Consider the following 57,671-nt stretch of genomic DNA (forward strand, 5'->3'; position numbering starts at 1 on the left):
CGCGCACTGGGACAATGTGCGCAATCGCGACACCGACGCCACCTACAACCGGATGAGCTGGGATGCCACCAAAGCGCTGGCGCCGCAGTTCGACTGGGACCCGTGGCTGGACGCGACGACCGAGCGCGACAAGGACCTGTTCGCCGAGATCGTGGTGAATCAGCCGTCGTTCGTCACCGAGGCGGGCAAGATCTGGGCCGAGACCGATATCGCGATGTGGCGCGATTATCTGAAGCTCACCCTGCTGCGGCAGTACGCGCGGTTCCTGCCCAAGGCGTTCGCCGACGCCAATTTCGATTTCAACGGACGGCTGATGGCCGGGTTGCAGCAGCGGCCCGAGCTGTGGAAATCCGCGGTCGGCACGGTGGATTCAAATCTGGGCGAACAGCTCGGAAAACTGTATGTGGACAAGCATTTCCCGCCCGAGGCCAAAGAGCGCGCCATGGAGATGGTCGACGATCTGTTCGCCGCCTACCGGGAGAACTTCACCAACTCCTCGTGGATGTCGCCGGAGACCAGGAAGGCCTCGATCGAGAAGCTGGACAAGATCAACACCAAGATCGGCTATCCGGACAAGTGGGTCGATTACTCGGGGCTGACGATCACCCGCGGCAAGCTCATCGAATCCCTGCGCGCCGTCAACGATTTCGAGGTCAAGCGTTCCTTCGACCGGCTGGGCACCAAGGTCGACGATTCCGAATGGGCGATGTCGCCGCAGACGGTGAACGCCTACTACATGGCCGCCACCAATGAGATCGCTTTCCCGGCCGCGTATTTGCAGCCGCCGTTCTTCGACAAGGATGCCGAAGCCGCGGTGAACTACGGCGCGGTCGGTGCGACCATCGGCCACGAGATCGGCCACGGCTTCGACGATCAGGGCTCGAAGTTCGACGGTGACGGCAACCGCCGCGATTGGTGGACCGAGGCCGACCGCGCCGCCTTCGACGCCAAGACCCAGCAGCTGATCGAGCAGTACAACGTGCTCGTCCCCGAGGGTCTCGATCCGGAACAGCACGTCAACGGCGAACTCACCGTCGGCGAGAACCTGGCCGACCTGCGCGGGCTGCTGATCGCGCTGGCCGCGTACCGGATCGCCGAAAAGCGCCGTGGCGTGGACGATCCCGACTATCACACGATGTTCTTGTCCTGGGCGCGCGGCTGGCGCGACAAGCAGACCCGTGAGGTCACCGAGCGGCTGCTGGCCACCGATACCCACTCCCCCAACGAGTTCCGCGCCAATCAGGTGGTGCGCAATATCGAGGAGTTCTACACGACGTTCGGGGTGAAGGAGGGCGACAAGCTGTTCCTGCCGAAGGAGCAGCGCGTCACCCTGTGAGTTCTCGGGCTCGACGTCCGCGGCTCCGCGCATGGGGCGCGGACGTCTCCTAGCAGGCGCGACACGACTGCGGCAGTGGTCGCATCAGTCGCGCCGTGTGCGGCATCGCCGCGACCACACCCGCGCCGCGATGCGCGGACCCGGCGGATTCAGCGCGTGCGCCGATCCGGCAGCAGCCCGTTGACCAGGGCATCCAGACCCTGCGCATAGGTGTCCTCGGCCGCCGCCACCAGGAATCGCGGGCCGAGCTCGGCCAAGCGCGGTAACGCCCGCGGGTCGAGATCGGTGAAGATCTGTTCCCGGTAGGTCGGGCGGTCTTCGGCAGCTCGGGCGGCCGAGCGGGTGCGGATGATGATCTCGCCTGCGGTGTAGTGCCAGATCGCGCGGTAGGCGTGCACCGCCTCATCCGCGGACAAACCGCAGTCCATGGCGCCGGCGACGATGCTTTCGGCCACCCATAGTGCGGAGACGCCGAGCAGGTCGTCGGCGGCGAGGATCTCGACGATCCACGGCCGCGCGGCGAGCACATCTCGCATGGCGGTCGCGGCCACGATGATGCGCTCGCGGGGATCGTCGGGTAGTGGCGGCCATTGCACCCGGTCGGCGTAGTCGTTGAGCAGCAGCCGCAGCAGCTCTTCCTTATCGCGCACGTGGTGGTAGAGCGCCATGGCGGTGCAGCCGAGTTCGGTGGCGAGCCTGCGCATGGTGAGCTTCTCGACGCCGTCGGTATCGATGATCGCGGTGGCGGCCGTGACGATGTCCTGCCTGGAGATTCTCGGCGGACGGCCGGTGCGAGCGGGGGGTGACGACGGCTTCGGCATGCCCCCATCCTGACCTATCCACAGGCGTAGGTGTGGACAGCATCGTCGGCTGCGGTTAGTTTTTATACGTGTACAAAAAGAGACGTGGGCGGCCCGGCGCCGCCTTGACCGCGGTCGCGGTCGCACAGTTCATGGTCGCCCTTGACATGGCGGTGATGAATGTCGCGCTGCCCTCGATCCGCACCGATCTCGGGTTCGCGCCGCTGGATCTGTCGTGGGTGGTGCATATCTACGCGCTCACCTTCGGCGGGTTCCTGCTGCTCGGCGGCAAGTCCTGCGATCTGTTCGGGCGGCGGCGGATCTTCTCCGGCGGGTTGATCGTGTTCGGTCTGGCCTCGGCGGCAGGCGGACTCGCGCAGGAGCCGTGGCAGTTGGTGGCCGCGCGGGCGGTGCAGGGCATCGCGGCAGCGGCGGTGGCGCCTGCCGCGCTCGCCACCCTCACCACCACGTTCCCGGAAGGTCGCGCCAGGCTGCGGGCACTCGGAGTGTGGAGCGCGGTCAATGCGGCGGGCGGGGCGAGCGGCGTGCTGTTCGGCGGATTGCTTACCGAGTACGCCGATTGGCGGTGGGTGATGTTGATCAATGTGCCGATCGTGGTGGTGGCGCTGGTGGCCGTGGCGGCGGGGGTCACCCCGGACGCGCGTCGGGCTGATCGCGAACCGCTGGATTACCTCGGGGCTGTTACGGCGACCGCGGGCATCGGTGTGCTGGTCGTCGGTGTGGTGCGCACCGAGCATTACGGCTGGCTGTCCCCCGTCACCGGGCTCACCCTCGTGGCGGGTGCGGTGCTGTTCGCCGGGTTCCTGCTGGTCGAGCGTCGCGCAGCCGCACCGCTGGTACGGCTGGACCTGTTCGGCAACCGCTGGGTGGCCGGTGCGAACGTCTTCGTATTCCTCGCCGCGGCAGGGCAATTCGCGACGTTCTATCTGATGTCGCTGTACATGCAGCAAGTGCTGGGCCTGAGCGCGGGCGTCACGGGGATCGCGTTCGTGCCGTTCTCGGTGACCGTCATCGTGGGCACGGTGCTGGTGACCCGATCCGGCCGGTCGCCACGGTTCTGGCTCGTTCTCGGCGGGCTGGTCACCGCGCTCGGGTTCCTCTGGTTCGCGCAGATCAGCCCCGACGGCAGCGTGGTCGCCGATGTGCTCGGGCCGTCGGTGGTCTCGGGCTTCGGGATGGGCCTGTGCCTGGCGCCGGTGGCCACCGCGGCGACGATCGGCGTCACCGGACGCGAGGCGGGCATGGCGTCGGGGGTGTTCAACAGCTCTCGGCAGCTCGGCGGCAGCGTGGGCGTCGCCGCACTGGCGACGCTCGCCGCGAGCCGCACCTCCGACGTGTCCGATCCGGCTGCTCTCAACAGTGGCTACGCATTCGCCCTCGGCGCCGCCGCGCTGCTGTTCCTCGTGGCCGCCGCGGTGGCCGCCCTCCTGCTCCCGGCCGAAAGCAGCGCCTCGGCCACCGATTCCGGCGACGAACTCGCGCCGGCTACCCGATGAAAGGAATCCCCATGACCCCCATCGACCTGTTCGCCCGTGCCCTGTATTTCCAGCCCGACGGCAAGGTCAGCGAAGGCGAACGCCGGATGGCCGGCGGCTCGGACGGCTGGCACCTCGGCGTCTTCCACGTCGAGACCGACGCCGACCTGCACGCCGACCACTGGGAGATGCACCCCGACTCCGAGGAAGCGGTCTGCTGCCTCTCCGGCTCGCTGCACCTGTACCTGCGTCCGGAACGTGACGGCGAACCCGAAACCACCGTCCACCTCACCGCGGGCACCGCCACCATCGTCCCCAGGGGCCGCTGGCACCGGCTGACGTTGGACGAACCGAGCGACATCATGTCGATCGGCATCCGCGCGGGCAGCAAGCTGGAGCGCGTTGCCGGGTAATCGGCTCAGCTCTCGGCGGCCTTGCGGTACCCGCGCACCGCGAGGCCGCCGAAGACGACGATCAGGCCGGCCGACCAGGCGATGGTCTGGAGTAGCGGGGTGGCTATCGGGCCGCCGAGGAGGAAGCCGCGCATGGCTTCGATGGCGCAGCTCATGGGCTGGCCCGCGACGATGGGCTGGAGCCAGCCGGGGTAGTTCTGCACGGCGACGAAGCCGGAGTTGAAGAACATGCCGACCAGCACGACGATGGCGAAGATCTGGGTGACCTGGCCTCCGATGCGGCTGACGCCGACCATGACGACCAGCGGGGTGAACCCGGCGATCACGATCACCGGCACCGCGAGTACGCCGAACACTCCGGTCCAGCCGTTCTGGAAGCGCAGGCCGAGCAGCAGGCCGACCGCGATCACCACGACGGTGGCGGCGAGGGCGCGCACGCATTCGGCGAGCAGGCGGCCGATGAGTCCGGCGCCGCGATGCACCGGCAGCACCCAGAAGCGGCGCAGCAGCCCGCTTTCGCGCTCCCCGAACAGCGACATGCCGGTGCCCATCGCGCCGTACATGGCGCCGGCGACGGCGATCATCGGCACGAAACCGTAGATCGGTTCCACCCCGCCCACCGCGCCGAGGGTTTTGCCGAGCACCAGTTTGTACATGAGCAGCAACAGGATCGGCAGCACCAGCGTGCTGGTCAGCACCTCCTGCTGACGGCTCCAGCGGCGCAGCAGCCGCCCGGTCTCCACGAGGCTCTGATCGATCAGCGCGTTCACCGGCGCTTCCTTTCCACCCACACCGACACGACCGCGGCGAACACCAGCATGCCCGCGATCCAGATGCTCGCCACTGTCAACTCGGAGGTGAACCGGCCGTCGGCCAGCCCGCGCAGCGCATCGGTCACCTGGGAGACCGGCTGATTGCGGACGAACGGCTGGATCCAGCCGGGAAAACCCTCCGCAGGAACGAAACCGGTGGACATCATCACCAGCAGCAGTTGCGGCGCGAACAGCACCGTCGCGCCGAGTTCGGGATTGGCGGTGAAGGTGCCGAGCGCATCGGCGGCCACCACCAGTGCCGCGCCGAACGCCAGCGCGACCGCCACGAACACCACTGCCGGTCCCACACCATGGAACCGGAATCCGAAGATCGTGCCGATCACCAGCGCACCGATCAGCGCCGACAGTGCGCGCACCAGATTCGCCGACATCCGCGCCGACGGCGGCACCCACGCCCGCACCGGCATGGCCCGCAATCGAGTCCCCATCCCGCCCGCGACCTCACGCGCGGCCCGGTCGCCGGCGAACATCGAGGTGAAGAACATGGACTGCACCACGATCAACGGCAGCAGGTACTGCGCGTAATCGATGCCGACGGCTTCCATCGACTTGCGCAGCGGCACGAAGAAGCAGACGAAGAAAACCAGCGGCGAGGCGAACCCGAGGATCAGATCGCCCTCACGGATGGCGGCGCGGATGCCGCGCTCGCTCAACGCGCTCCATTGCAGGCCCGGTGGAACTCGCAGCGCCGCAACCTCGTCGCGCACACCCGGCGCCGCGGCCCCGATCGGCGCGTGCTCGGCGATGCCCTGGCTCATGCCGCCACCTCCACACGCTGCTCGTTCGCCCCGGCTGTGCGGCCACGCAATTTCAGTTCCCGGAGGAGTGCATTCGAGCCAGCGTTCGGCACCAGGCTGATGGACTCGGCCTTCGTCGCCGGCCGGGGCCGGGCGTGATGCACACCGCTACGGGCGTGGACGACCGCTGCGACCCCCGGCGTCACTGAAGCCGCGCTGATCCCGATCACGCGGTGGCCACCACAGCCGGCGGCGCGGTCCACCTCAGGCACCCGCGATTCCGGCGCTATCTGTCCCGCGATCATGCCGAGACCTCGATGACGGCATCGGCCGGCTTGGTCAACTGGATGAACACCTCGTCCAGCGACGGGCGGCGCAGCGCGATATCGATGAGTTCGATATTCGCGGCGGTGATCCGGTTCAGCGCCTCCGACAGCGTCACGGCACCGTCCGGGGCGGGCAGCGACACCCGGTCGGCGGATTCGGCGACGGTGCAGGCGCCCAGCTCGCTGAGAGCGGCGACTACGGCGGGCACATCGCCTGCGTCGACCGGGACGACCTCGCAGTAGCTCGAGCCCGAACGCGCCTTGAGTTCGTCGGCGGTGCCTTCGGCGATCACCGTGCCCTTGTCGACGACGATGATGTTGTCGCTGAGGGCGTCGGCCTCTTCGAGGTACTGGGTGGTGAGCAGGATGGTGACGCCCTGCTGCTTCAACTCGCGCACCAGCGTCCACAGGTTCTGCCTGCTGACCGGGTCGAGGCCGGTGGTCGGCTCGTCCAGGAACACCACGCGCGGGGATCGCACCAGGCCGCAGGCGATGTCGATGCGGCGGCGCATACCGCCGGAGTACTGCCCGACCCGGCGGTCGGCCGCCTCGGTGAGGGTGAAGCGTTCCAGCAGTTCGTCGGCGCGCTGCCGGGCCGCCTTGCGGCGCAGGCCCATCAACCGGCCGAACAGCACCAGGTTCTCCCGGCCGGTGAGCATCTCGTCCAGCGCGGCGTACTGGCCGGTGAGCATGATCGACTCACGCACCCGCTCGGCCTGGGTGACCACATCGAACCCGGCCACGCTCGCCCGACCGGCGTCGGGTTTGACCAGGGTCGACAGCACGGAGACCGTCGTGGTCTTCCCGGCACCATTGGGCCCGAGCACGCCGAGCACACTGCCCGCCGGCACACCGAAGCTGATGCCGCGCAAGGCTTTCACCTCGCCGAAGGACTTCTCGACGCCGTCGACGACGATCGCCGCATCCGATCCTGACACTTGCCGCTCCATTCTGGAGTTCACTCCCCTGCGTTGCTCTCTGGTGCTCATGCCCTGCGAACCTGCAGCGCGAGCGGGTCATCCGGGCCATGTCGACGTTGCTCTTGGACTCATGGCGCCGGCCGCACCATCGCGGCAGATTCCTCGTCGTCCCACCGCGCAGCCCGATCGCCGCCGCCGAACCGCGCGCATGCACTTGTTCAGTTCGGCCATATCGGCGAACCGGCCGTGGCGAACCGGTCGTGGTGCGCTGGCCGTGGTGCGCTGGCCGTGGTGCGCCGTCCGTGGCGAACCAGCCGTAGCGCGCCGTCCGTGGCGAACCAGCCGTAGCGCGCCGTCCGTGGCAAACCAGCCGTAGCGCGCCGTCCGTGGCAAACCAGCCGTAGCGCGCCGTCCGCGGTGCACCGGCCGCCGCTACGTCGCCCGTGCGTCGCGGCTCGCCGTTGCGCGGTTTCCGGCGGCTGTGCCGGGCCGAACGGTGGTCCGGTCGCCGCCTCTGACCTCCGGTCAGCGGACTCCCATTCCCTCATCGCTTGTTACTCATTCCGCGCCGCTCAGCCGAGCAGCGATACCACCTCGTCCAAGGATGCGCCGCCGAGAATCGCGGTGACGGGTACGTCGCGCTGCAGATCCGATTCGATGCGCTTGCGCAGGTCGAGGGCCTGAAGCGAGTCGAGCCCGAGCGCGACCAATGGCGTTGAGCCGTCGATGGTTTCGGTGGCGTCCATGCCCATTACCGACCGCAGCGCGAACCGCACGCGTTCGGCGGTGTCGCCAACACTCGCCGGCGCTGCTTCGGGTGCCGGCTCGGCCACGGCGACCCGGGTTTCGACGGCCGGTTCTGCCGCAGGGCGGGCGGTTTTCCGCGCCTCGGGCAGCACCGGCGGCGCCAGCTCCCGCACCTGATCGAACAGCGGCCCGAACCCGAACACCTCGAACAGCGTCGCGACCCGGCCCCAATCCGCGGCCACCACGAGCGCGTTCGCGGCTGCTTCGGTGAATCCCGCCGCGATCGACGCGTCGACGTCCATCGGGTACAGCCCGGTGCCGCTGATCTGTGCCAGCGCATCGGCCTGATCGGCGCCGACTTCGCGCCACAGGCCCCACTGCACCGACGAGCAGGCGATGCCCTCGGCGCGCAGCTGGGCCGCGGCGGCGTCGAGCATCCGGTTGACGGCGGCGTAGAGCAGATGCCCGCGCCCGCCGATGGTGGCCGAGAGCGAGGAGCACAGCAGCACCCGGCCGTCCTCGGCCAGTGGCAGTGCGCGCACCAGGTTGTCGAGGGCGCCGAGCTTGGCGGCGGCGGCCGCGCGCACGGTCTCGGGGGTGAGTTCGGCTGCGGCGGCGCCGTAGTCGACGGTGGCGTGCACCAGCAGGTCCACCGGTGCGCCACCGTGCTCGGCGGCCAGCGCCCGCACCGAGTCGGCGTCGGTGACGTCACCGGTGCGGACCACGATGTCGGTGCCGCCGAGTGCACGCAGTTCGGCGATGCGCGCGCGGGCGTCGGCATTGCCGCCGGACCGGCTGATCAGCGTGATGCGCCCGGCACCGGCGCGGGCGAAGCGTTCGCAGATATCGAGGCCGAGTTTGCCGGTGCCGCCGGCGATCACGATCTCGCGCGGCGTGCCGGGATCGAGCGCCGTGGCCTCGTCGACGGTGAGCCGTTTGCCGTAGACGCCGCCCTCGCGGATGGCGAGTTCGGGTTCGCCCGCCGTGTGCACCGCGCCGAGCAGCGCCTTGGCCGAGGCCGCGGCGTCCGCACCGGGCGCCAGGTCGACGTGCCGGAATCGCACGCCGAGGTGTTCGGGTGCCAGGCAACGGAATCCGGCCTGCGCAGCGGCCTGGAACAGATCGGGCTGCTCGTCGCCGGTCACGGCTTCACCGCCGCGGGTGACCAGCCAGATGTCGGCCACCCCGTCGAGTTCGGGCAACCAGCTCAGGTCGGCGAAGGCGGCCAGCTCGGCGACAGCGGACTCGGTGGTGCCGTCGGACGGTGGCGGCAGCAGCACCACGGCGGTGTCGAAGGCCGCCGGCGCGTCGACGATCTTGGCGCCCTGCCGGGCCGCGCCCGCCCGTACCGCCTCGGCCAGCTCGCCGCAGCGTCCGGTCGGGTCGATCAGGGTGAGTGTGCGCGGCGGCACCAGCGTGCGCTTTTCCAGCCGCACCCACTGCTCCACCAGCCGGGTGGGGACCGCCGCGGGTTCGGTCTCCGGTTCGGGGTAGTCGAACGGCGCCCACATGGGCTTGGAGTTCATCTCGGTGTTCGGGAAATCCAGCAGCGGCAACGGCGGGCGCTCGTTCGTGCCCGCGGTACGCAGCCCGTCCCAGTCGAAGTCGAGATCACCGACCGCGATGGCGGCCAGGTTCCGGGTGAACTCGGCGAGATCCTCGGCCGAACGGCGGGAGGTGCCGATGGGCTGGAACTCGCGGTCGCCGGGCACCTGGCTCAGGTTCTCCATGATGGCGATCATCAGTGCGGGATGGTCGGCGATCTCGATGAAGGTGTCGATTCCGCGTTCGGCGGCGTCGATGATGGCCAGGTCGAACCGCACCCGATTGCGCAGGTTCCAGAACCAGTAGTCACCGACCGGTAGGTCGGGGGTGATGGGCGCGCCGAGCGTGGCGCCGATGCAGTCGATCGAGGTTTCCTGGAATGTCGGACGATCCAGCTTGTCGGCCATGCCGTCGCAGAATTCCGACCGGAACTTGCTGACGTAGGAGGTGTGCGCCGGATAGGCCACCCGGATCTCTTTGGCGAAGGTGCCCTCGTCGTTGAGCGTCTGGACCATGTTCACCACGGCCTCGCGCTCACCGGAGATTGCCAGCACATGGGCGGAGTTCACCACCGACAGCTCGGCCCACGCCGAACTGCGCGCGATCAGCGCCTCGCATTCGTCGCGGTCGACGCCGAGCACGGCCATCGAGTACTGCCCATCGGTGCCGCCCTCCGGGCACAGTTCCTCGACCAGCTGCGCGCGCAGCGTGACCACCCGGACGCCGTCGGCCAGCGAGATGACCCCCGACACCACCGCTGCGGCGATCTCGCCCTGGCTGTGCCCGACCGTCGCCGCCGGTTCCACACCGACCGCCCGCCAGATCGCGGCCAGGCCGATCATCTGCATGAACAGCGCGGGCTGGACGATGGTCACCTCGTCCACCGCGTCGCCGCCGTCGAGCAGGTAGGTCAGCGGCGAGATGCCGAACAGCTCCTGGAAGACGGCCTCGCATTCGTCCACCGCGGCGCGGAACACCGGCGAATGTTCGTAGAACATCCGTCCCATGCCGGGCCGTTGACTGCCCTGTCCGGGAAAGACATAGGCGATCTTGCGCGGTCTCGCCGGGGCGCCCGAGGTGACGACGGCCGGATGCGGTTCGCCCGCGGCGACCGCGCGCAGGGCCGCGAGCAGCTGATCGCGGTCGGTGACCATGGCCAGTGCCCGGCGCCGGCGCGGGACGCGGGTGCGCAGCAACTGGGCGGCGACCTGGTCGGGAGTGAGCGCGGGCCGGGCGTCGACGTAGTCGAGGATCGCGGCGGCTTCGCGGCGCAACGAGTCGTCGGTCTCCGAGGACAGCAGGACCGGAATGGTTCCGTCCGGAAGACGATGGCTAGACATGGTTCTCCTCTTCCGGCACCGGCATGGCGAGCACCGCGTGCGCATTGGTGCCCGCGACGCCGAACGACGACACCGCTGCGTACCGCACGCCGTCGCGCGGCTGCCAGTCCTGCAACTTGTCGGCAAGGCGCAGGGTCGAGGCGGACCAGTCCACCTCGGTGGTCGGGTTGTCGGCGAACCGTGACGGCGGGATCTGCCCGTGCAGCCCCGCGAGCAGCACCTTGATCAGGCCGAGCATGCCCGCCGCGGCCTGGGCGTGGCCGAGATTCGATTTCACCGAACCGAGCAGCGGACCCGGTGCGGCCGGATCGCCGGCGCCGTAGACGCGTTGCAGGGCAATGAGTTCCTTGGGATCGCCGACCGCGGTGCCGGTGCCGTGCCCCTCCACCAAGCCGACGGCGTCGGCGGGAATTCCGGAGCGCGACACCGCTTTGCGGATCAACTGCTCTTGCGCGTCGGTACTGGGCACGGCGATCGGCGCGCCCTTGCCGTTGTGGTTGACGGCGGTGCCGAGGACCCGGCCGTAGACGCGATGGCCGAGTTCGCGGGCTCGCGATTCGCGTTCCACCACGACCACACCGGCGCCTTCGCCCCACAGCGTGCCGGAGGCTGCGGCCGAGTACGGCTTGCACTGGCCGTCCGTCGACAGCGCGTTGGCCTTGGAGAATTCGTAGAAACCCGCAGGCGAGCCGAGCACGCAGACCCCGCCGGCGAGCGCCCATTCGCAGTCGTCGTTGCGGATGGCGGCGGCCGCCAGATGCAGCGCCGACAGCGACGACGCGCAGGCGGTGTCCACCGTCATCGACGGTCCCACCAGGCCGAGGCCGTGCGAGATCCGGCCCGCGACGGCGCCGAGCGCGGCGCCGGTGGCGCGGTAGCCGGTGTGCTCGTTGACCTGGGCGGCGTGCGGCCCGTACTCGGTGAACGAGGCACCCATGAAGACGCCGACCTCGGTACCTGCCAGGCTCGCCGGATTGATGCCCGCATTCTCCAGCGCTCGCCACGCCACGCGCATGCCGACCCGCTGCTGCGGGTCCATCGCGACGGCCTCGCGGGGCGAGATCCCGAAGAAGGCGGCATCGAATTCGGCGGCACCGGTGAGGAATCCGCCCGCATCGCGCACCGGGCTCCAGCCCTCGTTCGCCGCGGACAGGGACAGCAGTTCGGTGATCGGCCAGCCGCGATCACGCGGGAACGGGCCGATCAGGTCTTCGGCGTCGGCCAGCGCCGACCAGTAGCGCGCGAGGGTGTCCACGCCGCCGGGTGCCTCCACCGCCATCCCGGCGATGACGATGTGATCCTCGACGGCGCTCACCGCGACACCGAAACCGGTTCGGCGGACAGCACTTCGGCAATGCCGGCGACCTGGTTGTGCAGGTAGAAATGCCCGCCGTCGAACATGGTGACCTCGAGCGGCTGCCTGGTGTGCTCCTGCCAGGCGTACAGATCGCCCATGCCGACGTAGTCGTCGTCGCTGCCGCCCATCGCGTGGATCCTGGTGTCGAGCACCACGTCCTTGCCACAGGTGTAGCGGTCGAAGGCGGCGTAATCGGCCTTGAGCGCGGGCAGCGCCATCCGCATCAGCTCCCGGTTGCCCATCACCTCGGCGCCGGTGCCCTCCAGCCCGGAAACGTGATCGAGCAGCTGCTCATCCTCGGTGGGGTGCGGCGGCATATCGGCGCACATCCACGGCGCCACCGCACCCGACACCCCGAGCATGCGCACCGGGATCCCCGCGGCCTCGGCCAGCCGGGTGAATTCGAACGCGACCACCGAGCCCATGCTGTGGCCGAACACGGTGATGGGTTCACCGCGGTTGAGCGTGGAGCGGGAGAACTCGTCGAAGGCGGCGGCGGCCGTCTCCGGCAGCGTCTCCTTGGGGGTTTCGGCGGCGCGGTCCTGCCTGCCGGGGTACTGGAACAGCACCACGTCGAAGTTCGCGCTCAGCGCCTTGGAGAACGGCCGGTAGGTCGAGGCGCCGCCGCCCGCGTGCGGACAGATGAGCAGCGGTGGGGCGTCCGCGACGCGCGGCTTGTGGAATTTGCGGATCCATCCGGGGGTGTTTGCCATAACTTTCTCCTGCCTCACTGCCACATCCGCCGCATGACCAACATGCCCTGGTCCGCGTCGTCGATTGCTTCGGTCGCGCCCACCAGGCCGTCGGGGTGTTCGGCGATGGCGCGCAAGGTGTTGCTGTACGCGGTTTCGATGATCTGAGCGTCGTTGGCCTCGAAGGAGTCCTCGGCGTAGAAGACGACCACGCGCAACGCGTCACCGGGGAACAGCAGGTCCGGCGGGAAGATCATCACCAGCAGCGCGTTGTCGGTGGCGCCGCGTCCGGAGAACGACACCAGCTCCAGGTTCTCTTGTCCGAGTAGCTGTTCGAGCTCGTCGCGCCCGGACGGGTAGGACTGGTAGACGAACATGCTGTCGAAGAGCTTGCGCGCACCCGCGGTGCGGTTGGCCGAGGTGAGCCGGTACTGGTGGAACTCCATGAGTTCGCGGCGGCGGCTCTGCATCTCATCGAGGTGCTCGCGCCAGCTGCGGCCGGCGTCGAGCGCGATCGCGACCGGCACGGTGTTGACGAAACAACCGATCGCGGTATCGATCTCGTCGATCTCGGCGGGGCGGCCGGAGACCACCTCACCGAAGACGGTCGCGTCCTCGCCGGTCACATAGCGCAGCACATTGGCCCAGGCCAGCTGGCAGATCGCGCTGAAGGTGGTGCCGGTCTCGGAGGCCAGCGTGGTGAGCTTGTCACCGACTTCGGTGTCGATCATGAAGCTGTGCGCGGCGGGCACCGCGTCGCCGCCGGTTTCCCGGCCCGGCGCCACGATGCACGGCTGCACCTGGTCCAGGTACTTCGACCAGACGGCCTCGGTCTCGGCCTCCCGTGCCTGGGTGAGCCGCAGGAATTCGGCGAAGGTGCCCGGATTGCCCAGCGGTGCGGCGGCGCCCTCGGTGGCGTAGGCGGCGAAGATCTCGCGCGGCAGCAGCTGTCCGGACCAGCCGTCGGTGAGGATGTGGTGCGAGGTGAGCACCAGCATGTGCTCGTCCTCGGGCAGGTGCACGACGGTGGCGCGCATGAGCGGGCCGCGGGACAGGTCGAACTGGCCGGCCTGATCGGTGTCGAGGAATTCCTGCAGCTTCTGCTGGGCGTCGGGCCGGTCGCGGTAGTCGACTTCGCTGGTCACGAACGTCATCCGGTCGGCGACGATGGCGTAGGGCTGCCCCGCGTGCGAGACCGAGACCGCCACCCGCAGATTCGGATACCGGTTGAGCACGGTGTCCAGCGCCCGCCCCAGCCGTGGCACGTCGAGCGCGCCGGTGACCGAGATGGTGGTCTGCACGGTGTAGGCGTCGCGCCCGGCACTGCTGATCGCGGTGAAGTACAGACCGGCCTGCAGCGGTGCCAGCGGGTAGACGTCGGCGTAGTCGCCGTAGAGGTTGTGCCAGCGGTCCAGGTCCAGCTGGGTGACGTCATGGGCGAGCACATCGCTCGGGGTGAGCCTGCGCGCCGGATCATCGCGCACCGCTTTGGCCAGTTCGCGCAGCGCACCCGCCCACAGCTCGGCGAGTTCGCGCACCTGCTCCTCGGCCAGCGGGCCGGAGGGGTAGCGGAAGGAGGCGTGCAGGGCGGGCGCATCGCCTTCGACCAGGGCTACCGTGTTGATGTCGAGCAGCGCGGCGGCGGGCTGGTTTGGCCCGGCATGGCCGCCGAGATAACCGAATTCGGGTGCGGCATCCCATTCCGCCGCCTGCTCGGCGAGCGCGAAACGACCCATGTAGTTGAAGCTGAGCTGCGGTGCCGGGTGAGACTGCAACTGCGCCTTCGTATCCGGGTTCAGCCAGCGCAACAGCCCGTAGCCGATGCCGGATTCCGGCACCGCGAGTAGCTGCTCCTTCACGGCCTTGACCGCCGCGACCATCTCCGGCTCACCGGAACCGGCCACCTCGAGCGCGACCGGGTAGGCGCTGGTGAACCAGCCGACGGTATTGCCGAGATCGGCTCCGGCGAACAGGGTTTCGGCGCGGCCGTGCCGTTCCATGGTGAGCGAGACGGTCGCACCGTCGCGGTCGTGCGCGCGGCGGTAGCGGTGGGTGGCCACGGCCAGCGCCGCCACCTGGATGTCGAGGAAATCGCAGCCGAAGGCCTGGGCCGCGGTCGTCATCAGGAAGGTGGTGTCGTCGGCGTCGAGTTCGGTGGTCACTTCGCACACGGTGGCGACGGTGTCGCGGGCCGGGTCGAAGGCGCTGTCGCCGAGCAGCGGGTCAGCGGTGGCGGCCACGGTCTGCCAGTAGGGCAGCTCACCGGCGAGGGTTTCGCTGCCCGCCAGTTGCACCAGGTTGGTGTTCCAGGTGCGCACCGAGGTTCCGGTGCCGTCGAGTTCCTCGCCTGCCCAGAGCTGGCGCAGGTCGTCGTGGATGATGCGCCAGGACACGCCGTCCACCACCAGGTGATGGATGACCAGCAGCAGCCGTCCCGTCGCCCGGTCGGCGGTGCGAACCCAGACGGCGCCGAACATCGCGCCCGCGGCGGGATCCATGGCCTCGGCGGTGCCGCGCAGCTGCTCGGCGAGGGTATCGGCGGCCGCCCGGTCCCAGTCCGACGCGTCGAGTTCGACCTCGGTGAGCGCCGGATAGTCGAACGGTTCGCCCGGTGCGGGCACGTAGTAGGCGGTGTTGCCTGCCGGGTCGGCACCGATTCGGGCGCGCAGCAGCGGATGCCGGTCGACCAGGCCGCGCAGCATCGCTGCCAGCCGGTCGGCGGTCGCGTCGGCCGGCGTGACGACGGCGGTGGCCTGGCTGTAGGCGCGGTAGGTGTCCGCGGGACGCTCGGTGAGCAGAGCCGCGATCGGGCCGAGCGGAATCCAGCCGGTGTCGGCGCCCGCGTCCACCAGTTCGGGTGCGCCGGATTCGGCGATCGGCTCGGTGGCCGCGGCGATCGCGGCGATCGTGCGGGCCTCGAACAGGGTGCTGGTGGTGATGGACAGTCCGCGCTTCTTCAACGCCGACGCCATCCGGATGGCGCTGATCGAATCGCCGCCGAGGGCGAGGAAATCGTCGTCGGCGGCCAGTTCGGTGCTCTCGGGAATACCGAGCACCTGCCGGACCACCTCGGCGACAGCGATTTCCGCGTCATCGCGCAGGGCGCGGCCGCGGCCGGTGGAACCGCCGAGATCCGGCACCGGCAGTGCCTTGCGGTCGAGTTTGCCGTTGGCGGTCAGCGGCAGCGCGGGCAACCGCACGAGCGCGGCCGGGATCATGTAGTCCGGCAGCCGTTCGGCGAGGAAGGAGCGGATGGCGCCCGCGTTCTCGTCCTCGGGATCGGTCTCGAACGTCGAACCGGGTTCGGGGACGTAGTAGCCGGCCAGCGCGGCGTCGGCGCCCTTGGCGACGGCGATCACCGCGGCGGAAACGATGCCGGGCACCTGCCGCAGCACCGCCCCGACTTCGCCGAGTTCGATGCGGTGGCCGCGGATCTTGACCTGATCGTCGACCCGGCCGAGGTATTCCAGCCGGCCGCGCGCGTTCCAGCGCACGATATCGCCGGTGCGGTACATGCGGGCGCCGGGTTCGTCGGCAAACGGGCATGCCACGAAGGTGCCCGCGCTCAGGCCGGGCCTGCGGTGATAGCCGCGGGCGAGCTGTACGCCACCCAGGTACAGCTCACCGATGACGCCGGTCGGCACCTGCCGCAGCTGCTCGTCGAGCACGTACACAGTCGAATTGGATTCCGGCACACCGATGAGCGCGGGTCCCTGCTCGGGGGCACCGTCGAAGTCTTCGTGGGTGATGTCCATCGACGCCTCGGTGGGCCCGTACAGGCCGAGCACGGTGCCGCCGAACACCTTGCTCGATTCCTCCACCAGCGCCGGGGGCACGGCCTCGCCGCCGAGGTAGACGAACCGCATCGACTGCAGGCGCGCGGGATCGGGGCCCGCATCGAGGAAGGCGCGGACCACGCTGGGCACCAGCGAGATCTGGGTGATCTTGTGCCGGTCGATGATTCCCGCCAGCGCCTCCACATCGGCCTGCCACCACTCCGGATGCGGCAGCACCGTCGCCGAACCGGTGCACAGCGCGTTGACCAGCTCGAACACCGACACGTCGAAGCCGATCGGCGCCTTCTGCAAGATGCGTTCTGCGCCGAAGCCGAGATGATCGCGCATCCACTGCACATGGTTGGCGACACCGCGGTGATGGATGATCACGCCCTTGGGGCGGCCGGTGGTGCCGGAGGTGTAGAGCAGGTAGGCGGCATCGAGCGGGTGGATCGGCCGATCCAGTTCGGTGATCTCGAGCGGCGCGTCGTCCAGTTCCGCCAGCTCGGCACGGACCCCCGGATCGGCAAGATCGACCACCGGCACCGAGTTCTGCACCGGCAGCTCGCGATCGCCGGACACCGAGCGGATCATCAGCGCCGGATCGGCGTCACCGAGCATGTACTCGATGCGGTCGGCGGGATAGCTCGGATCGAACGGCACATACACCGCTCCGGCCCGCAGGATCGCGGCGAACGCGACGGGCAGGTGCTCGGACCGTTCGGCGAACACACCGACTCGGTCGCCGGCGCCCACCCCGCGCCCGCGCAGCAGCCGGGCCACACGATTGACGTACGAATCGAATTCGGCGTAGGTGAGGCTGGTGTCCTCGAACACCACCGCCACCCGCTCGGGATAGTTGCGGGCGGAGTCGCGGATCATCGCGTCGGCGGTTTCCGGGGCGATCGGCACCCGCGGCCCCGGCGTCCACGCCGCCAGCTTCGCGCGGTCGGAGTCCGACAGCACCAGCAGCCGGTTCAGCGCGACCTCGGCGTCGGCATGGGCGAGCATCTGGTCGATGTATTCGTGCAGCCGCTCGATGGTGGCCGGGTCGAACAAGTCGGTGCGGTAGGTGATCTGCACGTCCACCCGATCGGCGTGCATGAACGCTTCCACCGCCACCGGCAGCAGCGAGGCGCCGTGATCGGCCAGGTGCCAGCTGGTGCTGACGCCGGGCAGCTGCGGGCCGTCGATCTTCTGCTGCAAGAACAGCACCATGGTGTCGAACAGCTTGGAGCCGACATTGCCGGTGGCGCGGTTGACCGCGCGGACGATGGCTTCCTGCGGGAAGGTCTTGTGCCGGAACGCCTCCGTCGTCACCCCGCGCACATGATCGACCAGATCGGCGAAGGTGCGGGCGTCGGCGCCGGTGAAGCGCAGCGGCAGCATATTGCTGAGGTTGCCGATCAGCAGATCGCTGCCCGACTCCTCGCGGTTGGCGACCGTGGTGCCGACGACCACCTCGGACTGGCCGGTGACCTGGCGCAACGCGAGGTAGTAGGCGGCCAGGAACACCTGGAACGGGGTGGCGCGCAGCTGGGAGCTGAGGGCGCGCAGGTTGGCGTCGGCGCGGCCGGACAGCAGCCGGTCCATGCGGTCGCCGCGTTCGGTGACGACGGCGGGCCTGCGGTCATAGGGCAGCTGGAGTTCGGGTACCTCGCCGTCGAACTGGGCGGCCCAGAACTCGGATTCGGCGGTGTGATCGGCCTCGGCGAAGCGGTCCTGTTCCCATTCGGCGAAATCGGCGACCTGCCGCTCCAGCGGTTCGGGTCGCGGTTCGCCGGCCAAAGCCTGCTGGTAGAAACGTTCGACGTCGCGTGAGAGGGCGGGCAACGTCATCCCGTCCCAGGCGATGTGCTGGATGACGAGGATGACGACCGTGGTCTCGGCGTCGGCGCGCAGGAATGTCAACCGCAGCGACGACTCGGCCGCCAGATCGAAGGTCTCGTGCGCGGCGGCGGCGACCAGCTCATCGATGCGGCGGGTGGTCTCGGCCGGGTCGAGCTCGGTCAGATCCAGTTCGGCCACGCGCGGCGGGAGTTCGGCGTGGATGCGCTGGTACGGTTCGCCCTGCTCATCGGTGTGGTACGTGGTGCGAAGCACCTCGTGCCGCTGCGGCAAGGCCAGAAACGCACGCCGCAGAGCGTCGTAGTGCACCTCGCCATGGAAGGTGAGCGCCAGACACAGGTTGTAGGCGGTGCTGTCGGGCGAGATCTGCTGATGGGCGAACACATAGCGCTGCCCGAACGACAGCGGTGCCCGCTCGGGATCCCGGCGCGCGGGCACCGCCGGGGTGGCGGCCAGGCCCTCCTGCGCGAGCCGGGCCCGCATCGCTTCCTGAAGGTCGTCCAGCGATCGCATCTACGTCAAACCATTTCTCGTACGTTGGGTTACCGGCCGTCATGGCCGGTACAGGTCAGCGCGCCGGAGCGGGTTCCGGAACGCTCACCTGCGCCAGTTCCAGCAGGATCCGCGCCACCTGTTCCAGCCGGCCCTCGGTGGTCTCGGTGGCCTGGAGGCGTTCGGTGATGCCGCGCACCGTGCGGCCCTCCAGCACGCCGGTGACGCCGAAACTCTCGACGCCGAGCAGGCCGCGGATCTTGGCGGTGAGGGTGGTGGCCAGGATCGAATTGCCGCCGACGTCGAAGAAGTCGGTCTCCACACCGATGCGTTCGATGCCGAGCACCTGCGCGGTGATGTACTCGACCGCCGCCTCCAGTTCGGTGGCCGGCGGCACGTAGGTGTCGCGGGCACCCGGGTCGTCGCTGCTGAGCAGGCGCCGGATCGCGGCCCGGTCGAGCTTGCCGTTCGCGGTCAGCGGGATGTCCTCGAGCACCCGGATGACCTCGGGAATCATGTGCGCGGGCAACAGGTCCCGCAGCTGCTGCTCGATCGACTCGGCCGTCACCGCCTCGGCGTGCACGGCCGCGACCAACCGGCCAGAGTCCGTCGCCAGCGCCACCGCTTCGCGGACGCCCGGCAGCGCGGCCAGCGCGGATTCCACCTCGCCGAGCTCGACGCGATAGCCGCGGATCTTCACCTGATGGTCGGCGCGGCCGAGGAAATCGACGGTGCCGTCGGGCAGGTAGCGGGCCAGATCGCCGGTGCGGTACCAGCGCACGCCGTCGTGTTCGACGAAACGCTGCGCGGTCCGATCCCGGTCGCCGCGGTAGCCGTCGGCCACGCTGACGCCGCCGATCCACAGCTCGCCCACCACCCAGTCCGGGCAGTCCTCGCCGCGCTGATTGACCACGCGCAGCTGCACATTCGCCAGCGGGGTGCCGTACGGGACGTTGGCCCAGTCGGCCGGGAAGGCGTCGGTGACCTCGCAGACGGTGGAGTGGATGGCGGTTTCGGTGGTGCCGCCGAGGCCGGCGAAGCGCAGGCCGGGGACCTGCGCGCGCAGCCGGTGGCCGAGTTCGGCCTTCACCCGATCGCCGCCGGTGATCACCACGCGCAGTGAACGCAGCTGTTCGGCGGTCGCGGTGTCGAGCAGCATGGTGATCAGGCCCGGCGCGCAGTTCAGCACGGTGACGCCGCGGTCGGCGATCAGCTCGGCCCAGGCCTGGGCATCGCGTTCGGTCTCGGTGTCCACGCATACCAGCGCGCCGCCCAGCGACAGCGGGCTGAAGATGTCGAACACCGACAAGTCGAACTCCAGCGACGACAGGCCGATCGTGGCATCGTCGCTGCCCAGGTCGAAGTGGGCGGCGATGGCGTCGATGGTGTTGGTGGCCGCGCGATGGCCGACCTCCACGCCCTTCGGTTCGCCGGTCGAGCCGGAGGTGAACAGCACGTAGGCCACCGAGTCCGGGGCGCAGCTGTGCGGGGCGGGCAGCGGGTCGGCGGTGAGCGCGGTACTCAGGTCCACGCCGGTGACCTCGGCGGGCAGCTCGATGACGTCGTCGATGAGCGCGACCCGCACGCCACCGCGTTCCAGGATCCGCTCCCGCCGCGCCTTCGGCTGGCCGGTGCCGATCGGCAGGTACGTGGCGCCCGCGGCGAGCACGCCGAGCACGGCCGGAATCTGGCGGTGCCCCTTCGGCACGATGACGGCCACCGTATCGCCGGGCCGCACGCCCGCATCGGTGAGCGCCCTTGCCACCGACAGGGCCTGGCCCGCCAGCTCGCCATAGGTGGCCGAGCCGTCGCGCCAGCGCAGCGCCTCCCGGCGCGGGGCGCGCTCGGCATGGGCGAAGAAGGCGTCGTGCAGGTTGCGTTCGCCCAGGTCGGCCGCGGTGTTGTTGACCGATTCCCGTACTGCCTGCTGGTTTTCCGGAAGCTCGATGGCCAGCTCCGCGTGCCAATCGGCGTCCGGCTCGACCAGCGCGTCCAGCGTGTTGCGGAACCGCTCGAACATCGCCTCGGCGACACCTTCGGGCAGCGCGTCGCGGCGGATGTCCCAGTTCACCAGCAGACCGCCGTCGAGTTCGGCCACCTGCGCGTCCAGGTCCACCTGCGGGCCCTGCGACAGGATCCACACCGGGCGGCCGAACACGCGGGTGACCCGGTCGGCGAACAGCTCACCCAGGTCCAGGCCGGAGGTGAACACCACCGAGGGCGTCACCGGACCGCCACGCATCCGGCCCAGATCACGCAGCACATCGAGACCCTCGTAGTCGGCGTGCGCGGCGCAGGTGTGCAGTTCCTTCTGGAGCCGCTTGGCGCGCGCCAGCATGGATTCCGGTTCGCGGGCGTCGACGTCGACCAGCACGGAGTTGGTGAAATCGCCGACCACATTGTCGATGTCGTCGTGCAGCGGCTGGCGCGCGAACAGCGGCACGTTCAGCAGGAACCGCTGCTGCGCCGACCAGCGCGCGATGGCTTCGGCGAACACGGTGGCCAGGGCGACCGCCGGGGTGACGCCGTTGCCGTGCGCGTTGCGGTGCAGGCGGGCCTTGGCCTCGGCGTCGAACCAGTGGTGCAGGCGGATGCTGCGCGAGGGATCGGGGCGCTCGCTTTCCGGGACCACCGGCAGCGAGGGAATATCGGGGAAGTCGAGAATGCGGTTCTCCCACCACTTCTCCTCTTCGGAGTTGTCCGGCGCGGTGCGCTCTTTCTCGGCTAGATATTCGCGGAAGGTGAAGCCGATGGGCGCGAGATCATCGGCATCGGATTCATAGAGGGCGGCCAGATCGTCGAGGATGCGGCGGTAGCTCTGCGCATCGGCGGCCAGCATGTCGACATCCAGATGCAGGCGGTGTTTGCCGCCCGGGAGCAGGGTGACGGTGATGTCGATGACCTGGCCGCGTTCGACGTCCATCCGCTGATGGCTCTTGTCCTGACGCAGGCGTTCGAGTTCGGCTTCGGGCTCGGCGTGCCCGCTCAGATCGACGACGCGGAAGATCTGCGGCGGCTCCGGCAGCACCCGCTGGGTACCGCTGTCGAGGAACTGCGCGCGCAATTGTTCGTGGCGGCGCACCAGCCGGACGACGGCGCGTTCGAGGCGATCGGCCTGCACACCCGCACCGTCGAATTCGACGTAGAGGTGCGCGGCCACACCGCCGAGCCGCTGATCCTGGCGGCGGCCCATCCAGTAGGCGTGCTGCATGGTGGCCAGGCCGAATTCCGCCGAGGCGTCGGCGGGGGCGGCCGGGGCGGCGGGCTGCGGGGCCGGTTCGGGTGCCTGCGCGGCGCCGCCGCCGAGCATGCGGGTCCACGCCTCGATCGTCGGCTCCAGCGCGAGTTCGGAGCTGCGAACCTCATAGCCGCGCTTGCGCCACTTGGCCGAGAGCTGCATGAGCATCATCGAATGCATGCCGAGGCTGACGAGATCGTCGTCGTAACCCACCGATTCCGGCGGGACGCCGATCGCCGCCGCCACAATCTCGCGAACTTCCGCCTTGTCGAGCATCGGACTCCTCACCAGCAAGATCAGCCTCACCAAGCCGTAGGCAAGCCTTGCCTAACCTACCGAGGCATCGTAACGCATGGGTTCGGCCGTCCCCTAGCCGTGTGGTTTGGCTAACCTAATCATGCCGTGGCGGGGCTGATCAGCGATGCCCGACTTCCCCGTAGCGGGACGCGATCGCACCTCCCCGCTCGCGTCGCGCCGATCCCTCGAACCGTCGGCACTCGCCTGACCAGCGCCGAGCGCGACCGCCCCGAAACCCTGGTCCACGCCGATATCGGATTCACGGGGATTTCGGTCGAAATGATCCGCCGGACACGGTGCCGCGGGGCGGGGTTGGGCAGTAGTCTGGGCGCGTCCGACGGCGACTCCCGCCGCCGATGAAGGGATACCGTTGCTTCGCAAGGCGTTCATTGCCGCTGCCGCCGCGCTCGCCGCGGCGATCGCGCTCGGCGGCACCGCAGGTCCGGCGGCTACCGCCCCCCTCCCGGCGCGCACCCAGGTGGTTCCCGCGCCGCCCGCGTTCGAAGGTCTGGATCCGTGCTCACTGGTCCCGCAGGGCGTGGCCGATCGGGTGAGTGGCGTCCCCGGTATCCAGCCCATCCGCCAGCCCGGCCTCGCCCCCGGCCAGCACCTGGACAACTCCGACGGTTGCAGTTGGATGGCGGGCGAGGTGGAGCGCATCGGCGTGATGTTCTGGGTCCGTCAGCGCGTCGAGGAATTCCCGCAACCCGACGATCCCACCGCCCGCCGCCTCATGCAGCAATTCGGCCGCCCCTTCCAGGTCTTCCTCCCCCACCCGGGCGAGAACGCCGAATATTGCAGCATCACCGCCCCTTACAGCGGCGACCGCGAGGTGACCGTCATCCTCCGCTCCCCCGCCCCCGGACCCGCCCCGGTCACCCCGGCCGATAATCCGTGCTCGCGCAACGTCGATGCGCTCGGGTCCATTTTCGGGGCCGTGCCCTGGGCGTGAGCGCGGTTCCCTCACCGATTCGGTGATGCCGGGCACCGGATGCTGCGGTCGGCGTACGAATTCGCCCCACCGGAGCGCGCTCAAGCTGCGATGCAGTGCATCCGGCGGGCGCTTGGTCCGGCACCGAAGTCCCATAGCCGTGTGAGGATGGTTCGATGACCGATCCCAGGCCCGACCACGTGAAGGTCCATTTTCGGATGGACATCGACGAACAGGGCTGGCCGCCGGCAAGCATCGAGAGCCTGTGGGCGATCGATCTCGGTGACGGCACGGTCCGATTGGACAACACACCCTGGTTTGTTCGCGGAATCGCCCGCGGAGACATCATCGCGGTGCAGCCGGACGACGACGGCCTGCTGTGGGCCGGGGATGTGGTCCAACCGTCGGACAACTGCACCTTCCGCTTGATCGTGCTGAAGGACGACGGCTCGGCTGCCGCTCGACAGAGCGTTCTGGATATATTCCACCGGCTCGGCACCACCGGCGAAGGAATAGAGCGTTTCCGGATGGTCGCCTTGGAGGTACCGGCACACGCAGACCTGCCAAAGGTCCGCGAGCTGCTGGAACATGGTGCAGAACAGAGCTGGTGGCACTGGGAGGAAGGTTGTGTCACCGCAGCCTGGAGAGCCACGGCCGGCAATGGCTGATGCGGGATCACCCCACGTCACCGTCTCTCTCACCACGAAGCCTGCGGTGAACCGCCTCTAGCATTTCGTCGAGAGTGCGCCGCTCGCTGGGCATCCCGTACTCGTCGAGCATCGACCAGGTGCCGTCATCCCAGTGCACCCACCCACACGGTTCGCCTTCCGGATCGTTCACCGCAAATACCGCTCTGCCCGCTGATCCGGGGTAATCGCCCCTATCGCAACAAGAGTCCGATACGCATCCCGCTTATGCGGGCAGGATTCGATACTGCATCGGCGATGCACCTGCATCAGACCATGCGCCGTACGCGCCGACATGCGCGGCGCCCGCGCGGTGATCGGCGGTTCATCTTCGCCGAAGGTGTAGGGAAGTAAGTAAATGAGGACGAGCAGTAGTACGGCGATCGAACCGGCCACGGTGAGCGCGGCGATGTAGTCCGACATCTGATCCCCTGCGGTTGTTGGGTTGGTAGGAACCGCCCGGCGCCGGGGATGAGGGGCACGCACCCGGCGTCGGGGGCTGGGATCAAAGTTAAGGTTCGATGAATGTTCGATTGTTCGAAGATTGTTCGATACATCGCTGGTAGCTTGAGGTGATGATCGAAGGCGAATCGGTCGGCGCTCGAATCGCGCGAATCCGCAAGCTACGCGGCATGACTCAACACCAGCTCGCCGCCGCGGCCAACGTCTCGCGCTCGATGCTCGCCCAGGTGGAGAAGGGGCACAGTTCCGCGTCCACGGTGTGGGTGGGCGCGGTGGCGAACGCTCTGCGGGTGGACGCCTCCCGGTTGTACGGCGACGATGAGCCCGAACAGCTTTTGGATGTGCTGCCGATCCTGCGCCGCACGCTCGCCGCCACCGATTTGATGGACCCTGATCTGGAGCCCGAACCGATCGAGCAGCTGCGCGCACTGTCGGCCAAGGTCAGCCAGTGGCGGCGGGACACCCAATACCGCAAGATCGTCCAGGTGCTGCCCGACCTGGTCGACCGGCTGCTCATCTCGGGCAACGAAGCCGGCGAACCGGCGTACGCGCTACTCACCGACGCCTACCGAGCGGCGAACACTGTGGCGCACAAGCTCGGATACTCCGACCTGTCGTTGACCGCGACGGAACGAATGGAGTGGGCGGCGACGCGTTCCGGCGATCCGTTGCTGCTGGCGACCACCCATTACGTTAAAGCGGCAACGCTGGCCCGTGTCGGCGCATCACAGCACGCGCTGCGCTTGCTGACCCGCTCGATGGCCGATATCGAACCGATCGTGGACGATGACGCCGCAGCAGCTGCCGTGTACTCGATCCTGCACATGCGCGCAGGCACCATCGCCGCGGCCGCCGGAGACGCCGACGCCTCGCGGTCCCATCTCGCCGAGGCCGAGCGGCTGGCCCGCGGCTTCGGCGATCGCATCATCTACGACACCCCGGTCGGCCCGACGAACGTCAAGCTCTATCAGGTGTGCGCCGAAGTCGACCTCGGCGAGCCCGGCCGCGCGATCGACGTCGCCCGCGGCACCCGGCTCCAGAAGAGCACACCGATCGAACGCCAGGCCTACTTCTGGCTCGACACCGCCCGCGCGCACCTACTCAACGGCGACCCCGACGCGGCCATCACCGCCCTCTACGAATCCCGGCTGGCCTCGCCCGAACATTTCCGGTCGTCACCGACGGTGAAGAACATCGTGAAAACCGCCGCCACTCAGCAACGCCGAGCATCCGACAGCCTGCGAAGCCTCGCCAACTACGCGGGGCTCGCCGACTGACAAGATGGCTCAGCTCGAACCGTAGGAAGGAACTCCGTTGCGCGTCGCTGTCACCGGCCACATGAACATCACCCCGGACACGGCGAAGCTGGTGTACGACCGCATCGTGCAGGTGTTGGAGGGGTGCGAGGGGCTGGTCGGTGTCAGCTGCATCGCGCGAGGTGCGGATTCGGTGTTCGCCCAGGCGGTTTTGGACTGCGGTGGGCGGCTCGAAGTGGTGTTGCCGTCGCGCAACTACCGCGAGCGCAAGGTGAAGCCCGACCACGCAGAGTTGTTCGACCGCCTGCTGGGCCGTGCCGCGTCCGTTCATGTCATGGACTTCGACGATGCCGGGCGCGAGGCCTACGAGGCCGCCAATGCCCAACTGCTGCTGGGCGCCGATCAGCTGATCGCAGTGTGGGACGGCGAGGTCAGTGAGCGCGGCGGCACCGGAACCGTCGTCGAACTCGCCCGCGCGGCCGGCGTCCCCGTGGACGTCGTGTGGCCCAAAGGGTCCCAGCGGGAGTAATCACGCCGGACTCGCCGACTGACCGGCCACCGCTCCAAGAGCCCCACCCCACTGAACCCCGACGAGCTGGCACATACCTTCTCGCGCCCAGCCTGCGTGTCGGCCCGGCGTGTCGGTCGAGAAGCTATGTGCGGGATAGCCCGCGTGGCGGGTTCAGGCTTCGGCGAAGGTTGTGAGGGTCTGCAACCAACGGGTGGTGCGGGCTTCGACTTCGGCGTCGTCCAGCACCCGCGAGTTCAGATCGAATTGGGCTACCAGTGCGGGCCGTTCGTCGCGACTCACCACTGCTGTGGTGATGTCGACGGTGAACCGCAGCGGGAGGTCCGGGTGGCCGGATATGCCGAATTCGGAGGTGAAGTCGGATAGGGGGGCGGGGGTCCAGGGGCCGGTGCCGAATTGGAGGACGTCGAAGCGGCCCAGGTGGTTCAGGCGGAGTTGGGCGCGGGCTTCGAGGGTGCGGTCGGTGAGGTCGGGGCGGCCGTGGGTGGGGGTCCAGTCTCGATACTTGTTGTGTGGGATCGAGACGGTTTCCTCGACGGTGAACCAGCCGACGCGGCGGGTGTCGTCGTCGGCGGGGCGGCCGTGGGTTTCGCGGGTGAGGGCGATTCGGCCGGAGTCGTCGGCGGTGTCGGGGAACGCCAGCGCACAGGCCAGGATCAGGGCGTCGTCCAGTGGCACACCGGTTTCGGTGCAGCGGGCCAGCAGGGCTTCGGTGTGGTCGGGGCCGAGTTCGACCACGCGCTGGACGGTGTCGGTGGCGCGGTCGGTAAGCGGGTCGGTGAGGCGGCCGCCCAGGGGGGTTCCCAGGATCGTGGGTGGGGTCGACTGCGGCCTGGTCGACGCGGTGTCCGCGCCGGGTTCGCCGACCGGGTCGCTCGCGGCCGCACCGGCGGGGTGGTCGGTGCCTGTCGAACCGGTCTCGTTGAGCGGCGCCGAGCCCTGCTCCATGCGGCGCAGATCGTCGACGAGGATCAACCACGAGACGACGTCGACCGCCAAGTGGTGGACGGAGAGCAGCAGGCGCCGATGCGGGCCATCCAGTACGGTCGCAGCGACCATGCGCCCGGCATCGGGGTCGAGGCGGGCGACCGTGTCGGCGAGGTGGGCAGCGCTGTCGGTGTCGCCGGAGACGATGCTCAGCAGCTCGGCCGCGCTCGAGGTCTCCTCCACCAGCAGCGCGTACCCGCCGTCGACCATTGTCAGCCGGGAGCGCAGCGTCGGGTGGGCGAGGGCGAGCGCACCGAGACGCTCGATGATCTCGTCGGCGGAGACGTCGTCGGGCAGCGAAATCACCTGGCTCTGCGCCAGATAACGGTAGTTGCCGTTGGCGATGATCTCGTGGGCCAGCGGCGTCAACGGGAGGACCGTGCCCGGCGCGACCGCATCGGCTTCGGGCTCGTCCTCATCGGAACCGCGTTCATCCAGTACTCGCGCGAGATCGCGCAGGTCGGCAGCGCCGAGCACGTCTTTCGCACCCACCCGGTACCCCGCGCCGCGCAACCGTGACACCAGATCGATGACACCGATGCTGTCGATACCCAGATCGACCAGGCTGTCGGTGATCCCGACCCGGCTCGCACCCTCGCCCATCGCCGCGATCACCTCGAGCAGCGCACGCTCGGTATCGGTGGCCGGTTCGGCACCCGCACCACCGGCGATCGGCGCGGTGAGCAGCGCGGTGGCCGCGTGCACGTCGAGTTTGTCGTTGCGGTTCAACGGAATCTGATCGACATGCACGATGCGCGTCGGCACCAGGAACTGTGGCAGACGCCGGGCCAGTGCGGTCCGGATCTCGGCGGCGGACAGATCGGCGACCACGAGCGCGCCGAGCCTGGTCCGGCCGTTGTCCACGAACGCCAGCGCGGCCGCGTGAGCCACACCGTCGAGTTCACGCATCACGACGGTCGCCTCATCGGGCTCCACGCGGTAGCCGTTGATCTTCACCTGGCTGTCGATGCGGCCCTCGTACACGACGGTGCCGTCGGCCGCGCGACGCACCAGATCGCCGGTGCGGTAACGCCTTCCGTGCGGCCCGGCAACGAACGCCGCCGCCGTGGTCGCAGGACGCCCCAGGTAACCGACCGCCAGCTGCGGCCCGGATAGGTACAGCTCACCCTGCCCGCCCGGCGGCACCGGGCGCAGCCGATGATCGAGTACCTCGGCGGCCATATTGTCGAAGGTGTTGCCGATGGTCGGCGCGGCGTGATCGTGCACATCGGCCATCAGCGCCTCGACCGTGGTCTCGGTCGGGCCGTAGAAGTTGATGACGCGAGTGGTCGGCAGACCCTGCAACCGTCGCCAGGTATCGAGGCTGATCGCCTCGCCACCCAGCGCGAGGATCCGCAACGGGCAGCTCTCGACCCCATCGTCGCCGGTGCTGAACAACCCGGCGTCGATGAGCCGGTTCAACATGGACGGCGACGTATCGAAGATGTCGATGCCGTGCGTTGCGATAGCGCCGACGATCTGCTCGGCATCGGTGCGCACCTTGTCGCCGAGCAGAACCACGGCGTGACCGCTGAGCAGCGCGATCGTGGGCTGCCAGGCGGCATCGAAACCGGTGGACCAGCCGTGGCCGATGCGCAGCTGCCGCCCGGCCTCGGCGGCGGTCGGGGCGAAGATGCGCCGCTCGTGGGTGGACCAGTGGTTGAGCAGGGCGCGGTGCGGGACCGCGACACCCTTGGGGCGGCCGGTGGTGCCGGAGGTGAAGACGACGTAGAAGGGGGATTCCGGATCCGTCGGCGTTGCCGGTTGTGCCGCAGCGACATCCGGTTCGGCGAGGCCGGCCGCCGGTCCCGGAGCGCCTCCAGCGGAGACAACCGAGCCCGGCGCAGTCGACTCGGCGCCGGCACTTAGCTCGGCCGAATCGACAGGGGCTACCTGCCCACCATCGCCGCCGAGACCGGCTGCCACGCGCAGCCCAGCATCGCCGCCGAGGCCCGCTGCCACGCGCAGCCCACCAACGCCATCGGGAATCGCGTGCACACACTGCACGCCCTGAGCCCGGACCTCGGCGATAGCGTCCGCGAGCGCGTCATCGGCAAGCACGAACCGCGCGCCCGACACCTCGAGAATGTAGGCGAGCCGATCGGCGGGCGTCGCCGGATCGACGTGCACACACAGCGCCCCGGCGAGCCCGATGGCGAACGGCGCCTGCAACACCCGGCGATCGCGGGGCAGCATGACCGCGACGGCATCGCCGGGGCGCACGCCGACAGTGTTCAGTGCGCGCGCCAAAGTCTGGACCGCCGCGCCGAATTCGGCGAAAGACTGCTCGCCTTCATCGTCGATGACGGCGGTAGCACCGGCCGCGTCGGCGACGATGAAGGCGAGCAGCAGCTCAGGAACCGAACGCACCTCGGACAGTCGTCGGGCGACGTCATCGGGTGCCGGCGCCGCGTCTGCGTCACCCACCGAAGAGGATCCGCCTGCAACCGTCTTCGCCGAGGGTGAGACGCCGCCGTTATCCCCGGTCGGCACAGATCCGGTGGCCGTGGGGGGTGAGGCGTTGGCGTCCACCGGCTCCGCGGCACCTGCCATCTCGCGCCGGGCGACGATTCGCCCGTCGGCAGCGATCTCGGGCTCCGACAGTGCCGCCGGCTCGTCGTCGAGCAGAACACTCACATCGCACGCGCGCGGCGCATCGGCCAACCTGCGCACCACCGCGAGAACTCGGCGCGCCATCCGCTCCGGCTCGAACCGATCCACCAGATCGGGGCGGATTTCCACCCGGCAGATGAGCTGCCCGTGCTCCACCAGCGGAACGACCGTGATCGGGTAGTGGCTGAGGGAATCGACGCGGCGCGGGATCATGCGGGCCCCGCCGCCCATCGGCATCGCCGCGGTGACCGCGCCCATCGGGGAGTTCTCGAAAACCAGCAGGGTGTCGAAGAGCTGGCCGACGCCTGCGTGGCGGGTGATCTCGGAGATGCCGAGGTACTCGTGGGTCCGCAGTTCGGCCACCTGCTTTTGCAGCGGGGCGGCCACTTCGGCCGGTGCCCGCTGGTCCACCCGCACCCGGACGGGAATGGTGGTGATGAGCGCGCCGACGATGCGGTCGGCGCCGGGCAGGGTGGCGTCACGGCCGGAGGTGGTCTGGCCGAACACGACGTCGTCGCGGCCGGTGAGGCCGGAAAGGATACGCGCCCACGCTACTTCGAGAACCGTGTTGAGAGTGAGCCCGTTGGCCCGCGCCCACGCGGTGACGAATTCCGTTTCCTCGACACTGAATCGCGCCTCGCCGAGCACCGCGAGATCGGGTTCGGCCGGTGCGGGCGGGCCGACCATCGGCATCGGGGCCAGGTCGGCGAGGGCGGTGGTCCACGCGCGGACGGAGGCCTCGGTGTCCTTCTGCGCGATCCAGGCCGCATGGTCACGCAGCGGCGGCGCGGGCGGCAGCGCCGCGCCTTCCCCGCGATGCAGCGCGATCAGGTCGGAGAACAGCAGCGGAATCGACCAGCCGTCGACCACGATGTGATGCGCGGTGCAGATCAGTTGGTAGGTGGTGTCCGCGAGTCGGGCGGCGGTCACCCGGAACAGCGGTCCGTTGTCCAGATCGAGCCTGCGGCGCCCCTCGGCCCAGTAGATCTTCTCCGCCTCGGCCTCCGGATCGGCGGCACCGCGCAGATCGATCTCGTGCCAGGCGATCCGGCCGGCGGACGTCACGACCAGCACCGGATGCGGCAGCCCCTCGGTGAGCACCGCACCCGCCAGATGTGGATACCGTTGCAGCAGTTCGTCGAACGCGGTGCGCAGCCCCGACAGCTCGGTCAGGTTCTCGATCCGGACCGTGAAGGTGACCAGGTACGGGTCGACGCCCGGTGACATCGCGCTCACCGAATACAGGCCACGTTGTAGCGGCGAGAGCGCGATGACGTCGAGGATCTCGATACTCACTTGGCGCCGAACTTCCGTCCGAGCGCGCTCAACGCGGCGGCGTCCAGCCCGGACGCGCTCATCGGCGCCACCTCCTGCGCAGCGGGCTGGGCTGGCGAATCTGCCTTGCCTGCACCGTTTTCCAGCTGTTCGGCCAGCTCGTAGACGGCCGGATAGGCGAACACGGTCTGCACGTCGAGCACATGGCCCTGCTCGGCCAGGTCGGTGACCAGGCGAAGCGCGGCGATGCTGTCGCCGCCGAGGGAGAAGAAGGTGTCCTCACGGCCGAGGTCGTCGTCCTCGTCCAGATCGAGCACCTTGCGGATGGCGGCGGCGATCACGCGCTCGGCGTCGGTCTGCGGCTCGCCACCGAGGCCGGCGGTGGGGATCTCCAGCACGTCGTCGTCGGAGGCGGGGGTGAACAGGGGGCGCTCGTCGGGCGTCGCGTCGATGACGGCATCGGCTGCTTCGGCCCACGCGCTCGCGCGCTGCGCGAAACGCGAGGCGAAGACGCCGATTTCGGGCCGGCCGGCCAGTTCGATCGGGAAGTCGAGGGTCAGGGTGGCGCCGTCGGCGCCGAGGGCAACGTCCATCACGATGTCCACACCGTGCGGCCGGGCCGAGCGCCGCGCGACCTCGCGCACCTGCACTCCCCCGCTGCTCAGCGCGACCGGCGCGGCGTCGCGGACGGTCAGCAGCGCCTGGAACAGCGCGCCGTCGGCGAGTGCGGCGGTGCCGCGCAGCAGGTGGGTGATCCGCTCCACCCGGGGGCCCGCCTGCGCACGCGCCTGCGCCACGGTCTCGGCGGTCTCGGCGATCAGCGTCTTCGGCGTGCGACCGTTCGGCGCGATACGCAGCACGAGATGGTTGGCGAAGGGACCGACGACCTCCGCGGCCTCCGCCGAACGCGCCGGATCGGTGAGCCCGACCAGCGCATCGTCGCCGAGCCCGGTGTCGCGCAGGGCGGCGGCGGCGAGCGCGGCGAAGACGGCGGCGGCGTCACCGTCGGCGTGCACGCGCAACGCGGCGAGGGTCTCCGACGGCATGGTGAGCACTCGGCGGGCGATGCCGATACCGGGCGTGGACGAGGTGACCGGAACGCGAGCGGGTAGCTCGGCCAGCCGCTCGGTCCAGTACGCCAGCGCCGGATCGTTCGCCGCGGTGGCGGCCAGCGCCTTCAACTGCGCGGGCACGAAATCCGCGAACTGCTTCGCGGCACCGGGCTCGGCTCCGGCGTACGCGGCGAACAGGGCCGCCACGAACAGTTCGACCGAACGGTCGTCGGCGGCAATGGGATGCGCCGCGATCGAGAGCACATCGCGCCCGGGCAACCGGTACAGCCGCACCCGCAGCGGCAGACCCGCCACCAGGTCGAAGCGGTGCTCGGCGTCCTGGGCGAGGGCGAGTTCGAGATCGGTGTCGTCGGCGACGCTGCGGCCGATCTCCAGCACGGATGCGGGGGCGTCGACGACCCGCTGATACGGAATGCGACGGTCGTCGGGGAAGACGCTGCGCAGAATCGCGTGTTCGGTCAGCACCGCGATGAGAGCACGGTCCAGTGCGCTCGGGTCCACGTCCCCGGTGAGTTCGAGTGCGATGAACAGGTTGGCGGCCGGCCTGCGGTGCAGCCGCTCCGGCAGCAGCGCGGCCTGCTGGGCGGGAGCCAGCGGGACTCCACGATCACCGGAACCGGCGGCAGTCTTGGGCGCGGTCAGGTTCTGCACAAGCGAATCCGGCATTGCGATCCTCTACTCACTGATCGAAACGAACTGGGTGCGCGGGCGGTCGCGAAACCAACCACACCCCCGGGTAATAAGTTAGCCTATCCTTACCGACTGCCGCGAGTCGGCAGTCACCGAGCAGGCGGGGCCGGGGCGTCCCGCCGCGAGTTCCCCATCAGGGGTCCCGGCCGTAGAAGCGCGCCGAATCGCACGTGCTGATCTGGGCGCCGCCGCCCGGCGCGCGCAATCCGCGCGCAGCCGAGCCGGGCAGCGTCCATCCGCACAGCGCAATCCGCGCAGCCGCCCCGCACGACATCCACCCGCACAGCGCAATCCGCGCAGCCGCCCGTGCGACATCCACCCGGCACCGCGCAATCGGCACGCAGCCACCCTGGTGGCGTCCATCCGCCGCATAGCGCGATCGCCGCGCAGCCACTAAGGCCGACATCCACCGATCACACAGCCCCCGAACGGCCGGGCGGATCCATCCGGACCCACCCGGCCGGCCACTCCTACTTGCCGACGGCCGCGAAGGTCGGGTCGAGCTTCTCCAGCACGTACGGCACCGACAGCGCGGTCGGGGTGTTGATCGCGCTGATGGTGAGGGTGTCGAGGAAGGTCATGCCGCCCGACTTCACCGCGGGCAGATCGTTGTAGCCCGGCAGTTCCTTGAACTTCTGCTCATAGGCGGGCATGGCGCCGCACATGAGGATGTCGGAGGTCAGATCGCCGAGCCGCTCCGGCGAGAGCGCCAGGCGTCCGCCGGCGGGGGCCTCGTCGGCGATGTTCTTCGGGATGCTCAGGCCGAGATCGTTGAACAGCTTCGCGGAGCCGTCCTTCGGGTCGGCCAGCACCATGAGCTGCGAGGGGCCGGTGAGCATGCAGGTCAGGAAGGTCTTGCCGGCGAGGTTGGGGTACTTCGCGGACACGTCTTTGATCTTGGTGTCGACGCCGGCGATCACCTTGTTCGCCTCGTCTTCCTTGTGCAGCACCCGCCCGAGCTCGGTGACCTGATCGGACCACAGGTCCACCTCGGCGTCCTCGGTGACCGGGCCGATGGTCGGGGCCAGCTTGGAGAGCTTGTCGTACATCGCCTGATCGACCAGGAATCCGGGCACCAGGATCAGATCCGGCTCCAGCGCCGCGATCTGCTCGGCCATATCCGAACCCTGCTTCAGCACCTTGGCATCGCCGAGGGAATCCGGCGCCCACGGCACCTTCTGGCCGCCCGCGAGGATCGAGACGTTGTCGGCGTAACCGACCGGCGTCACGCCGAGGGCCAGCGAGGCATCCAGCCACTGGTTGCCGATGGTGACCACGCGCTCGGGTGTGCCTTCGACGGTCGTCTCGCCGAGCTTGTGCTTGACGGTGACGCCCGCACCCTCCGCCCCCTCGGAGTCGGCGCCACAGGCCGCCACCGAGACGGCCAGCGCCGTGGCCACCGCGGCCATTCCCAGCCGCGCGAGCACACCTCGCCGCGCGGTCCTTCGAGCCAGTTTCATTCCGTACTCCTTGCTTCGACCCCGACCGAACTCGGATGATCGTAGGTAAGCCTAAGCTTGCGCGAAGGCGAGTCGTCCGTCGGTGGTCCATCTGGCCGTGTCGCCGGTGCGGAACAGCCGCTCACCGGGCTCGAACGGGTCCGCGACGAAACCGTCCGTCGCTTCGGGACCGGCGAACCGGGTGGCCAGCGCGATTCCGCCCACGTACACCTCGCCGAGCACGCCGGGCGCGACGGGCCGCAGCCACTCGTCGAGGATCAGAATCCGCGCACCGGGCACCGGACGTGCGCGCCCGGCTCCGGTCATCGGCCCGCGGGCGACGGCGCCGAGATACGCGGGCGCGCGGTAGGCGAAGGTAGCCACCGAATCCGGCGCCAACGTCCGCAGCAGCGCGGGAAGCTCTGCGGACCAACCGATTCCGTTCACATCCCAGCGGTGCACCGTCGGCAGAGTGTCGACCCCGGCCGCGGCGAGACCTGCGAGCAGCGTCGGCGCGGCGACCACCTGCGTCACCGCACGCTCGGCGATCACCTGCGCCAGCGCCACCGGGTCGGCGCGCTGCTCGGCGGTCGCCAGAACGAAGGTCGCGCCGTCGGTCAGTGCCGCGAGCAGATCGGCCGCCAGCTGGGGATCGTCGGGGGCGGTGGCGAACAGCCGGATATCGGCCCGCTTGCGTGCCGGATCCGCGTCGGCGCGACGTCGATCGGCGGCCACACAGCGCCGGTCCGCGACGGCGGCGGTGAGCGCGGTCAGAGGCAGCTCGAGCGGCCCGACCTCGGCTGAACGGTGCAGACCCGTGGTCGCGCCGGTCGAGTCGGACCGCCCATCGTTCTCCGGGGCGGCGGAGGGCGCGCTGTACTTGCTGACGGGCGCGGCCGGAGGCAACAACCTGCCCAGCGCGGCGAGCAGGTGGGTCAGCGAATCCACACCGGCCGTCGGTTCGGTTGCGGCCTCGCCCGCGATCAGCTCGTCCAGTCGCTGATACAGCTCGCCATAGGTGAGTTGTTCACTGCCGCACCGCAACGCGATCCGGACCCCCGGCACCGCGCGACCATGCCGGAACAGGGCACCCAAGCTGCGCACATCGGACGGTTCGACACCGGTGGACCATTCGCCCAGCACTCGTTCCTGTTCGCCGGCGCTCATCAGCCGGAGCTCGGACACGGCGCGTTCGGGCGTCTCGGCGAAGGCTTCCAGCACCGTCAGCAGATGGCGGGTGAACAGCGCGATCGTGGCCGCGTCGTAGCGGCGGGCGTCGGCGATGACGCGCACGTCCACCTCGCCGGCGACCCTGGTGGTGAAGACGAACGTCAGCTCGCGCGGGGCGCGGACCGGTATCGGCTGTGGCGCCAGGTGCAGGTCCTCGGCGAGCCAGGTTTCGCCGAATCGGTGGTCGTCCTCGCAACGGATCTCCGCCTGCGGCACGGCTTTTCGATCCTCGCGGACGATCGGCAGGTCCTGGTCGCGGAAGGCGTTCAGCGCCGCGTCGCGGGCGCGAGCGAGCACCTCGGCGAGTGTCGGATCGCCAGACAGATCGGTGCGCAGCATCAGCCTGCTCGCCAGCGGGCCGACCAGATCGGCGGCCACGGTATCGGTGCGGCCGGTGGTCGGGGTGGCGAGTACGATCTCGCGGCCCGCGCCGAGCTTGTGCAGCAAGGCGGCGACTGCCGCCTGGTACAGCATGAATTCGGTGGCGCCGGCGGCTTCGGCGCGGGATTCGAGGCGTTGGCGCAGGCCGGTCGGGATACCGAAGCCGACGTCGTGTGCGCCCGCAACGTCCGCATCGGCACGGTCGGCGAGATCGACCGGGGCAGGCAGTTCGGTCTGCGCCCGCTGCCATTCGTCGATTCTGGTGCCCGCCGATTCCGCGACAGCGTGCTGCCACAACGTGTAGTCGACGTGATCGATGGCCGGTGGCCCCCACTGCGGCGGCGCACCGGTACCTATCCGGCAGCGGTAGGCGATAGCGAGATCGGAGACGACCGTGCGCAGCGAGGGCTCATCGGCCACGAGCCGATGCGCGACCAGCGAGAGCACCCTGGTGTTCTCATCCAGCAGGAAGATCTGCGCCGACAACAGCGGAGCGGTGGCCGGATCGAATCGGTGCGCGGCGGCCGAACGCAGCGCTCCGGGGAGATCGGCTTCCGCGATGCCGGTGACGACGACGGTGGTGTCAGCCGAGGCCAACACCAATTGATGCGGTTCGTCTCCGGTGAGTTCAGCGTCAGCGATGACGTTCTGGGCCGAAGACGGCACCGTCCGATGGCCGCCCCCGGGGAACACGGTGCGCAGCGCGGCATGGCGGGCGATCACATCGTTGAGCGCCGCCGTCAGCGCGGGCTCGTCGAGCGGGCCCGTGATCCGAACGGCAGCCTGCACGACACCCTGTGCACCGGCAGCCCATTCGGCGCGCTGCCGATGGGACAGCGGAACCCGCTCCGGGCGTGGCTGTTTCGTCAATGGCGGCAAACCGTTCACGCCCGCCGTCACCGGCGTCGACTCGATCAGCGCGGCCAAACCGGCGACGGTCGGCGTGTCGAAGGGCGCGCGCACGTCGATCTCCACACCGAACTCCGCGCGGATCCGCACCACCAGCCGGTTGGCCAGCAGCGAATGCCCACCCAGCTCGAAGAACGAATCGTCGGCGCCGACCTCGGCGTGGCCGAAGATCTCGCCGAACAGCGCCGCCAGCCTGATCTCGGTGGCGGTGGCCGGTGCCCGGCGGGCCCGCATGCCGACGCGGCGCGGTTCGGGCAGGGCGCGTTTGTCGAGCTTGCCGTGCTCGGTCAACGGGATCCGGTCGACCACGGCGAAGGCGGACGGAATCATGAACTCCGGCAGGGATTTCGCGAGATAGTCACGGACCCGCTCGACGTCGACGTCCGCCTCGGCGGGCACCACGTAGGCGGCGAGGGTGGTGCCGAGGGCACGGTCGGTGTTCGCGACGACCACGCACTGCGCCACGCTCGGATGCCCGGCGATCACGGCCTGTACCTCGCCCAGCTCGATGCGATACCCGCGCACCTTCACCTGTTCGTCGGCGCGACCGACGAATTCGAGTTCACCGGACACATTGCGCCGCGCCAGATCACCGGTGCGGTACAGCCGGCGACCGGGACGGAAGGGATCGGGAACGAACCGTTCGGCGGTGAGCCCGGCCCGGTCGAGGTAGCCGCGGGCCAGCTGATCGCCGCCGAGATAGATCTCACCCACCGCGCCGGCGGGGACCAGCTGCAATCGGTCGTCGAACAGGTAGGCGCTCACATTGCGGTTCGGCACGCCCACCGGCACGATGCGCGGGCCCTGCGGTCCCTCCACCGGCATATGCGTCGCCGAGACCACGGCCTCGGTCGGGCCGTAATGGTTGCGCAGTTCGGCGTCGAACATCCCGGCGAACCGGTCGGCCACCTCACCGAGCAGCGCCTCGCCGCCCACCGGCACATGCCGCAGCGCGCGCCACTCGCTGACCTCCGGCAACAGCAGCAGCGCACTCAGCAGCGAGGGCACCATATGCAGCACGGTGACGCCGTAGCGACTGATCAGATCGGCGACATAGCCGATATCGCGGAAGGCGTCCGGGCGCGGAATCACCAGGCGCGCACCGAGCGTCAGCGTGACGAAGATGTCGAGCAGCGACGCGTCGAAGCTCACCGACGACGATTGCAGCAGCCGGTCCTCGGCCGTCATCCCCCATTGGGCGCAGAACCCGATCAGATGATCGGCGATCGCGGCATGCGCGACCGGCACGCCTTTGGGGGTTCCGGTGGAACCGGAGGTGTAGATCACGTAGGCGAGGTTGTCCGGACGCAGCGGGCGCACCCGGTCGGCGTCGGTGGGCGCGTGCTCGGCCCGATCGACGGCCGATTCCTCGGCGGCGTCCAGTTCGACTCGGCCGAGTACCAGCCGGGGTGCCGCGTCGCCGATCAGGAAATCGATGCGCTCATCCGGGTAGGCCGGGTCGATCGGCAGGTAGGCGGCCCCGGCTTTGAGCACCGCGAGTACCGCGACGACGAACTCCGGCGAGTTCGATATCCGCAGCGCGACGATGTCCTCAGTGCCGATACCCTGCGCGATCAGCCAGTGCGCCAACCGGTTCGCGCGACGGTCGAGCGCGCCGTAGGTCAATTCCAGATCGGTGCCTGGCTGGTCGGCCGGTGCGATGATCGCCACCGCCTCGGGCGCGGCGCCGACCCGGCGCTCGAACAGCGACACCAGGGTGGCCGGCTCGGTGTCGACCAGTTCACCACGCGATTGCGCGAGCAGCCGCTGCCTGGCCTGGGGTCCGAACAGGTCGAGCTCACCCAGACGCACCTGCGGGCCGGTGAGCGCACTGTCGAGCAGTTGCAGATAGTGATCGAGCAGTTGCTCGATCAGCCGCTCGTCGAACGCGTCGGGCCAGTATTCCGCGTCGACGCGCGGGGCCGACGGATCAAGGGTCACGGTCACGCGCAATGGCACCGGCAGCTGCGGGCCGCCCAGCTCGAGCATGGTCGCGCTCACGCCGTCGAGCGTGAAACCCGCACCGGCACTGCGGACACCGAATCCGATGCGCGCGAGCTGTTCGAGCCCGTCCCTGCTCGCGGTGCGGTCGGGATTGATCGCGTGCACCACCCGGTCGATGCCGATGTGCTTGTGCGCCAGCGCATCGGTGACCACACCGTCGATCTCGGCGGCGAAATCGGCGAAGGCGGCCTGCGCGCGCGGTGTGCTGCGCAGCAGGACGGTATTGCCGAAGTATCCGATGCGATCGCCTGCGTCCTTGCCGCGCAGCGACACCGGCATCGCGACCAGGAAATCGGTGGCGGCGGTGTAGCGGTGGATGAGGGTCGAATACGCGGCCAGCAGGACCGCCGTTGGCGTCGATTCCGACGCATCGGCGAACTCGCGCACCCGCTGGACCAGCGCGTCGGGCAGCTCCCGGCTGCGACGTGCGGCCTGTCGTGCACCGGAACCGGAGACCGGGCCGCCGGGCAACTCCAGCGGTTCGGGCAGCGGGGTGAGCGTCTCGCGCCAATACGCCAGGCCCGCACTGTCGTCACCGCGACGGTCGGCGAACCGTGTGCCCGCCCGGCGCACCGGGGCCGAACCGTTGTACGCGGCCTCCAGGTCGGCGGTGAACACGCCGAGGGAGTCGTCGTCCCATGCGATGGTGTGCGCGACCAGCACCAGCACATATTCTTCGGCGCCGGTGCGGATCAGCGTCAACCGCAGCGGCGCCTCCGCGCTCAGTTCGAAGGGCCTGGCCAGCTCACGCCGAACGAGCACTTCCACCCGGCGGGTCAGCCCGGCCTCGGAACGTCCGGACAGATCGTGTTCGAGCCACGCGGGCGCCAGATCCGGGCGAACCACCTGATACGGCTCACCGTCGATGCCGCGCCCGTAACTGCTGCGCAGGATGTCGTGTTCAGCAGCGACGGCGGCGACCGCGGCCCGCAGCCGGGCGACGTCGAGCGCACCGGAAAGCCGGTAGGCGACACCGATATTGAGCGAGACATCAGCGGGCTCACGGGTCTGCAGGAACCAGGCACGCGACTGCCCCGGCGTCAGCGGACGGCGTGGGCCGGGGGACGCCGGAATCCGGCGGCGCACCAGTTCGGTGCGGTGTGCTCGCACGCTCGCCGCGTCATTGGCAATGGTCGACATGGTTCCCTCCGGCCCCCGCACTGGATCTATCGCTCGCGGTCCGCGCGCGTTCGGCAACTACTCCGGCGCGTCGGTGAGATAGCCGCCGCGACGGAAGAATTCGGCGCCGTCGTGTTCGGTGCCGTCGGCGGTGCGCACCCGGGTGATCACCAGCGCGTGGTTACCGCCGCGATAGGCGTCCGGCCCGCACACCACCGCGCCGCCGTCCTCCTGCACGATGACGCGGCCGGGCGTGCCGCCGTAGCGGGCCGAGGAGACCCGGGAGGCCAGGATCTCCACCTTCTCGCCCCGGTAGTGGCTGAACGCGCGCGGATACGGCGCCGACAGCGCGCGCACGAAACGCTCCAGATCCACGGCGGGCCAGTTCCAGTCGATGCGGCTGTCGCGCTCGGAGCGCTTGTGGAAATAGGTGCGCTCGGCCTTGTTCTGTGGCTTCCATTCGGCGGTGCCGTTGGCCAGCGCGTCGAGGGCCTCCTTCACCGCGCCGGGAATCAGCTCCATGCCGGCCAGCACCAGCTCGGTGCCGGTGGCGTCGGGGCCGATCGGCAGCGAGTGCTGGACCAGGATGTCGCCGGTGTCGAGCTGCTCGTCCATCCGGTGCACCGTCAGGCCGAATTCGCTCTCACCGCTGATCAGCGCCCACAGCACCGGCGAGAAACCGGTGAACTTGGGCAGCAGCGAATCGTGCAGGTTCAGCGTGCCGTAGGTGGGCATCTCGTAGAGCTCGGCGGGCATCCAGGTGTACCAGCTGTTCACCACGATGACGTCCGGTTCGGCCCGCTTGACCAGATCGATGGTCTCGGCGTCGGCGCGCTCGGTCAGGTGCACCGGGATGCCGTGCTCACGCGCCAGCTCCTCCACCGAATCCGACCAGATGCCCTTGTAGGAATCCTCGCTGGCCGGATGGGTGACCGCGAGCACCACCTCATGCTCGGAATCGATCAGAGCCTGCAGGGTCTTGCGGCCCCAGGTCTGGAAGCCGAACGACACGATGCGCATAAACAGAAACCTTCATCCTCGATGCCAAGTAAGGCAAGCCTAGCCTACTGGGATAGACGGCCTGCTCAGGGGCGAGCCGAATGGGCCGATTCGGCGTTCGCCGGGACCGCGCTGGTGGCCGCCGTGGCCAGCACCCGATCCGAAAGCTGGCCCAGGCAGCTGAGATTCGGGAAGCCGGGACCCTGCGCCAGTCCGGCCAAATTCGGCAGGTAGAGCTTGGCATCGAGCCCGTCCACCGCCAGATCGTGCCCGATCGCGGCCTCCAACCGGGCCTGGGTGATCGGACCGCCGATGGCGAGCTCGACCAGATCGGCGGCGTCGGCGTCGAACATGTCCAGGAACCACAGCGCCTGCCCGCCGGTGGCATCGACCACCAGATCGAAGCTGTGCTGCTGATCCGGGCGCATCTCGTTGCGCAGGGTGAGCGCCACGCCGTCGCCCTGCTCGGCGACCCGGACCACCCGGCCCTGGAGGTGATGCACTCGATTGTCGGCCAGCAGCGATTCCTGCACCCGCACCGAGAACACGCCGCGGTCGCAGCGCCGCATCACATCCCTGCGCTCCTCGATACTCAGCGCGCGCCACTTCGCGGGGTCGCTGAACAGGGAGTTCTCGAAATAGCTTTCGCCGCGGGTGTAGATGGTGGCGCCGGGGGAAATGACCGAGACGGTCAGCACGTCGTGGCGGACCAGCTCGTCCATGGCCGAACCCGCGGTCTCGCCGCCGCCGATGACGGCCGCGCGTGAGGACACCGGCAGCTTGCGTTTGCCCGCCAGATCCCAGAACTCGGCGATGCTGAGCACCTTCGGATGGTCGGCGAGCGCGCGGGCGCTATTGCCGGGGCCGGTGATCATCAGGCGGTCGGCGTCGATCTCACTGGTCACCCCGTCCGAATCGGCGACGGTGACCAGCCAACCGTCGGCCGCGGCCGAGATCTTGCGGACGCTGCCGGTGACCAGGTCGAGATCGATCTTGCGGGCCACCCACTGCAGGTATTTCGCCCAGACATTGTGCTGCGGGCTCGGGCGGCCACGGTCGACCCACTCGGCGTAGGTACCGCGCTCGACCAGGAACGCGGTCCAGCTGAACGCCATCATGGCCTCGTTGATCGCCTGGTTGTGCCCACGCGCCCAGGTGGAGTGGTACGGGAAGCCGATGTCCTTCTCCGGGCTGGTGCCCAGCCGGTGCTGACCATCGGTCCACCCGCCGGTCGCCAGCCAATTGCCGCCCACCGCATGCGGTTCCACCACGGTCACCTGTGGCGCGGGCAAACCGAGCGAGCGCAGCACATGCGCTTTGGCCGCGACGGCCATCGCCTTCGGTCCGGCACCGACAACGAGAAGTCTGTCCACTGGTTCTCCACTCTCTCCACATGGCAGCACTGTGATTCCAGCCACCGTTCAGCTACCGATACCGGCGACCAGCTGCGGCGACGTGGGCGCGGAACGCGTAGCCACCTCCACAGGATGACCTAGGGCTCCCGTGTTTGCATAGGCTTACCTTATATTGCTTGGCAGTGCCAGTCCCCCGACCCCGGCACGCAGCCGAAAAGATTGGAACGCACATGTTCAACCGCAAGACCCGTGCCGCCGCCGCGGCGCTCGCCCTCACCGCCGCCGCCTTCGGCTCCGTGGCAACCATCGCCCCGGCCACCGCGGCTCCCTCGGTCGTCCGGACAAACGCCCCCGGCGTCGGCGAGCTCCAGTCCAAGCTGCAACTGGTGTTGAACACCGGCGCCCCGCGCGGCGATCGCGCCGCCGAGCTGGAGGCGGGCGAGGCAGGCCTGCCCGTCGTCGACGAGCTGTCCAACCGCATGGCGGCCATCCCGAGCTTCCGCTACAGCGTCGTCGGCCCGGTCAACACCCAGGGCGACCTGACCAGCGCCCAGCTCAAGCTGGCCCTCGACGGCTACGAGGATTTCCCCACCGTCGAGGTCGCCTGGCGTCAGATCGACGGCACCTGGAAGCTGACCAACGACTCGCTGTGCAGCCTGGCCTACTACGGCTCGGTGTCCTGCGCTCTCTGAGCTCGGTCGCACCCGGCGAGTTCACCCGGCGGCGGCTCCATCCTCGAGCAATCGAGGGCGGGCCGCCGTCTCGCATTTTTCGCCTACTCGGTGACGACTTTCCGGTCAACTTAGGCTAACCTCAGCACATGGGCAAAGGCACCAACGGCGTACTCATGAAGATCTGGCGGGCCGACGACTACCGTCTGCGCGTCACCTCCACCGAAACCGTCACCGATAAATACGTGCGGATCGGATTCGCCGCCAACGGCCTGCTCGCCGACCACCCGGTGCACCCCACCCAGTGGATCCGGCTCTGGATTCCCGACGCGACCACCGACAAACTGCACCATCGCGGCTACACCCTGATCGACCAGGACCCGGCGGGCGACCATTTCTACATCGAATTCGCGCTGCACGGCGGGCCCGCGAGCCAGTGGGCCGAGCGCGCGGCCGTCGGCGACGAGATCGAGTCCACCGTCCTCGGCTCGGATTTCGAACTCCCCGACGTCACGCCGAGCGAATACCTGATCTTCGGTGATACGGCCTCGCTGCCCGCGATCAACACCCTGCTCGAATCCATCGGCGACACCCCGGCCCGGGTGTGGCTGGAATGGCAGTTCGAATCCGATGTCACGCTGCCCGTGCGCAATAAGCCACACCACCAGGTCACCTGGTTGCAACGCATCGACGACGGCCGCCTGATGCGCGAGGCCGCCCACGAACTCACCTGCCCCGGCGACGCCTACGCCTGGGTGGCCTGCGACGGCCACACCACCCGCTCGATCGTGAAGACGTTCAAGACCACCCACCAGCTGCCCAAGACGCAGCTGAAGTACCGGGCGTACTGGAAGTAGCCACGGCAGGGCTCGCGCCCGCCCGGTCATCCTCGAGGAGGAGAAGCTCGCGACCTGCGGCTGACGCGCACCGTCACCGCGCTGAGGCACGATGGCAGGCGGATTCGACGCCGGCTGTCCGGCCGGGAGCGTCGACGGGGCGGAAAGCGAGCAAGGTGTGTCCAGCATCGACATGGCGGTTTCGGCGGCGGCCGTGCTCTTCACGGTGCTGGCGGTGGTGGCCACCGCATGGGCACGCACTATCGCGCCGTTCGTCTGGCCGCCGCTGTTCCTCGGCGGCTGCGCCCAGCTGCTCCTCGAAGGTTTCTACTGGCAGTTCGCGCCGGTCTATCTGCTGATCCCGCTGTCGCTGCTGCTGATATTCCCGGCGAATCAGGTAGCGGGCGCGCGTCGGGTTGTGCTGATCGCCGGCCGCGTCGGTGCGGCGGTGCTGGCCGTGGCCGCCGTCATCGCCACCGCGCTGCCGCCGGTGCCTACCCTGCCGGAGCCGAGCGGGCCGCACCCCGTGGGCAGCATGATTTTTCGCTGGGTCGACGCGGAACGCCCGGAAACCGCGACGCCGGCCGTCGACGATCGCCGGAATGTGATCGTGCAGGCGTGGTATCCAGCGGCCACGACCGGAGGCCGGCAGTACCTGTATCTCGACGGCTACGACCGCCTACCGGAGCGGGTGTCGCTGATACCGGCGCCGATCATGCGCGGCTATCACCTCATCGATTCCCACGCCTACGCCGATGTCCCGATCAATGCGGAGCGGGACCGGTGGCCGGTGGTGGTGTTCTCGCCCGGATACGGTGCGCCGCGGGCCTTCTACACCTCGCTGGTGGTCGATCTGGCCAGCCGCGGCTTCGTCGTCCTGGCCGTCGACCATCCCTACGAGTCGGCGGTCACCGAACTGGCCGACGGCACCATCGCCACCACCGAGCCGGACGTTCCGGCCGACGAACCCGAGTCGACCCGGTACATGAGCGACCAGCTCGAACTCCGCACCGCCGACCTGCGATTCGTCATCGATCAACTCACCCGCCCCGACGCCATCGACCCCGCGTTCGCCGCTCACCTCGACACCGGACACATTGCCGCGATCGGCCATTCGTTCGGAGGCGCCGCCGCGGCCGCCGCGCTGGCGTACGATCCGCGCATCCGGGCCGCCGCCAACATCGACGGCACGCTGTACGGCGACCTGCCCACCCGCTCCCTGACCGGGCCGTTCCTGCTGGTCGAGAGCGATCGCGCGGAAACCGGCCATTCCCAGCGCTATATCGACGGCAACGCCACGCTGCTGACCAACCTCCGCGCCCCCGGCTACCGTTTCGAACTCGCCGACGCCAACCACTACAGCTTCACCGACGTCCCCCTGTTCCTCTCCGGCCCGGCTCATTTCGTGGCCGCGCGATTCATCGGCGGTTCCCGTGGACCGGGTCCCACTCAGCGCGCCACCAACGACATCCTCGCCGCATTCCTGAGCGAACCGCTCGGCGGTGCCCCGGCCGACGTCACCGCGGCGGCCCGCGGACACCAGGGCATCGAGGGCGGGCCGGTGGCCGGCTAGTTCTCGGCCGGAGCCGATAAGGCACCGCTGGTGCGACGGTAGGCCGCGTCGATCGCGGATAGTTCGTCGGCGGTGAGCACCTGCTCGATTCGCGCGAAGCCGTTCGGCGCCCGTTCGGTGACCAGGGCGATGATTCGGTCCATCGGGATATCCCGGTTCGCCAGCACAATGGCATTGGCGTGCTCACGCCTGGCCCGCTGATACCGTGCCGGACCCGCCACCGGATCGGCGCTCTCGGCGAGTGCGGCCGCCAGTGCGCGCGCACCGACGATCGCCTGCGAACCGCCATTGGATCCGACCGGATACATGGGGTGGGCGGCATCGCCGACGAGGGTGACGCGCCCGCTACCCCAGTGCGGCAACGGATCCCGATCCACCATGGGGTATTCGAGGATCTCCCCGCTCGCCGCGATCAATTCGGCGATATCCACGCCGGCGATCCGCCAGCCCGCGTAGTGCGGCAGCACATCGTCGATCCGGCCGATCCGATTCCAGTCCGGATCCGCCACCGCGCCCTCGTGCACGCGCACTTCCGCGACCCAGTTGACCAGCGATCGCCCTCGCTGCTGCGCCGCCCGCGAGATCGGATAGGCCACGAAGCGGGCCGCGGTACTGGAACCGGCCAGGATCATCGTCCGGCCGTCCAGGAACGGCGCGCGTTCGGCGGTGCCGCGCCACATCTGGATGCCGTTCCAGCGCGGGCCGCCCTCCTCCGGGTGCAGGTGCGCGCGGACGACGGAGTGCAGGCCGTCGGCGCCGATCAGCACATCGGCGTTCCAGTCGATCAGCGAATCGGTGGCGCGGTCGCGGATGCGGCAGTGCACCTGCTCGGCGCGCTCGACGATCGTCGTCAGCCGCAGCCCTTCGCGTACCGCGCCCGCGCCGAGCCGGTCTCGTACCGCGCGCAGCAGGATCGTGTGCAGTTCGCCTCGATGGATCGAGTACTGCGGCCACTCGTGTCCGGCGGCGAGACCGCGCGATTCCCGCCAGATCTCGTTGCCGAACCTGTCGTAGTGCACCGCCGCGGCGGTGGGGATGGCGGTGGCGGCGAGAGCGTCGGCGAGGCCGAGTTCGGCCAGCTCGGCCACCGCGTGCGGCAGCAGATTGATCCCGACACCCAAAGGCCGCAACTGCCGCACGCTGTCGATCACCTGCGCCTCGATCCCCCGGGCGTGCAGGCTCAGCGCCGTGGTCAACCCGGCGATACCGGCACCGGCGATCAGCACCTTCATCGCATCGCCCCGCTCGGGACCAGGGCCGGGTTGAACTGCTCGCGGATATGCGCGATCGCCGTCAGCTCGTCGGAAAGGACGTATTCCTTGTAGGCGCACCGCGATGGCGAGGCTTCGGCTGCCTCGTCACCGTGCCAGACGTCCCATCCGGCCGAGACGATGGTGCGGCCCAGAAATCGTCGCGCGGAGACCAGACCCCGGCCGATCGGGATCCTGGCATCGGTGAGGATCGCGGTCAGCTTCGGATCACGGCAGGCAACGGTCACCTCGTTCCGCGATACCGGCCTGGGGTCATCGCCGGCGCGCAGCTCGGATCGCCTCGACACCACCTGCTCCTCGCCGGTGCACGCCAGCAGCTCGCGCAGCCGGACGGGGAGCCCTGCCGCGGTCGAGACCCGCTGATCGATCACGGTGAGCGACAACGTTTCCCCGAGTAGCGCCTCGAGCAGCAACGTGGTGGAACCGTCGGCCTGCAACAGCATCCGGGTCACCGGCGGGAACGTGCCATGCCCGGCGGACCCGATTCCCGCGGAGGCACGCTCCCCCGCCGTCTCCACGAATATCCCCACTCCGTGCAGGGTAGCCGAGAGCCCAACGCCGCGAGACGTTCCCGGACGACGCCCGGGCGTGGCGTCACACGGAAACCGGCTCCAGCCGCCATCCGCTCGCCCGCGAGCGTTCGTTCCAGAAGTCCGCGTACCGACCGCCGAGCGCGAGCAGTTCATCGTGGGTGCCGCGTTCGACGATGCGGCCGCCGTCGACGAACAGGATCTGATCGGCATGGGCGATGGTGGCCAGCCGGTGGGCCACCACGATGACGGTCTTGTCGCGGGTGAGTTCGTGGATGCCGCGCACCACCACCGCCTCGCTGTGCGGGTCCAGGGCGCTGGTGGCCTCGTCCAGCAGCACGATGGGTGCGTCCTTGAGCAGGGCGCGGGCGATCGAAACCCGTTGCCGCTCACCGCCGGACAGGGTGGCGCCACCTTCGCCGACGGAGGTGTCGATACCGTCGGGCAGCCGGTCGGCGATCTCGTCGACGCGGGCGGCGACGGCCGCGCGGCGCACTTCGTCATCGGTGGCGTCGGGCTTGCCGATGCGGATGTTGTCGGCGACCGAGCGGTTGAACAGGTAGACGTTCTGGAACACCAGCGAGAGCTGATCCAACAGCGTTTCCGAGGGCTGTTCGCGCACATCGTGTTCGCCGACGCGCACCCGGCCGGAGTCCACATCGTAGAACCGTGCCGCCAGGCGCAGCAGCGTGGTCTTACCCGCGCCGCTGGGGCCGACGATCGCGGTGGTGGTACCCGCGGGAACCTCGAAACTCACGCCCGAGATCACCGGTTCGCCGGGCCGGTAACCGAACTCGACGTCCTCGAAGACCACCGACGGCGCACCCGGAGTGACCGGCTTGTCGGCTTCCGGCAGTACGGGCTCGGCCAGCAGTTCGGTGGCCCGATCCACCGCCGCGGCCGCCGAGCGCAGCGCATTGCCGAGTTGCGCGGCCTGATTCAGCGGCTCGATGAACCGGGCGCTCACCGCGATCAGGGCGATCGCGGCGGCGGCGGAGATGGCGCCGTCGGTGACCTGGCTGATCACCACATAGGCCAGCACCAGGAACACGGCCTGCACGAACAGGGCGAACAGGATCAGGCCGGGAACCGCGGAGAACACCGCACGGGTGGTGGCCGATTTCTGCTGCCGCAGCGCCGAATCCAGCGCCTTGTTACCGGAACCGACGGCACCGAAGGAGCGCAGCACCGGCTGGGCCTGAGCGAACTCGACCACCCGGGAATCGGCTTCGGCCGCGGCGGCGTGCATCCGCGCATCCGACCTGAGGTAGGCGCGGTTGGCCAGCCGGTTCACGGCGAACAGCACCGGCGCCGCCAGCAGCATCGTCAGCGAGATCCGCCAGTCGATGAACAGCATGCCGAGGCCGACACCGAGGGGCACCACGATGCTGGTGAGCACCTTGGCGGTCAGGTAGGCGACCGCACCCTGGATCTCGCGCACGTTCTCCACCACGATCCGCGACAGCGGCGCCGCGCTGTGGCTTTCGAACCAGCCCAGCGGCAGCGCGTTGAGCTGATCGCCGAGCCGGGTCTGCAAACCACCCTGCATGCCGACCGCGATCCGCAGCCCGACGGTGGCCTGGACGTAGTGCAGGCCGGCCATGGCCGCGACCGCGACCACCATCAGCGCCGCCCAGAACCAGGCGCGGCCGAGATCATCGTCGAAGACCGCCTCCAGCACCGGGACCAGCAGCAGATAGGCCGCCGCCTGGCACAGCGCCTGCGCGGTGATGACCGCGATCAACCGCGGGGTGAGCTGGGCGTACTCGCGGGGCACCAGCCCGAAAACCTTGCCGATCACCGGGACTCCTCCGCATCGATCAGGGCCACCGCGCCCAGCGCCGCCTCGTTGATTTCCCACAGCCGCTGATAGGTGCCGCCTGCCTCACGCAGGCTCGCGTGATCACCCTGTTCGACCAGCACACCGTCTTCGAGCACCAGGACCCGATCGACGCCGGTGATGGTGTGCAGCCGGTGCGCGATCACCAGCACCGTGCGCCCGGCGACCAGTACCGCGAGTGCGTCCTGCACCGCGGCTTCGGATTCCGGGTCGGCGAAGGCGGTGGCCTCGTCGAGCACCAGCACCGGGGTGTCGGCCAGCAGCGCTCGCGCGATGGACAGTCGTTGCGCCTCACCACCGGACAGGGTGGCGTCGACGCCGATCTCGGAGTCGTAGCCGCGCGGTAGCGCCATGATCCGATCGTGGATCTGCGCGGCGCGCGCGGCCTGTTCCACCGCGGCCGCATCGGCGCCGGGGCGGGCCAGCAGCAGGTTGTCTCGGATGGAACCGCGGATCAACCGGACATCCTGGAACACGAATCCGACCGTGCGATACAGCTCCTCGGTGCCGAAATCGCGGATATCGCGGCCGCCGATGGTGATCCGCCCGGCGCCGACGTCATAGAAGCGCGGCAGCAACTTGGCGAAGGTGGATTTACCGGAACCACTCGGGCCAACCAGCGCGGTGATGGTGCCGGGCGCCAGTTCCACGCTGATATCCCGCAGCACCTGATGGTCCTCGCGGTAGCCGAAGCTCACCGATTCGTAACGCACCAGGCCGGGCGCCGCCTGGGCGTCGACCGCACCGCCGGTGCCCGTGTTCAGTTCGGGGGTCTGCTGTAGTTCGTGCAGGCGCAGCGCGGCCGCTCCGGCGGCGCGCAAGGTCTGTCCGCTGTAGCCCAGGCCCATCAGAGCGCTGCCGAGACCGAGGCCGACGAGCAGGAACGGCAGCAGATCCAGCGGCTCCAGCCAGTCGAGGCCGATTCCGGCCAGCCCGGCGAGCACGATCACCAGCATCACGAACACCGGGGCGATGGCGATATCGGAGACGGCTTGCAGCCGGATCATCGGCGTCTTCCACCGGTCCAGGCTGCGCGTCTGGCCGTCGACGGCCTCCTGGAACGCGCCGTGCGCCTTCCCGGCCTGACCGAAGGCGCGCACCACCTGGATGCCGTCGACGAATTCGATGGTGGCTTCCTGTACCCGCCGTTCCCAGCGGTTGTAGATGGCGAGCCGATCACGGCTGTCCTGATCCATCATCCGGCTCAGCGCGATGAAGTAGGCGATCAACGGCAGCAGCAGCACCAGCGTCAGCCGCCAGTCGACGGTGAACAGGTAACCGAGGGTGACCAGCGGAACCACCAGCGCGCCGACGAATTCCAGCCGCGCGTGCGCCACCAGATAGTGCAGCGCCTCCACATCGTCCTGGAGGTATTTCTTCACCTCGGCGGAGCTGCGTTCACCGAACCAACCCAGCGGAACCCTGGTGAGTTTCTCGGCCAGCAGCCTGCGCACGGTGAGCTGGTATCCGGCGTCGGTCAGATGCGACCACGTCATCGCGACGGCCTGCAAGCCGGCCTGGACCGCGAGCACGATCACCGCGGTCGCCAGCAGCCGCCAGACCCGGTCGGTGTCGATCGGATCGCGCAGCAGTTCGCGGCAGACCTCGACGATGAGGATGAACGGCACGACCACGCAGACCGAGGCGATCGCGACGAGGAAGCTCGCGATGGTGAGCGTCCCGCGCACCGGCGCCAGAATCTCCCGGCGCGCCTTCGTCTCGGCTTGTTTGCGCTGCTTCTGCACCGCGCGGGGCGGCCGGTTCCCCGTCTCCGCCGCGGGCAGCGGCGCGACCTCCACCGTCATGAGTCCTCGCTTTTGTCGTGGTGTTCGCCGACGATCGCCCCATCTTCACACACCGCCCGAACGAGAGGAAAGGTAAGGCTAAGTTATGCACAGGCGCGCTCGGCGTTTCTCCGGTTGTCCACAGATGCGGTTTTCCGCCTGCGGAGCGGCCCCGGCGGTGGTAGGGAATGGTGTCGGCGGTCACCGCGTTGTCGCTCGACAAATCGCCCGCAACGCCGGAGGAGATCACCATGGCCACTGCTGACCCCGCGCAACTCATCGACCCCACAACGGAATTCGGCAAGAAGGTGACCGAGCGCCTGGCCGGCGAACAGGTGGTCTGGCTGACGACGGTCGGCCCGAGCGGCACCCCGCAGCCGAACCCGGTGTGGTTCCTGTGGCGCGACGGCGAATTCCTGCTCTTCAGCCAGCCCGACCGGCCGAAGCTGCGCAATATCGCGCGCAACCCACGGGTCTCGCTCAACCTCAACAGCACCGAAACCGGCGGTGACGTGGCGGTCTTCACCGGGACCGCGCGCATCGCCGACGCCACACCCGGCCCCGAAGAGATCGAGGCCTACGTAACGAAATACACCGAGGGTCTGGCGAGCATCTCGATGACGCGCGAGCAGTTCTTCGAGGAGTATTCGGTACCGGTCCGCATCACCCCCGACCGGCTCCGCGGCTTCTGACCAGGCTCGTCCACTACTGTCGGTACCGATGAGAAGAAGGCAGCAGCCGCCGCTGCCGAAGCGGTACGGCTTGGATCCGGCTCGGCTGCGGCTGCCGGAGGACGGCGAGTGGGCGACGATCCGCGACCATCTGGTACATCGTCTGCCGAGGGTGCCCGCTGCCCGCATCGATGAGCTGCTGCGCGAGGGCGGCATCGTCGACCTGGACGGCCCGATCGCCCCCGACGCGCCGTACGTGCCCGGCGGTGCGGTGTGGTTCCACCGGGACCTGCCCGCCGAAACCGAGGTCCCCTTCGACATCCCCATCGTGCACCGCGACGAGCACGTGCTCGTGGTGGACAAGCCGCACTTCCTCGCCACCATTCCGCGTGGTCAGCACATCCTGCAGACCGCGCTGGTCCGGTTGCGTCGCGAGCTGGATCTACCCGACCTGATCCCGGCCCACCGGCTGGACCGGGCGACGGCGGGGCTGGTGCTGTTCGTGATCGATCCCGCCCGGCGCGGCGCCTATCAGACGATGTTCCACAAGCGCACCGTCCGCAAGGAGTACGAGGCCATCGCGCCCTACGATCCGGCCCTCGAGCTGCCGCGCATCGTGCGCAGCCGGATCATCAAGGAAAAGCAGGTGCTCGCCGCGCAGGAGGTACCGGGCGAACCCAATGCCGAGACCAGGGTCGAATTGCTGGAACACCGGGACGGACTCGGCCGCTACCGGCTGTATCCACACACCGGCCGCACCCACCAGCTGCGGCTGCACCTGAACTCGCTCGGCATCCCGATCCTCGGCGACGATTTCTATCCGGTGATCACCGACAAACCGGTGCACGATTTCACTCGCCCACTGCAATTGCTGGCCTCGGCCATCGAGTTCACCGATCCGATCAGCGGCGCACCGCGGCGTTTCGAGACCCGTCGCACCCTGCAGGCATGGACCGATCCCGAGGGGTGGGCCGCGACAGACGACAGTTCACGCCCATAGTGCGACATATGTCTCACCCCGACCTGGTCCGATCAGCGCAGATGCGCCACCGGAAGCGATAAATCCGCACCTCACCGGCCTGCTCACGGCGTCGGAGCGTCATGTGCCGGCCGTATCACCGCCCAAGGGAACGCTCAGGATCGCTCCGTACACTATCGGCGATGCTCACCACCGACCTCGATTCCGCGGCACCGGTCCGCCGCCACAAGATCCACGCCTACCTCGACGTGGCCGTCGTGGTCGCAGTGCTCGCCGGTACCAACCTGATCGCGCATTTCACCACGGCCTGGGCCAATATCGTCACTGTTCCGGTGGCGGCCGTCGTGCTGCTCACCATGATGCGCAGGCGTGGCCTCGGCTGGTCCGAGCTCGGCCTGTCGCGACGGCACTGGAAGACCGGCGCGCTCTACGCGCTGGCCGCCGTCGGCGTGGTGCTGACGGTGGTCGCCATCGGTGCGGCGCTGCCCATCACCCGGCCGTTCTTCATGGCCGACCGCTACGCCACCATCTCCGGCGCGCTCATCGCGTCGATGATCATCATCCCGCTACAGACGGTGATCCCCGAGGAGCTGGCCTTCCGGGGCGTTCTGCACGGCACGCTCGGGCGCGTCTACGGTGCCCGCGGGGTGTTCGCGGGCGGCTCGCTGCTGTTCGGCCTGTGGCATATCGCCTCCTCACTCGGCCTCACCTCGGGTAACCGCGGCTTGTCCGAGATCGTCGGCGGCGGGGCGGCCGGCCAGATCGCGGGCATCGCGCTGGCGGTGGCGGCCACCGCGGTGGCCGGTGTGGTGTTCACCTGGTTGCGCCACCGCAGCGGCAGCCTGCTCGCGCCCATCGCGCTGCACTGGTCGGTCAACGGCGCGGGCGCGCTCGCCGCGGCGATCGTCTGGCAGACCACCATCGCCTAGCCGAGTCCAACGCCTCAGCGCAGCGCCGGAATCACCTCGCGCTCGAACAGCTCGATCCCGGACAGGTCGTAGGCGGCCTCGGGGAAATAGCAGATCGCGTATTCCATGCCGAGATCACGCAGTTCGGACAGGTTGGCGATCACCTGCTCGACGGTGCCGACTCCCGGCATGCCGACGAAAGGGCTCAGCGAGGCCTGCACCTGCTCGGGCGTGGCGAACCGGGCCAGGTGGTCGCGGAGCTTGTCCAGCCGCTGCTGCACCTCGGCTTCGGTACGGCCGATGGCGATGTTGAAGTCGGCGGTGCGGGTGATGGCCTCGAAATCGGTTCCCGCTTCCGCGCAGTGCTTGCGCAGCACCTCGGATTTGTGCGCGAAACCTGCCGGCGTCCCGTCGAAATTGGTGTAATCCGCATACCGCGCGGCGATCGCGAGGGTGACCTTCTCGCCGCCACCCGCGATCCAGATCGGGATGCCGCCCTCCTGGAGCGGGCGCGGGGCGACGATGGCGTCGTCGACTCGGTAGTACTTGCCGTCCAGCGTGGCCCGTCCCTTGGTCCATGCCTGCCGGAAGATCTGCACGCCCTCGCGCAACCGGCCCAGCCGCTCCCCCGCCGACGGGAACCCGTACCCGTAGGCGCGCCATTCGTGCTCGTACCAGCCGCCGCCGATGCCCATCTCGATCCGGCCACCGGAGATCACGTCCGCGGTCGCGGCCACCTTGGCCAGGTAGGCCGGATTGCGGTAGCTCATCGCGGTGCACATCTGCCCGAGCCGGATCCGGTCGGTCACCGCGCCGAGCGCCGAGACCAGCGACCACGCCTCGTGGGTGGCCTCGTCGGTGGGCACCGGCACGGTATGGAAATGGTCGTACACCCACAGCGATTCCCATTCCGTGCCCGCGTCGGCCCGCTGGGCGAACTCGCGGATGAGCGGCCACTGGCGTTGCGGTTCGATCCCGACCAGATCCAGCCGCCACCCCTGCGGAACGAACATTCCGAATCGCATGATCACACCCGTCCGTGTCGTGGGAACGCACGCGCGAAACGCGAACGCGGCCGCCGGTGGCGACCGCGTTCCATCCTGCCCGAGGACGGCGGATTCAGCAGTGTTCGCAGATACCGGTGGCCGGCAGCTGGATGAAGCAGCTCGAACACACCACGGTGCGGCTGTCCGGATCGGGCTTCGCGGCGGCGGTGCGGGTGCTGCTGCTGCCGCTGCGCCGAGCCGTTCCGCCGCGCGGGACGAGCGGCGGAATACCGCCGTCGGCAGGCACATCCGCGCCGTAGGCGGCGTAGCAGGCCCAGCGGGCGTAGGCGGCGTGCGATTCGATATCGGCGGGGATGGGGAGGTCGGCGAGCTCGAGCACGTACTTGTAGCTATCGCTGACCTTGAGGTTCTGCTTGACGCACAGCGCGGTCAGCGGCGGCTCACCCGCGGTGTGGCAGCGCCGCGCGACCTTGCGCAGGATCGCGTCGATCCAGGTGCGGGTCGGCGCGTTCGTGCGCACCCCCGCCATGGTCTGCACCCGCTCGGCCAATTCCTTGACCGTCACGAAATGCCCATAGCCGGTGGCCGTTTCGGCGAGCACCTCGTGCGCGGCCAGAGCCCACGCCACGGTTGCGTCCCGGAACATCACCCCCGTGCCGTCGTCGATCCGCCAGGCTCCCGATGTCGTCGTCGCAGCATCCCTCATAGCCCGTTCACGTTAGCCCCCGATACCGGCGACACGCCAAACCGGCGACCGCCGAATCATGTTTCGGCTTCATCACATTCGCCGCCGGAAACGACGAAGGCCCGCTTCCTGTGACGGAAGCGGGCCTTCGAGACTTCGAGCCGAGGAGAAGAGCCTTACTTGGCCTTCTCCAGGACCTCGACCAGACGCCAGCGCTTGGTGGCCGACAGCGGACGGGTCTCCATCAGCTGAACGCGGTCGCCGATGCCGGCGATCTCGTTCTCGTCGTGCGCCTTCACCTTGGAGGTGGTGCGAATGATCTTGCCGTAGAGCGGGTGCCGGTTACGGTCTTCCAACTCGACGACGATCGTCTTGTTCATCTTGTCCGAGACAACGTAGCCGGTACGAACCTTGCGGCTGTTGCGCTGGACTTCCACTTTGTCGCTCATGCCGCATCTCCCTTACCAGCGGGTCCGGTGGCCAGACCGAGCTCGCGCTCGCGCATGACCGTGTAGATACGCGCGATCTCGTGACGCACCACACGCAGACGACGGTTGTTGTCCAACTGTCCCGTCGCCATCTGGAAGCGCAGGTTGAACAGCTCTTCCTTCGACTCACGCAGGCGGGCGACGAGCTCCTCTTCGGTGAGCTCACGGAGCTCTGCGGCCGGTGTTCCGGTAGCCATCAGAACTGCTCCTCCCTGGTCACGATCCTGCACTTCATGGGGAGCTTGTGCATCGCGCGGCGCAGGGCCTCACGAGCGATCTCCTCGTTGGGGTAAGACATTTCGAACATCACGCGGCCGGGCTTGACGTTCGCGACCCACCACTCCGGCGAACCCTTACCGGAACCCATGCGGGTTTCGGCAGGCTTCTTGGTGAGCGGGCGATCCGGGTAGATGTTGATCCAGATCTTGCCGCCACGCTTGATGTGGCGGGTCATCGCGATACGCGCCGACTCGATCTGCCGGTTGGTGACGTACGCAGGCTCGAGCGCCTGGATACCGAACTCACCGAACGCCACCGAGGTGCCGCCCTTGGCCATACCGGACCGGCTCGGGTGATGCTGCTTGCGGTGCTTGACCTTGCGAGGCATCAGCATGCGTCAGCCCTCCTGTGTCTCTGCCGGTGCCTCCGCCACGGCGGTGGCGGCGCGGCCGGCCTCGGTGCTGGTCGCGGTGGTGCCAGCGGAACCGGAACGACGCGGACGGCTCGGACGCTCGCGGCGCGGGCGATCGCCGGCCGGAGCGCTCGGGGCGGCCAGCTCACGCTTGCCACCGACGATGTCGCCCTTGTAGATCCAGACCTTCACACCGATACGACCGAAGGTGGTCTTGGCCTCGTAGAGGCCGTAGTCGATGTCGGCACGCAGCGTGTGCAGCGGCACCCGACCCTCGCGGTAGAACTCCGAGCGCGACATCTCGGCGCCACCGAGGCGGCCCGAGCACTGCACGCGGATGCCCTTGACGTTCGGCGAACGCATGGCCGACTGGATGGCCTTGCGCATCGCGCGACGGAACGCCACACGGTTGGACAGCTGCTCGGCCACACCCTGGGCAACCAGCTGGGCATCGGACTCGGGGTTCTTGACCTCGAGGATGTTCAGCTGAACCTGCTTGCCGGTGAGCTTCTCCAGCTCGGCGCGGATGCGATCGGCCTCGGCGCCGCGGCGTCCGATGACGATGCCGGGACGCGCGGTGTGGATGTCGACGCGAACCCGGTCACGGGTGCGCTCGATCTCCACCTTCGAGATGCCCGCCCGTTCCATGCCGGTGGACAGCAGCTTGCGGATCGCGACGTCTTCCTTGACGTAATCCGCGTACTGCTTGTCGGCGTACCAACGGGACTTCCAATCGGTGGTGATACCGAGGCGGAAGCCATGGGGATTGATCTTCTGTCCCATTTACTTTGCCCCTCCCTTCCGGCGGCTACGAGTGGCGCCGGCAGTGGGCACGCTCTCGACCTCGATGGTGATGTGGCTGGTGCGCTTGCGGATCCGGAACGCGCGGCCCTGGGCCCGCGGCTGGAAACGCTTCATGGTGGCGCCCTCGTCGACGTAGGCCGTCGAGATCACCAGCGTGTCGGGGTTGAGGCCGAGGTTGTTCTCGGCGTTCGCCGCGGCGCTCGCCACGACCTTGGCAACCGGCTCGCTCGCGGCCTGCGGCGCGAACTTCAGGATCGCCAGAGCGTCTTCGACCCGCTTGCCGCGGACCAGGTCCACGACGCGGCGAGCCTTCATCGGGGTGACGCGCACGTGCTTGGCGGTCGCCCGGGCAGTGGGGTTCTGAGTCTCAGTGGTCGTCATCGCCGCTTGCTCTTCCGGTCTTCCTTGACGTGGCTCTTGAACGTCCTGGTCGGCGCGAACTCACCGAGCTTGTGCCCGACCATGTTCTCCGAGACGAACACCGGCACGTGCTTGCGGCCGTCGTGGACGGCGAAGGTGTGGCCGATGAAATCGGGGGTGATGGTCGAACGACGCGACCAGGTCTTGATGACCTGCTTGGTGCCCTTGTCGTTCTGCACGTCCACCTTCGCTTGGAGGTGGTCGTCGACGAACGGGCCCTTCTTCAGGCTGCGTGGCATTTCTTACCTCCTCCTTAGCGCTTCTTGCCGGTCTTGCGGCGGCGGACGATGAGCTTGTCGCTCGGACGGTTGGGCTTGCGGGTGCGGCCTTCCGGCTGACCCCACGGCGAGACCGGGTGGCGACCACCGGAGGTCTTGCCCTCACCACCACCGTGCGGGTGGTCGACCGGGTTCATGACGACACCACGGACCGTGGGACGGCG

Annotated in this window: 43 protein-coding genes (2 of these 43 running past the window's edge); 13 read left to right on the forward strand and 30 right to left on the reverse strand. The window is 69.1% G+C overall.

The window, feature by feature from the left end:
* Nucleotides 1-1,336 carry the 3' portion of a M13 family metallopeptidase gene (locus AC5W7N_RS00735; protein ID WP_280499709.1) on the forward strand. The gene continues 707 nt to the left of window position 1, outside the view, so 1,336 of the gene's 2,043 nt are visible here — the last part of the coding sequence; the start codon falls outside the window, past its left edge; it ends in the stop codon at nt 1,334-1,336.
* A 149-nt stretch (nt 1,337-1,485) separates the two neighbouring features.
* Here the strand turns inward: AC5W7N_RS00735 and AC5W7N_RS00740 are convergent, their stop codons facing one another.
* Nucleotides 1,486-2,157, reverse strand: a complete 672-nt coding sequence (locus AC5W7N_RS00740; protein WP_195006962.1) for a TetR/AcrR family transcriptional regulator — start codon at nt 2,155-2,157, stop codon at nt 1,486-1,488.
* Nucleotides 2,158-2,225: 68 nt separating this feature from the next.
* Here AC5W7N_RS00740 and AC5W7N_RS00745 point away from each other — a divergent pair, with 68 nt between their 5' ends.
* Nucleotides 2,226-3,653 carry an MFS transporter gene (locus AC5W7N_RS00745; RefSeq protein WP_495923029.1) on the forward strand — a complete coding sequence of 476 codons (1,428 nt, stop codon included), beginning with the start codon at nt 2,226-2,228 and terminating at the stop codon, nt 3,651-3,653.
* Nucleotides 3,654-3,664: 11 nt separating this feature from the next.
* On the forward strand, nt 3,665-4,045 hold the full coding sequence (locus tag AC5W7N_RS00750; protein ID WP_228806024.1) for a cupin domain-containing protein: 381 nt from the start codon (nt 3,665-3,667) through the stop codon (nt 4,043-4,045).
* Between the two features lie 5 nt (nt 4,046-4,050).
* Here AC5W7N_RS00750 and AC5W7N_RS00755 read toward each other — a convergent pair whose 3' ends face one another.
* From AC5W7N_RS00755 to AC5W7N_RS00795, 9 genes are all read right to left on the reverse strand, one after another.
* Nucleotides 4,051-4,815, reverse strand: a complete 765-nt coding sequence (locus AC5W7N_RS00755; RefSeq protein WP_163816883.1) for an ABC transporter permease — start codon at nt 4,813-4,815, stop codon at nt 4,051-4,053.
* Nucleotides 4,812-5,636 (reverse strand): ABC transporter permease, encoded by an 825-nt coding sequence (locus AC5W7N_RS00760; RefSeq protein WP_495923031.1) that lies wholly within the window; start codon nt 5,634-5,636, stop codon nt 4,812-4,814. The genes AC5W7N_RS00755 and AC5W7N_RS00760 overlap by 4 nt, the downstream gene beginning before the upstream one ends.
* The gene (locus AC5W7N_RS00765) at nt 5,633-5,920 is read right to left on the reverse strand and encodes a hypothetical protein (RefSeq protein WP_194989699.1); all 288 of its coding nucleotides are present in this window, start codon (nt 5,918-5,920) and stop codon (nt 5,633-5,635) included. Before AC5W7N_RS00765 ends, AC5W7N_RS00760 begins: the two co-directional genes overlap by 4 nt.
* Nucleotides 5,917-6,879: an ATP-binding cassette domain-containing protein gene (locus AC5W7N_RS00770; protein WP_495923033.1), complete on the reverse strand. Its 963-nt coding sequence runs from the start codon at nt 6,877-6,879 to the stop codon at nt 5,917-5,919. The genes AC5W7N_RS00765 and AC5W7N_RS00770 overlap by 4 nt, the downstream gene beginning before the upstream one ends.
* 554 nt (nt 6,880-7,433) lie before the next feature.
* The gene (gene nbtC / locus AC5W7N_RS00775) at nt 7,434-10,493 is read right to left on the reverse strand and encodes a nocobactin polyketide synthase NbtC (protein WP_495923034.1); all 3,060 of its coding nucleotides are present in this window, start codon (nt 10,491-10,493) and stop codon (nt 7,434-7,436) included.
* Nucleotides 10,486-11,808, reverse strand: a complete 1,323-nt coding sequence (locus tag AC5W7N_RS00780) for a beta-ketoacyl [acyl carrier protein] synthase domain-containing protein (protein WP_495923036.1) — start codon at nt 11,806-11,808, stop codon at nt 10,486-10,488. Before AC5W7N_RS00780 ends, nbtC begins: the two co-directional genes overlap by 8 nt.
* Nucleotides 11,805-12,563 (reverse strand): thioesterase II family protein, encoded by a 759-nt coding sequence (locus AC5W7N_RS00785; RefSeq protein WP_163816874.1) that lies wholly within the window; start codon nt 12,561-12,563, stop codon nt 11,805-11,807. The genes AC5W7N_RS00780 and AC5W7N_RS00785 overlap by 4 nt, the downstream gene beginning before the upstream one ends.
* 14 nt (nt 12,564-12,577) lie before the next feature.
* Nucleotides 12,578-18,679, reverse strand: coding sequence for an amino acid adenylation domain-containing protein (locus AC5W7N_RS00790; protein WP_495923037.1), 6,102 nt, complete (start codon nt 18,677-18,679; stop codon nt 12,578-12,580).
* 55 nt (nt 18,680-18,734) lie between these two features.
* Nucleotides 18,735-22,172: a non-ribosomal peptide synthetase gene (locus AC5W7N_RS00795; protein ID WP_495923038.1), complete on the reverse strand. Its 3,438-nt coding sequence runs from the start codon at nt 22,170-22,172 to the stop codon at nt 18,735-18,737.
* Between the two features lie 391 nt (nt 22,173-22,563).
* Here AC5W7N_RS00795 and AC5W7N_RS00800 point away from each other — a divergent pair, with 391 nt between their 5' ends.
* Nucleotides 22,564-23,145, forward strand: a complete 582-nt coding sequence (locus tag AC5W7N_RS00800) for a DUF3558 domain-containing protein (protein ID WP_194989693.1) — start codon at nt 22,564-22,566, stop codon at nt 23,143-23,145.
* A 155-nt stretch (nt 23,146-23,300) separates the two neighbouring features.
* The gene (locus AC5W7N_RS00805; protein ID WP_194989692.1) at nt 23,301-23,792 is read left to right on the forward strand and encodes a DUF4265 domain-containing protein; all 492 of its coding nucleotides are present in this window, start codon (nt 23,301-23,303) and stop codon (nt 23,790-23,792) included.
* 168 nt (nt 23,793-23,960) lie between these two features.
* Here the strand turns inward: AC5W7N_RS00805 and AC5W7N_RS00810 are convergent, their stop codons facing one another.
* Complete coding sequence (locus AC5W7N_RS00810) at nt 23,961-24,233, reverse strand: hypothetical protein (RefSeq protein ID WP_280213544.1); 273 nt, start codon at nt 24,231-24,233, stop codon at nt 23,961-23,963.
* A 209-nt stretch (nt 24,234-24,442) separates the two neighbouring features.
* Here AC5W7N_RS00810 and AC5W7N_RS00815 point away from each other — a divergent pair, with 209 nt between their 5' ends.
* A complete protein-coding gene (locus tag AC5W7N_RS00815; protein WP_195020622.1) occupies nt 24,443-25,549 on the forward strand; it encodes a helix-turn-helix domain-containing protein in 1,107 nt (368 codons plus the stop codon).
* A gap of 37 nt (nt 25,550-25,586) precedes the next feature.
* Nucleotides 25,587-26,057 carry a hypothetical protein gene (locus AC5W7N_RS00820; protein ID WP_495923039.1) on the forward strand — a complete coding sequence of 157 codons (471 nt, stop codon included), beginning with the start codon at nt 25,587-25,589 and terminating at the stop codon, nt 26,055-26,057.
* Nucleotides 26,058-26,210: 153 nt separating this feature from the next.
* On the opposite strand, the gene AC5W7N_RS00825 is transcribed toward AC5W7N_RS00820, so the two are convergent.
* The 6 genes from AC5W7N_RS00825 to AC5W7N_RS00850 form a co-directional block, all read right to left on the reverse strand.
* Nucleotides 26,211-30,953 carry an AMP-binding protein gene (locus tag AC5W7N_RS00825; protein WP_495923040.1) on the reverse strand — a complete coding sequence of 1,581 codons (4,743 nt, stop codon included), beginning with the start codon at nt 30,951-30,953 and terminating at the stop codon, nt 26,211-26,213.
* On the reverse strand, nt 30,950-32,671 hold the full coding sequence (locus AC5W7N_RS00830; RefSeq protein ID WP_495923042.1) for a condensation domain-containing protein: 1,722 nt from the start codon (nt 32,669-32,671) through the stop codon (nt 30,950-30,952). The genes AC5W7N_RS00825 and AC5W7N_RS00830 overlap by 4 nt, the downstream gene beginning before the upstream one ends.
* 494 nt (nt 32,672-33,165) lie before the next feature.
* The gene (locus tag AC5W7N_RS00835) at nt 33,166-34,155 is read right to left on the reverse strand and encodes an ABC transporter substrate-binding protein (protein ID WP_195006959.1); all 990 of its coding nucleotides are present in this window, start codon (nt 34,153-34,155) and stop codon (nt 33,166-33,168) included.
* Between the two features lie 51 nt (nt 34,156-34,206).
* Nucleotides 34,207-39,798 carry an amino acid adenylation domain-containing protein gene (locus AC5W7N_RS00840; protein ID WP_495923044.1) on the reverse strand — a complete coding sequence of 1,864 codons (5,592 nt, stop codon included), beginning with the start codon at nt 39,796-39,798 and terminating at the stop codon, nt 34,207-34,209.
* 57 nt (nt 39,799-39,855) lie between these two features.
* Nucleotides 39,856-40,797 carry a methionyl-tRNA formyltransferase gene (locus tag AC5W7N_RS00845; RefSeq protein ID WP_194989412.1) on the reverse strand — a complete coding sequence of 314 codons (942 nt, stop codon included), beginning with the start codon at nt 40,795-40,797 and terminating at the stop codon, nt 39,856-39,858.
* A gap of 65 nt (nt 40,798-40,862) precedes the next feature.
* On the reverse strand, nt 40,863-42,149 hold the full coding sequence (locus AC5W7N_RS00850; RefSeq protein WP_163814409.1) for a SidA/IucD/PvdA family monooxygenase: 1,287 nt from the start codon (nt 42,147-42,149) through the stop codon (nt 40,863-40,865).
* Between the two features lie 212 nt (nt 42,150-42,361).
* Here AC5W7N_RS00850 and AC5W7N_RS00855 point away from each other — a divergent pair, with 212 nt between their 5' ends.
* From AC5W7N_RS00855 to AC5W7N_RS00865, 3 genes are all read left to right on the forward strand, one after another.
* The gene (locus tag AC5W7N_RS00855) at nt 42,362-42,823 is read left to right on the forward strand and encodes an MTB12 C-terminal domain-containing protein (protein ID WP_194989413.1); all 462 of its coding nucleotides are present in this window, start codon (nt 42,362-42,364) and stop codon (nt 42,821-42,823) included.
* A 128-nt stretch (nt 42,824-42,951) separates the two neighbouring features.
* Nucleotides 42,952-43,659, forward strand: a complete 708-nt coding sequence (locus AC5W7N_RS00860) for a siderophore-interacting protein (protein ID WP_194989414.1) — start codon at nt 42,952-42,954, stop codon at nt 43,657-43,659.
* 157 nt (nt 43,660-43,816) lie between these two features.
* Nucleotides 43,817-45,211, forward strand: a complete 1,395-nt coding sequence (locus AC5W7N_RS00865) for an alpha/beta hydrolase family protein (RefSeq protein WP_194989415.1) — start codon at nt 43,817-43,819, stop codon at nt 45,209-45,211.
* Here the strand turns inward: AC5W7N_RS00865 and AC5W7N_RS00870 are convergent.
* From AC5W7N_RS00870 to AC5W7N_RS00885, 4 genes are all read right to left on the reverse strand, one after another.
* Nucleotides 45,208-46,443, reverse strand: coding sequence for a flavin-dependent oxidoreductase (locus tag AC5W7N_RS00870; RefSeq protein ID WP_194989416.1), 1,236 nt, complete (start codon nt 46,441-46,443; stop codon nt 45,208-45,210). The two genes, AC5W7N_RS00865 and AC5W7N_RS00870, sit on opposite strands and share 4 nt — an antisense overlap.
* Entirely contained in the window at nt 46,440-47,012 is a 573-nt protein-coding gene (locus AC5W7N_RS00875; RefSeq protein WP_194989417.1) for a hypothetical protein, read from the reverse strand. Before AC5W7N_RS00875 ends, AC5W7N_RS00870 begins: the two co-directional genes overlap by 4 nt.
* A gap of 64 nt (nt 47,013-47,076) precedes the next feature.
* On the reverse strand, nt 47,077-48,813 hold the full coding sequence (locus tag AC5W7N_RS00880; RefSeq protein WP_195020619.1) for an ABC transporter ATP-binding protein: 1,737 nt from the start codon (nt 48,811-48,813) through the stop codon (nt 47,077-47,079).
* Nucleotides 48,810-50,657: an ABC transporter ATP-binding protein gene (locus tag AC5W7N_RS00885; protein ID WP_194989419.1), complete on the reverse strand. Its 1,848-nt coding sequence runs from the start codon at nt 50,655-50,657 to the stop codon at nt 48,810-48,812. Before AC5W7N_RS00885 ends, AC5W7N_RS00880 begins: the two co-directional genes overlap by 4 nt.
* Nucleotides 50,658-50,887: 230 nt before the next feature.
* Here AC5W7N_RS00885 and AC5W7N_RS00890 point away from each other — a divergent pair, with 230 nt between their 5' ends.
* From AC5W7N_RS00890 to AC5W7N_RS00900, 3 genes are all read left to right on the forward strand, one after another.
* Complete coding sequence (locus AC5W7N_RS00890) at nt 50,888-51,328, forward strand: TIGR03667 family PPOX class F420-dependent oxidoreductase (RefSeq protein WP_163814417.1); 441 nt, start codon at nt 50,888-50,890, stop codon at nt 51,326-51,328.
* A 28-nt stretch (nt 51,329-51,356) separates the two neighbouring features.
* Nucleotides 51,357-52,307 (forward strand): RluA family pseudouridine synthase, encoded by a 951-nt coding sequence (locus AC5W7N_RS00895; RefSeq protein WP_194989420.1) that lies wholly within the window; start codon nt 51,357-51,359, stop codon nt 52,305-52,307.
* A gap of 161 nt (nt 52,308-52,468) precedes the next feature.
* Complete coding sequence (locus AC5W7N_RS00900; protein ID WP_194989421.1) at nt 52,469-53,215, forward strand: CPBP family intramembrane glutamic endopeptidase; 747 nt, start codon at nt 52,469-52,471, stop codon at nt 53,213-53,215.
* Between the two features lie 14 nt (nt 53,216-53,229).
* Here AC5W7N_RS00900 and AC5W7N_RS00905 read toward each other — a convergent pair whose 3' ends face one another.
* From AC5W7N_RS00905 to rplB, 9 genes are all read right to left on the reverse strand, one after another.
* On the reverse strand, nt 53,230-54,219 hold the full coding sequence (locus AC5W7N_RS00905) for an LLM class F420-dependent oxidoreductase (RefSeq protein ID WP_194989422.1): 990 nt from the start codon (nt 54,217-54,219) through the stop codon (nt 53,230-53,232).
* 94 nt (nt 54,220-54,313) lie between these two features.
* Entirely contained in the window at nt 54,314-54,907 is a 594-nt protein-coding gene (locus AC5W7N_RS00910; protein ID WP_228805929.1) for a hypothetical protein, read from the reverse strand.
* A 155-nt stretch (nt 54,908-55,062) separates the two neighbouring features.
* Nucleotides 55,063-55,335, reverse strand: a complete 273-nt coding sequence (gene rpsQ / locus AC5W7N_RS00915; protein ID WP_163814421.1) for a 30S ribosomal protein S17 — start codon at nt 55,333-55,335, stop codon at nt 55,063-55,065.
* Nucleotides 55,332-55,571 (reverse strand): 50S ribosomal protein L29, encoded by a 240-nt coding sequence (gene rpmC / locus AC5W7N_RS00920; RefSeq protein ID WP_036533190.1) that lies wholly within the window; start codon nt 55,569-55,571, stop codon nt 55,332-55,334. Before rpmC ends, rpsQ begins: the two co-directional genes overlap by 4 nt.
* A complete protein-coding gene (rplP, locus tag AC5W7N_RS00925) occupies nt 55,571-55,987 on the reverse strand; it encodes a 50S ribosomal protein L16 (RefSeq protein ID WP_014349059.1) in 417 nt (138 codons plus the stop codon). The genes rpmC and rplP overlap by 1 nt, the downstream gene beginning before the upstream one ends.
* A gap of 3 nt (nt 55,988-55,990) precedes the next feature.
* Nucleotides 55,991-56,788: a 30S ribosomal protein S3 gene (gene rpsC / locus AC5W7N_RS00930; RefSeq protein WP_014349058.1), complete on the reverse strand. Its 798-nt coding sequence runs from the start codon at nt 56,786-56,788 to the stop codon at nt 55,991-55,993.
* Entirely contained in the window at nt 56,789-57,190 is a 402-nt protein-coding gene (gene rplV, locus AC5W7N_RS00935; RefSeq protein ID WP_036533187.1) for a 50S ribosomal protein L22, read from the reverse strand.
* Complete coding sequence (gene rpsS / locus AC5W7N_RS00940) at nt 57,187-57,468, reverse strand: 30S ribosomal protein S19 (protein WP_014349056.1); 282 nt, start codon at nt 57,466-57,468, stop codon at nt 57,187-57,189. The genes rplV and rpsS overlap by 4 nt, the downstream gene beginning before the upstream one ends.
* 14 nt (nt 57,469-57,482) lie before the next feature.
* A protein-coding gene (rplB, locus tag AC5W7N_RS00945; RefSeq protein WP_036533184.1) for a 50S ribosomal protein L2 crosses the window boundary here: on the reverse strand, nt 57,483-57,671 show its end. It continues 648 nt past the right edge of the window; the window shows 189 of its 837 coding nt (coding positions 649-837); the start codon falls outside the window, past its right edge; the stop codon is at nt 57,483-57,485.

Source organism: Nocardia sp. CDC519, from assembly GCF_059509835.1.

Bases quoted from the DNA above. Each gene is read 5' to 3' on its own strand.
- rpmC (WP_036533190.1), bottom strand. From the start codon at position 55,571: ATGGCTACCGGAACACCGGCCGCAGAGCTCCGTGAGCTCACCGAAGAG.
- AC5W7N_RS00855 (WP_194989413.1), top strand. From the start codon at position 42,362: ATGTTCAACCGCAAGACCCGTGCCGCCGCCGCGGCGCTCGCCCTCACC.
- AC5W7N_RS00830 (WP_495923042.1), bottom strand. From the start codon at position 32,671: ATGCCGGATTCGCTTGTGCAGAACCTGACCGCGCCCAAGACTGCCGCC.
- AC5W7N_RS00910 (WP_228805929.1), bottom strand. From the start codon at position 54,907: ATGAGGGATGCTGCGACGACGACATCGGGAGCCTGGCGGATCGACGAC.
- AC5W7N_RS00870 (WP_194989416.1), bottom strand. From the start codon at position 46,443: ATGAAGGTGCTGATCGCCGGTGCCGGTATCGCCGGGTTGACCACGGCG.
- AC5W7N_RS00835 (WP_195006959.1), bottom strand. From the start codon at position 34,155: ATGAAACTGGCTCGAAGGACCGCGCGGCGAGGTGTGCTCGCGCGGCTG.
- AC5W7N_RS00765 (WP_194989699.1), bottom strand. From the start codon at position 5,920: ATGATCGCGGGACAGATAGCGCCGGAATCGCGGGTGCCTGAGGTGGAC.
- rpsS (WP_014349056.1), bottom strand. From the start codon at position 57,468: ATGCCACGCAGCCTGAAGAAGGGCCCGTTCGTCGACGACCACCTCCAA.
- AC5W7N_RS00740 (WP_195006962.1), bottom strand. From the start codon at position 2,157: ATGCCGAAGCCGTCGTCACCCCCCGCTCGCACCGGCCGTCCGCCGAGA.
- AC5W7N_RS00900 (WP_194989421.1), top strand. From the start codon at position 52,469: ATGCTCACCACCGACCTCGATTCCGCGGCACCGGTCCGCCGCCACAAG.
- AC5W7N_RS00845 (WP_194989412.1), bottom strand. From the start codon at position 40,797: ATGCGCATCGTGTCGTTCGGCTTCCAGACCTGGGGCCGCAAGACCCTG.
- AC5W7N_RS00750 (WP_228806024.1), top strand. From the start codon at position 3,665: ATGACCCCCATCGACCTGTTCGCCCGTGCCCTGTATTTCCAGCCCGAC.
- AC5W7N_RS00760 (WP_495923031.1), bottom strand. From the start codon at position 5,636: ATGAGCCAGGGCATCGCCGAGCACGCGCCGATCGGGGCCGCGGCGCCG.
- rplV (WP_036533187.1), bottom strand. From the start codon at position 57,190: ATGACGACCACTGAGACTCAGAACCCCACTGCCCGGGCGACCGCCAAG.
- AC5W7N_RS00790 (WP_495923037.1), bottom strand. From the start codon at position 18,679: ATGCGATCGCTGGACGACCTTCAGGAAGCGATGCGGGCCCGGCTCGCG.
- AC5W7N_RS00785 (WP_163816874.1), bottom strand. From the start codon at position 12,563: ATGGCAAACACCCCCGGATGGATCCGCAAATTCCACAAGCCGCGCGTC.
- AC5W7N_RS00895 (WP_194989420.1), top strand. From the start codon at position 51,357: ATGAGAAGAAGGCAGCAGCCGCCGCTGCCGAAGCGGTACGGCTTGGAT.
- rpsQ (WP_163814421.1), bottom strand. From the start codon at position 55,335: ATGAGCGACAAAGTGGAAGTCCAGCGCAACAGCCGCAAGGTTCGTACC.
- AC5W7N_RS00890 (WP_163814417.1), top strand. From the start codon at position 50,888: ATGGCCACTGCTGACCCCGCGCAACTCATCGACCCCACAACGGAATTC.
- AC5W7N_RS00885 (WP_194989419.1), bottom strand. From the start codon at position 50,657: ATGACGGTGGAGGTCGCGCCGCTGCCCGCGGCGGAGACGGGGAACCGG.
- nbtC (WP_495923034.1), bottom strand. From the start codon at position 10,493: ATGTCTAGCCATCGTCTTCCGGACGGAACCATTCCGGTCCTGCTGTCC.
- AC5W7N_RS00905 (WP_194989422.1), bottom strand. From the start codon at position 54,219: ATGCGATTCGGAATGTTCGTTCCGCAGGGGTGGCGGCTGGATCTGGTC.
- rpsC (WP_014349058.1), bottom strand. From the start codon at position 56,788: ATGGGACAGAAGATCAATCCCCATGGCTTCCGCCTCGGTATCACCACC.
- AC5W7N_RS00815 (WP_195020622.1), top strand. From the start codon at position 24,443: ATGACTCAACACCAGCTCGCCGCCGCGGCCAACGTCTCGCGCTCGATG.
- AC5W7N_RS00840 (WP_495923044.1), bottom strand. From the start codon at position 39,798: ATGTCGACCATTGCCAATGACGCGGCGAGCGTGCGAGCACACCGCACC.
- AC5W7N_RS00795 (WP_495923038.1), bottom strand. From the start codon at position 22,172: ATGCTCGACAAGGCGGAAGTTCGCGAGATTGTGGCGGCGGCGATCGGC.
- AC5W7N_RS00810 (WP_280213544.1), bottom strand. From the start codon at position 24,233: ATGTCGGACTACATCGCCGCGCTCACCGTGGCCGGTTCGATCGCCGTA.
- AC5W7N_RS00860 (WP_194989414.1), top strand. From the start codon at position 42,952: ATGGGCAAAGGCACCAACGGCGTACTCATGAAGATCTGGCGGGCCGAC.
- AC5W7N_RS00805 (WP_194989692.1), top strand. From the start codon at position 23,301: ATGACCGATCCCAGGCCCGACCACGTGAAGGTCCATTTTCGGATGGAC.
- rplP (WP_014349059.1), bottom strand. From the start codon at position 55,987: ATGCTGATGCCTCGCAAGGTCAAGCACCGCAAGCAGCATCACCCGAGC.